The organism is Gimesia maris, from assembly GCF_008298035.1.
GTDB lineage: Bacteria > Planctomycetota > Planctomycetia > Planctomycetales > Planctomycetaceae > Gimesia > Gimesia maris.
In genome coordinates this window covers 7,641,785-7,699,455 of the sequence record NZ_CP042910.1, presented here as the reverse complement: position 1 = coordinate 7,699,455, position 57,671 = coordinate 7,641,785, and the positions used below count along the sequence as shown (strand labels likewise).

General features: G+C 49.3%; 46 protein-coding genes (2 of these 46 running past the window's edge). 24 read left to right on the top strand and 22 right to left on the bottom strand.

From position 1 onward, the window contains the following. The 4 genes from GmarT_RS28795 to GmarT_RS28780 form a co-directional block, all read left to right on the top strand. Positions 1–207, top strand: partial view of a hypothetical protein gene (locus tag GmarT_RS28795; RefSeq protein WP_002645047.1) — the final stretch only. It extends 561 nt beyond the left edge of the window; only the last 207 of its 768 coding nucleotides appear in the window; its start codon lies beyond the left edge, outside the window; the stop codon is at positions 205–207. Positions 208–272: 65 nt separating this feature from the next. Further along, positions 273–563, top strand: a complete 291-nt coding sequence (locus GmarT_RS28790; RefSeq protein ID WP_002645048.1) for a hypothetical protein — start codon at positions 273–275, stop codon at positions 561–563. A 107-nt stretch (positions 564–670) separates the two neighbouring features. Next, positions 671–2,032 carry a H(+)/Cl(-) exchange transporter ClcA gene (gene clcA / locus GmarT_RS28785; RefSeq protein ID WP_002645049.1) on the top strand — a complete coding sequence of 454 codons (1,362 nt, stop codon included), beginning with the start codon at positions 671–673 and terminating at the stop codon, positions 2,030–2,032. A 72-nt stretch (positions 2,033–2,104) separates the two neighbouring features. Beyond that, the gene (locus GmarT_RS28780) at positions 2,105–4,489 is read left to right on the top strand and encodes a PAS domain-containing sensor histidine kinase (protein WP_002645050.1); all 2,385 of its coding nucleotides are present in this window, start codon (positions 2,105–2,107) and stop codon (positions 4,487–4,489) included. A 36-nt stretch (positions 4,490–4,525) separates the two neighbouring features. Here GmarT_RS28780 and GmarT_RS28775 read toward each other — a convergent pair whose 3' ends face one another. Both GmarT_RS28775 and GmarT_RS28770 read right to left on the bottom strand, forming a co-directional pair. Then, entirely contained in the window at positions 4,526–5,932 is a 1,407-nt protein-coding gene (locus GmarT_RS28775; protein WP_157158913.1) for a DUF1501 domain-containing protein, read from the bottom strand. 99 nt (positions 5,933–6,031) lie between these two features. Then, positions 6,032–6,757 (bottom strand): SAM-dependent methyltransferase, encoded by a 726-nt coding sequence (locus GmarT_RS28770; protein ID WP_002645052.1) that lies wholly within the window; start codon positions 6,755–6,757, stop codon positions 6,032–6,034. Between the two features lie 235 nt (positions 6,758–6,992). Between GmarT_RS28770 and GmarT_RS28765 the strand changes: the two genes are divergently transcribed. The 3 genes from GmarT_RS28765 (at position 6,993) to GmarT_RS28755 (ending at position 11,979) form a co-directional block, all read left to right on the top strand. Beyond that, positions 6,993–8,045 (top strand): PA0069 family radical SAM protein, encoded by a 1,053-nt coding sequence (locus GmarT_RS28765; RefSeq protein WP_002645053.1) that lies wholly within the window; start codon positions 6,993–6,995, stop codon positions 8,043–8,045. Between the two features lie 415 nt (positions 8,046–8,460). After that, entirely contained in the window at positions 8,461–10,230 is a 1,770-nt protein-coding gene (locus GmarT_RS28760) for a hypothetical protein (protein WP_002645055.1), read from the top strand. Between the two features lie 126 nt (positions 10,231–10,356). After that, on the top strand, positions 10,357–11,979 hold the full coding sequence (locus GmarT_RS28755; protein ID WP_002645056.1) for a leucine-rich repeat domain-containing protein: 1,623 nt from the start codon (positions 10,357–10,359) through the stop codon (positions 11,977–11,979). Positions 11,980–12,042: 63 nt separating this feature from the next. Here GmarT_RS28755 and GmarT_RS28750 read toward each other — a convergent pair whose 3' ends face one another. Beyond that, positions 12,043–12,738 (bottom strand): alpha/beta fold hydrolase, encoded by a 696-nt coding sequence (locus GmarT_RS28750; RefSeq protein WP_002645057.1) that lies wholly within the window; start codon positions 12,736–12,738, stop codon positions 12,043–12,045. Between the two features lie 164 nt (positions 12,739–12,902). Here GmarT_RS28750 and GmarT_RS29670 point away from each other — a divergent pair, with 164 nt between their 5' ends. The 3 genes from GmarT_RS29670 to GmarT_RS28740 are packed head-to-tail and all read left to right on the top strand — an operon-like array spanning position 12,903 to position 15,337. Further along, complete coding sequence (locus GmarT_RS29670; RefSeq protein ID WP_002645058.1) at positions 12,903–13,073, top strand: hypothetical protein; 171 nt, start codon at positions 12,903–12,905, stop codon at positions 13,071–13,073. A gap of 7 nt (positions 13,074–13,080) precedes the next feature. After that, a complete protein-coding gene (locus GmarT_RS28745; protein WP_002645059.1) occupies positions 13,081–14,244 on the top strand; it encodes an ankyrin repeat domain-containing protein in 1,164 nt (387 codons plus the stop codon). 52 nt (positions 14,245–14,296) lie between these two features. Beyond that, positions 14,297–15,337 carry a leucine-rich repeat domain-containing protein gene (locus tag GmarT_RS28740; RefSeq protein ID WP_002645060.1) on the top strand — a complete coding sequence of 347 codons (1,041 nt, stop codon included), beginning with the start codon at positions 14,297–14,299 and terminating at the stop codon, positions 15,335–15,337. Positions 15,338–15,514: 177 nt separating this feature from the next. On the opposite strand, the gene GmarT_RS28735 is transcribed toward GmarT_RS28740, so the two are convergent. The 5 genes from GmarT_RS28735 to GmarT_RS28715 all read right to left on the bottom strand — a co-directional run bounded on the left by GmarT_RS28735 (position 15,515) and on the right by GmarT_RS28715 (position 24,255). Further along, entirely contained in the window at positions 15,515–16,825 is a 1,311-nt protein-coding gene (locus tag GmarT_RS28735) for a polysaccharide pyruvyl transferase family protein (protein WP_052301228.1), read from the bottom strand. 647 nt (positions 16,826–17,472) lie between these two features. After that, positions 17,473–20,580 (bottom strand): sigma 54-interacting transcriptional regulator, encoded by a 3,108-nt coding sequence (locus GmarT_RS28730; RefSeq protein ID WP_002645063.1) that lies wholly within the window; start codon positions 20,578–20,580, stop codon positions 17,473–17,475. 612 nt (positions 20,581–21,192) lie between these two features. Continuing rightward, entirely contained in the window at positions 21,193–21,954 is a 762-nt protein-coding gene (locus GmarT_RS28725; protein WP_052301230.1) for a class I SAM-dependent methyltransferase, read from the bottom strand. A gap of 90 nt (positions 21,955–22,044) precedes the next feature. Next, entirely contained in the window at positions 22,045–23,253 is a 1,209-nt protein-coding gene (locus GmarT_RS28720; RefSeq protein ID WP_157158914.1) for an alpha/beta hydrolase, read from the bottom strand. A 186-nt stretch (positions 23,254–23,439) separates the two neighbouring features. After that, positions 23,440–24,255 (bottom strand): CPBP family intramembrane glutamic endopeptidase, encoded by an 816-nt coding sequence (locus GmarT_RS28715; RefSeq protein ID WP_002645066.1) that lies wholly within the window; start codon positions 24,253–24,255, stop codon positions 23,440–23,442. 189 nt (positions 24,256–24,444) lie between these two features. Here GmarT_RS28715 and trpC point away from each other — a divergent pair, with 189 nt between their 5' ends. The 9 genes from trpC to GmarT_RS28670 all read left to right on the top strand — a co-directional run bounded on the left by trpC (position 24,445) and on the right by GmarT_RS28670 (position 35,265). After that, complete coding sequence (gene trpC, locus GmarT_RS28710) at positions 24,445–25,245, top strand: indole-3-glycerol phosphate synthase TrpC (RefSeq protein WP_002645068.1); 801 nt, start codon at positions 24,445–24,447, stop codon at positions 25,243–25,245. A gap of 45 nt (positions 25,246–25,290) precedes the next feature. Then, on the top strand, positions 25,291–25,902 hold the full coding sequence (locus GmarT_RS28705; protein ID WP_002645069.1) for a hypothetical protein: 612 nt from the start codon (positions 25,291–25,293) through the stop codon (positions 25,900–25,902). A gap of 180 nt (positions 25,903–26,082) precedes the next feature. Then, complete coding sequence (locus tag GmarT_RS28700; RefSeq protein ID WP_002645070.1) at positions 26,083–26,748, top strand: type III secretion system chaperone; 666 nt, start codon at positions 26,083–26,085, stop codon at positions 26,746–26,748. Between the two features lie 296 nt (positions 26,749–27,044). Continuing rightward, positions 27,045–28,049 (top strand): zinc-dependent alcohol dehydrogenase family protein, encoded by a 1,005-nt coding sequence (locus GmarT_RS28695; RefSeq protein WP_002645071.1) that lies wholly within the window; start codon positions 27,045–27,047, stop codon positions 28,047–28,049. A 66-nt stretch (positions 28,050–28,115) separates the two neighbouring features. Further along, a complete protein-coding gene (locus GmarT_RS28690) occupies positions 28,116–29,264 on the top strand; it encodes a proton-conducting transporter transmembrane domain-containing protein (protein WP_044236839.1) in 1,149 nt (382 codons plus the stop codon). 709 nt (positions 29,265–29,973) lie between these two features. Further along, the gene (locus tag GmarT_RS28685; RefSeq protein ID WP_081459412.1) at positions 29,974–31,065 is read left to right on the top strand and encodes a sugar kinase; all 1,092 of its coding nucleotides are present in this window, start codon (positions 29,974–29,976) and stop codon (positions 31,063–31,065) included. Positions 31,066–31,233: 168 nt separating this feature from the next. After that, entirely contained in the window at positions 31,234–32,610 is a 1,377-nt protein-coding gene (locus GmarT_RS28680; RefSeq protein WP_002645075.1) for a sigma-54-dependent Fis family transcriptional regulator, read from the top strand. Positions 32,611–32,784: 174 nt separating this feature from the next. Beyond that, positions 32,785–33,489, top strand: a complete 705-nt coding sequence (locus GmarT_RS28675) for a lysophospholipid acyltransferase family protein (protein ID WP_002645076.1) — start codon at positions 32,785–32,787, stop codon at positions 33,487–33,489. 147 nt (positions 33,490–33,636) lie between these two features. Next, positions 33,637–35,265, top strand: coding sequence for an NAD(P)/FAD-dependent oxidoreductase (locus GmarT_RS28670; protein ID WP_002645077.1), 1,629 nt, complete (start codon positions 33,637–33,639; stop codon positions 35,263–35,265). On the opposite strand, the gene GmarT_RS28665 is transcribed toward GmarT_RS28670, so the two are convergent. The 3 genes from GmarT_RS28665 to mtaB all read right to left on the bottom strand — a co-directional run bounded on the left by GmarT_RS28665 (position 35,249) and on the right by mtaB (position 37,782). Continuing rightward, positions 35,249–35,548 (bottom strand): hypothetical protein, encoded by a 300-nt coding sequence (locus GmarT_RS28665; RefSeq protein ID WP_044236841.1) that lies wholly within the window; start codon positions 35,546–35,548, stop codon positions 35,249–35,251. The genes GmarT_RS28670 and GmarT_RS28665 overlap by 17 nt on opposite strands. 160 nt (positions 35,549–35,708) lie before the next feature. Continuing rightward, positions 35,709–36,377, bottom strand: coding sequence for a nucleoside/nucleotide kinase family protein (locus tag GmarT_RS28660; RefSeq protein ID WP_002645079.1), 669 nt, complete (start codon positions 36,375–36,377; stop codon positions 35,709–35,711). 94 nt (positions 36,378–36,471) lie between these two features. Beyond that, the gene (gene mtaB / locus GmarT_RS28655; protein ID WP_002645080.1) at positions 36,472–37,782 is read right to left on the bottom strand and encodes a tRNA (N(6)-L-threonylcarbamoyladenosine(37)-C(2))-methylthiotransferase MtaB; all 1,311 of its coding nucleotides are present in this window, start codon (positions 37,780–37,782) and stop codon (positions 36,472–36,474) included. Between the two features lie 311 nt (positions 37,783–38,093). Here mtaB and ggt point away from each other — a divergent pair, with 311 nt between their 5' ends. Continuing rightward, positions 38,094–39,827 carry a gamma-glutamyltransferase gene (gene ggt, locus GmarT_RS28650; protein WP_157158915.1) on the top strand — a complete coding sequence of 578 codons (1,734 nt, stop codon included), beginning with the start codon at positions 38,094–38,096 and terminating at the stop codon, positions 39,825–39,827. Between the two features lie 24 nt (positions 39,828–39,851). Here ggt and GmarT_RS28645 read toward each other — a convergent pair whose 3' ends face one another. The 4 genes from GmarT_RS28645 to GmarT_RS28630 all read right to left on the bottom strand — a co-directional run bounded on the left by GmarT_RS28645 (position 39,852) and on the right by GmarT_RS28630 (position 44,198). Further along, the gene (locus GmarT_RS28645) at positions 39,852–41,261 is read right to left on the bottom strand and encodes a HEAT repeat domain-containing protein (protein ID WP_002645082.1); all 1,410 of its coding nucleotides are present in this window, start codon (positions 41,259–41,261) and stop codon (positions 39,852–39,854) included. Between the two features lie 243 nt (positions 41,262–41,504). Further along, complete coding sequence (locus tag GmarT_RS28640) at positions 41,505–42,386, bottom strand: sugar phosphate isomerase/epimerase family protein (protein ID WP_002645084.1); 882 nt, start codon at positions 42,384–42,386, stop codon at positions 41,505–41,507. A gap of 67 nt (positions 42,387–42,453) precedes the next feature. After that, positions 42,454–43,494 (bottom strand): zinc-binding dehydrogenase, encoded by a 1,041-nt coding sequence (locus GmarT_RS28635; RefSeq protein WP_002645085.1) that lies wholly within the window; start codon positions 43,492–43,494, stop codon positions 42,454–42,456. Next, a complete protein-coding gene (locus GmarT_RS28630) occupies positions 43,491–44,198 on the bottom strand; it encodes an orotidine 5'-phosphate decarboxylase / HUMPS family protein (RefSeq protein WP_002645086.1) in 708 nt (235 codons plus the stop codon). Before GmarT_RS28630 ends, GmarT_RS28635 begins: the two co-directional genes overlap by 4 nt. A gap of 382 nt (positions 44,199–44,580) precedes the next feature. Between GmarT_RS28630 and GmarT_RS28625 the strand changes: the two genes are divergently transcribed. Both GmarT_RS28625 and GmarT_RS28620 read left to right on the top strand, forming a co-directional pair. Next, positions 44,581–45,723: an HlyD family secretion protein gene (locus GmarT_RS28625; protein ID WP_157158916.1), complete on the top strand. Its 1,143-nt coding sequence runs from the start codon at positions 44,581–44,583 to the stop codon at positions 45,721–45,723. Positions 45,724–46,059: 336 nt separating this feature from the next. Further along, a complete protein-coding gene (locus tag GmarT_RS28620; RefSeq protein ID WP_149303545.1) occupies positions 46,060–46,239 on the top strand; it encodes a hypothetical protein in 180 nt (59 codons plus the stop codon). 125 nt (positions 46,240–46,364) lie between these two features. Here GmarT_RS28620 and GmarT_RS28615 read toward each other — a convergent pair whose 3' ends face one another. Next, the gene (locus tag GmarT_RS28615) at positions 46,365–47,555 is read right to left on the bottom strand and encodes a M24 family metallopeptidase (protein ID WP_002645089.1); all 1,191 of its coding nucleotides are present in this window, start codon (positions 47,553–47,555) and stop codon (positions 46,365–46,367) included. A gap of 270 nt (positions 47,556–47,825) precedes the next feature. On the opposite strand from GmarT_RS28615, the gene thrC reads away from it, so the two are divergent. Continuing rightward, complete coding sequence (gene thrC / locus GmarT_RS28610) at positions 47,826–49,229, top strand: threonine synthase (RefSeq protein ID WP_044236843.1); 1,404 nt, start codon at positions 47,826–47,828, stop codon at positions 49,227–49,229. A gap of 101 nt (positions 49,230–49,330) precedes the next feature. After that, positions 49,331–49,825 carry a hypothetical protein gene (locus tag GmarT_RS28605; RefSeq protein ID WP_002645091.1) on the top strand — a complete coding sequence of 165 codons (495 nt, stop codon included), beginning with the start codon at positions 49,331–49,333 and terminating at the stop codon, positions 49,823–49,825. A 19-nt stretch (positions 49,826–49,844) separates the two neighbouring features. On the opposite strand, the gene ribD is transcribed toward GmarT_RS28605, so the two are convergent. The 6 genes from ribD to GmarT_RS28575 all read right to left on the bottom strand — a co-directional run. Further along, positions 49,845–50,978, bottom strand: a complete 1,134-nt coding sequence (gene ribD, locus GmarT_RS28600) for a bifunctional diaminohydroxyphosphoribosylaminopyrimidine deaminase/5-amino-6-(5-phosphoribosylamino)uracil reductase RibD (RefSeq protein WP_002645092.1) — start codon at positions 50,976–50,978, stop codon at positions 49,845–49,847. 87 nt (positions 50,979–51,065) lie between these two features. Further along, the gene (locus GmarT_RS29665) at positions 51,066–53,261 is read right to left on the bottom strand and encodes an SEC-C metal-binding domain-containing protein (RefSeq protein WP_002645093.1); all 2,196 of its coding nucleotides are present in this window, start codon (positions 53,259–53,261) and stop codon (positions 51,066–51,068) included. A gap of 266 nt (positions 53,262–53,527) precedes the next feature. After that, the gene (locus GmarT_RS28590) at positions 53,528–54,673 is read right to left on the bottom strand and encodes a trans-sulfuration enzyme family protein (protein ID WP_002645094.1); all 1,146 of its coding nucleotides are present in this window, start codon (positions 54,671–54,673) and stop codon (positions 53,528–53,530) included. Between the two features lie 255 nt (positions 54,674–54,928). Continuing rightward, entirely contained in the window at positions 54,929–55,858 is a 930-nt protein-coding gene (gene cysK, locus GmarT_RS28585) for a cysteine synthase A (protein WP_002645095.1), read from the bottom strand. A gap of 307 nt (positions 55,859–56,165) precedes the next feature. After that, positions 56,166–57,620 carry a right-handed parallel beta-helix repeat-containing protein gene (locus GmarT_RS28580; RefSeq protein ID WP_044236845.1) on the bottom strand — a complete coding sequence of 485 codons (1,455 nt, stop codon included), beginning with the start codon at positions 57,618–57,620 and terminating at the stop codon, positions 56,166–56,168. 20 nt (positions 57,621–57,640) lie between these two features. Next, positions 57,641–57,671: the end of an Nramp family divalent metal transporter gene (locus tag GmarT_RS28575; RefSeq protein WP_002645096.1), read on the bottom strand. Its footprint extends 1,736 nt past the window's final position; only the last 31 of its 1,767 coding nucleotides appear in the window; the start codon falls outside the window, past its right edge — the gene reads right to left on this strand; it ends in the stop codon at positions 57,641–57,643.

Sequence of the window (57,671 nt, the reverse complement as noted above, 5' to 3'; positions counted from 1 at the left end):
TTCGAAGCGACAGATGGTAACAATCTTGATTTTGAGCTGCGATATTCTCAAGCGCTGGGCTCGGATGAAGATTATGAGCTGGAGGACATGTTTGAGTTTCGAACCGGCAGTGGTAAAGCAGTACTTGTGGTCGAATGCTGGGAAGATCGATTCGAATGGATTGAAGAATATGAAATCATTTCCACACTTACTTGCCGACCTGGTTAAACCAGAAGCGAGTCCATTGCATGAAATGATCTTTCAATATTGAATCCTCACTGGAATAAAATCATATGACTGCGGGACTGATGAAAATCGCGAAGTTGAGTGTGCTGACCCTGGTGATGCTGATCGCTGTAGCCCAGTTTCATCTCTATGTCAGTGTGGTCGAACTCTCTCTGTCGCAGGATCACATCCGCCAGGCGTTTGGAAAAGGGATAGCCGCCTGTATCTTTCTGACGGCCGGCGGTACCGCTTTACGCTATCCCCTGAGTGGACTGCTGTCCGGGATGCTGATCTGCTTTTTCTTTGCTCTGGGATACATCGTTCTCTGGGTAGGAATCCCTCTCGAATGGCTTTTTTGAACGTGCCTTAAAAAGGTACCATTTTTTCCCGATTCCTGTTATCGTGCTTTGTCTGTGAACAGCATTGTTCTGGAACAAATCCCACTGACCAGCTACAGGATGCAGGAATGGAAGAAGACGGCGAGAGTCAGCGTATCGAATTGAAGACGGCAATGTGGATTTATCTGCTGGCGCTGGTGATTGGCGTGGGGGTTGGTACACTGGGATCGGCCTTTCATTACTGCCTTGATAAAGTGATCGATGTTTATGCTGTGATTTCTACGTCGTTTTCCGGTTCTGCCTTTCTGACGATATTGACAGCTGCAATTATCGGAGCGGCGATGGTGGCGACCGCAGCAGTCCTCGTACGGAAATATGCACCGGAGACCGCCGGCAGCGGCATTCAGGAAGTGGAAGGCGTGATGGGCGAACTGATGACGCTCCGCTGGCGGAGTGTTTTGCCGGTGAAATTCATTGGTGGCGTGCTGTCGATGGGGGCGGGTCTGGTGCTCGGACGGGAAGGCCCGACGATTCACCTGGGGGGATGTGTCGGTCAGATCGTCGGTGAAAAAGCGAACTCGGATAAGCATACTTTGAATACCTTTCTGGCCGCAGGCGCGACCGCGGGCTTGAGCGTTGCCTTCAGTGCGCCACTGGGCGCGATCCTGTTTATGATCGAAGAAGTCCGGCCTCGATTTCAATACAGTTTTGTCGCGTTACACGCAGTAATTATTGCCAGTATCACGGCGAATCTGGTCAACGATCAGGTATTCGGCACACTTCCTCAACTACCGGTTCAGTTACAGGCATCTCTGCCCACCTTTCAGCCGCCGGGCAATCTGTTGCTGACTCTGTCATTGAACCTGCTGCTGGGCGCATTGATTGGCGTATTGGGGGCCGGTTTTAACTCGGTGATGTTAAAGTGCCTGCGGATCTCTGATGGATTGAACAGCCGCTTGATGCTGGTCATCGCGGCGTCGGTGGGGGCAGTGGTCGGTGCGCTGATGATCATTGCACCGGAATATGTGGGTGGCGGTGAAGCGCTGGTGAAGGAAATCTTTGCGGAGTCCCCCCTGCTCGGCTTTCTGCTGGCGTTACTTGTCGTGCGTGCCGGGTTGACGTTTTTAAGCTATTCAATGGGTGTGCCCGGCGGTATCTTCGCACCAATGTTGGCGCTGGGCGCATTGATAGGTACGAGCTTTGGGTATGTGGTGCATGAACTCGCACCGCAGGCAGAACTGCAGGCGGCGACATTTGCGGTTGCGGCGATGGGAGCCCTGTTTGCAGCAACAGTACGGGCACCGCTGACGGGGATTGTGCTGGTCGCAGAGATGACTGACAGCTTCGAACTGCTGCCGGCAATGATCGTGACCTGTATGACCGCCAGCATCGTCGCGCAATCTCTGGGCAGTCGCCCGATCTACGATATGCTGCTGGAACGAACCCTGGAACGCAGAGGTTTGAAAGAGGAACTGGAAGAAAATAAGTAAAATCCAGCCACTCAATTTCAGTGGAAAATCAATCACAGAATTCTGTATTTCAAATCGACAAAAACGGAAGCCATGCCCGAACTAACAACCGTTGAACTCCTGGAAGAAGTGAAAACGCTGCGTCGACGTGTTGCGGAACTGGAACAGCAGCAGGCGGAAAGAAATAGTAATAAGGTACAAGATCTGGCCCACCAGTATTTTAATCTGGTTGGTGAGATGATCATTGCCATCGATACAAATCAGACGGTGAATTTAATCAATCGGCAAGGCAGTCTGCTGCTGGAGGCTGAGGAATCTGAAATTATCGGCAAGAACTGGTTCGACCATTTTCTACCAGATGCGAATCGTGAGGAAGTTCGCGCACTGTTTGAGAAGCTGATCCAGGGAGATCTGATGCCGGTGGAGTACTTTGAGAATGAAATCATTACGGCAAGTGGCAGACTGAAGTCGATCGCCTGGCACAATTCGTTACTGAGAGATGCTGCAGACCGTATCATTGGGACCCTGAGTGTGGGCGTGGATATCACCGCGCGAAAAGAGACTGAACAGGCACTGCGCGAGAACGATCAGATGTTTCGGCAGATCTCAGAAAATATTAATGAACTATTCTGGGTCTGTAGTCCTGACTGGCGCGAAGTTTATTATGCGAGCCAGATGTATGAAGTGATCTGGGGCCGTAGCTGCCAGAGCCTGTATGATGATCCCCGGTCCTGTCTGGATGCAATTCACCCGGATGATCGTGAATCCGTTGAAAGTGAGATCAGGGCGACATCAGAAAATGGTCTCTCTAATTCTGAATTTCCGCGGTTCAGAATCATTCACAAGAATGGCAGTGTGAGGTGGATGCAGGTACGGGCCTTTCCTGTTTATGATGATAATCATCGGGTGACACGCATTGTCGGTATCGGTGTAGATATCACCAGCCGCAAACAGGAAGAGGATGCCGTCCATAGGGAGAATGCAGAACTGGAGCGCTGTGTTGAAGAGCGAACGGAAGAACTTGCCAGGCGGACTGCACAGTTAAAAGCCATGTTCATTGCGATACCGGATGTAGTACTGGTGCTCAATCGTAATGGAGAAATTATCAATTTTAACAGCCGCAGCAAGATGGATTATTTTCTCTCGCCCACATTGCATCGTGGCAGCATCATCTGGAAGGTATTACCAGGTAACGTCAGGAGTCAGATGAAGTTGCTCATCAACCGCGTTTATGATTCCCAGCAGATTGAAACACTTGATTATTGTCTGGTCAAGCAGGAGAAAAAAAGCTGGTATCGGGCGCGCGTGCTGCCTTATCTGTCCGATGAATTTCTGATGATGATTGAGCAGATTAATGATCAGAAAATCGCAGAAATGGAGTTGAAAGATCTGCATGAAAAACTTTCTGAAGCCCAGAGACTGGCCCATATCGGCAGTTGGGAGTGGTGTATCAAAGATGATACAATCTGGTGGTCAGATGAAGTCTATCGTATCTTTGGTGTGACGAAGTCAGACATTATTCTCACGAACGAGTTCTTTCTGCAGACCATTCATCCCGAGGATCGCCCGCTGGTAGATCAAATGATTGCTCAATCATTAAAATTTGATTTACCATACAGCATCGAACATCGCATCCTGCGGCCTGACGGGGAAGTCCGTCATGTCCATGAACGCGCTTTGCTGAAAAAGAATGATGAAGGCGAGGTCTTGTTCATGAATGGGACCGTACAGGATATGACGGAAAGATATGAAGCGATCAGAAAGGCACAGGAATATCGGGATATCCTGGCGCATGCTTCCCGGCTGGCTGTGATGGGAGAATTGACGGCCGGTATTTCCCATGAACTCAATCAACCTTTGACCGCCATTGCAAATTATACAGCGGCCATGAGACAGCATTTGAATGAGAATCGCGAAATGACTCACCTGGTGGATAAAGTTCAGGAACTGTCTCTGCGTTCCGGCGAGATTGTACGGAAACTGAAATCGCTGGCTGAAAAACGGACTCTGCAGGCGATCCAGTTCAATATTCAGGAAAGTATTCGAAGTGCCCTGGAATTGATTCAATATGAACTGCGACATCGACAGATCGAAGTGAAGATTGAGAGCCAGACGAAATTTATGGTTGTGTATGCAGATCGTGTACAGATAGAGCAGGTGCTGGCCAATTTATTTATCAATGCCCTGGAGGCAATGGCGGAATCCTCTTATCCCCGCAAGCTGACCATTAACGTTTCGTCTGCTGAAGATTCGATGATTCTGGTTGCGATTACAGATACAGGAAATGGTGTACCAGGAGATTTCGTCGACCATCTGTTTACTCCGTTCACCACGAATAAAAAAGATGGACTGGGTATCGGCCTGTCTTTAAGCCGTTCCCTGGTAGAAGCAGCCGGAGGTCGAATCTATTACCGTTCCACTTCAGAGCGGGGTGCCTGCTTCCACCTGTTGCTTCCCACGCGCCCCTGTAGAAAATAATGGTGTTTAAATACCTGCATCAGGCGGCAGACAGGATTAAAACACGGGAATGAAGTTCCCTTCGGAGAGCTTAAACGGACGGTCGGTGCGGTCCCGGATTTCGATTTCGGGATTGATGCCGAAGCGGGTGAAGATGGTGGCAGCCAGGTCAGCCGGCGTGACCGGATGAGACTGTGGATACACGCCGAGATTATCGCTGGCGCCGTATGCCGTGCCCTGTTGAACTCCACCACCGGCCAGAACAACGCTGTAGCAGTTAGGCCAATGATCGCGCCCACCATGCACATTCACGCGGGGCGTGCGCCCAAATTCTCCCATGGCGATGACGAGAGTCGAATCCAGCAGACCGCGCTGGTCGAGATCATTAATGAACGCTGCAAATCCCTGGTCTAAAGGAGCCAGCAGTTCGCGATGTCTGGGAAACAGGTTGGAATGGCTGTCCCAGTTCACGGTCTGACCGTTGAGGACGCCGTCGTGCACATTGATGAAGCGGACTCCTGATTCCACAAGTCGTCGCGCCAGCAGCAGGCTTTGTCCCAGCTTATGGCGGCCGTACTGTTCACGAACAGATGTCGGCTCGCGCTCGATGCGGAACGCATTCTGTACGGTATCATTCTGCAGTAATTCAAATGCCCGCCGCTGATAGCTTGCCAGGTCGACATTTTCCACATCCAGCTGATCCAGTGATTTCAATAACGCGCGACGATCCTGCAGACGTGGTTCGCTGACGGCGGGCGGACGCTGCAGGTTTTGAACCCGGAACTGCTCTGCGTTCGGATCAGCGTTGATCTGAAACGGATCGTGGCTGCCTCCCAGGAAGCCGGAATTCTGTCCGGGTAGATCGACGACGTTATGCATCACATGCGGCAGCGCGACATTGATCAGCGGGTTCCCGGTTCTGGGGAGCGCACCGCGAGATGTTGCATAACTGACGGCGGCGGCAACATTGGGAAAATCTCCCAGCCGGTTTTCGCCAAGCACCTCGTTATTGCTGGAGGGAATCTTTCCGACCAGCGCCTGATACATGGCGGAATTGTGATTGGTCAGATCGTGGTGCATCGAGCGGATGACTGTCAGCTTATGCATGATCTGGGCGCACGCGGTAAGGTGTTCGCAGTTGATCAGTCCGGGCACACTGGTTTTGATCGGTCGATATTCGCCACGCACTTCGGAAGAGGCTTCGGGCTTCATGTCCCAGGTGTCGATCTGACTGGGACCACCATAAAGCATTAACAACACGCAGGAACGTATCGGCGTATGCGGTGTGTTTTTGCTGGCAGAGAGACGCCGCTGATTCAACGCAGCGGCAATCGCAGCGTAGCCCGCTGTTTGCAGAAAGCAGCGGCGTGAAATAGCACTTTCCAGAATGCCGGGTATTTCGAGCACGATACCGGTTCTCCAGTGGAGTTCAATGATCTGCAACGTAGAATGGGATTGTACCAACCAGGATTTCAGGACTGCAAACATTTTCTGGGAATGGGTAACGTCTCTTTCGAAGTTCTGATACTGCTTATGGTTTCGGAGTTGCAGAAGTAGTTGGTTTTAAGGTTTCTGAAACAGGTAGAGACCGTAGCCCAGGGTAGCACGTCCCCACTGCAGGTAAGCCTGGATCCACTCGCGGCGACGGCGCAGCTTTTCCTGGAGTCCCTGATCTTGTGGCTGTTCCCGGGCTTTTCGCTCGACGATTCGCTGATAGCGCCATTCGAAGTCATCCCATTCCTGTTCGTTACTGGTCCAGGCGGCCATTGGTATCAGGCCCAGCTGTTGTCCCGTGGCGACATTCGCGGTGTGTGTCATATCATCGGGAATGGCTTCACCTAACAACGCGCGATATTCAGGTCCCGCTGGCTGCTTCAGATAACCATCGGCGATGAGCAGCAGACCGCCAGGCTGTACTAGTGGAATCATCCGCTCAATTGCATTGCGGTAAGCAGCGCTGCCAGACGCGAACGCATGCGTCGCACCCAGACACAAGGCGAGAGCATATTCATTCTGCTTAAAGGGAAACGCTCCCCCGTCGGCTTCGATGAACTCGATTTGGGAAACTGGGATTCGGCCCCGCATACGACGGCGGGCTTCGTCAATGTGTTCGCGAGAGAGATCGATTCCCGTACCCGTAATCTGATATCGTTCAGAGAGGCGAATCAGGACTTCACCACAACCACAGCCGATATCCAGTATCCTCAGACCCGTGTTTAATTCCAGCACAGCAAGAATTTCGGTCATGCGGGATTCACTCACCGGGGCATTCCATAGCAGTTCGATCATCTGGAACAATTCCTGTCATTGTGATTTCAAGTGAACGGATTAGGACTTAAGTGTTTTTGACAAGCACAGTTCAGGCGATGGAACTGCTGTTTCTCAGACACCGCATCTCAAGAGAAGTTCACGGGAGCCTGTTTCAATTTTTCCAGTACGATAAAAAGATCCTTTCCTGTCGCCGGGGAATCGCCTATAAACAAAGAATCAGATCTATCGTTTTCTTTCTTGAATCAGGCAAGCCATGCGACACGGTTCGAATCTCGATCCACCCAATCGTTTCGAGTCGACGCATGTCGAACCGGATCTGGAACAGCTGGAGTGGAATGACGAATATCTCTCCCAGCCTCGGCGGATTGAGTACATCGACGACAATTCCAAATCGATCGTCACCGAAAACGATTCACCCGACCTCAATTTCCGCTATAGCGTCAATCCCTATCGGGGCTGCGCGCATGGCTGCAGTTACTGTTATGCGCGGCCCTTTCATGAATATCTGGGATACAATGCCGGTCTCGACTTTGAAACGAAGATCATGGTCAAGCATGACGCTGCAAAACTGTTTCGCGACTTTCTGAGCCGCAGCGACTGGCAGCCGAAACTGATCGCGTTTTCCGGCATCACCGACTGCTATCAACCCGCCGAACGTGAATTTAAGTTGACGCGTCAGTGTCTGGAAGTGGCATCCGAAGCCAATCAGCCGATCGGCATCGTCACGAAAAATGCACTGGTTGTGCGGGATTTGGAGCTGTTGACCTCGATGGCCCGGCGGTCGCTGGTGCACGTGAGCCTGTCGATTACCACACTCGACCCGCAACTGGCGCGTGAAATGGAGCCGCGTACGAGTATCCCGGCAGCGCGGCTGCGGGCGGTTCGCGAACTGTCGGCGGCGGGTGTGCCGACGAAGGTGATGGTCTCGCCCATCATTCCAGGGTTGAACGATCATGAAGTACCGGAGATTCTGAAAGCAGCGAAAGAGGCGGGGGCGATGTCAGCCAGTTACATCTTGCTGCGTCTGCCATTGACGGTGAAACCGGTGTTTGAGGAATGGCTGGAACGAACACAGCCCGCGCGGAAGGAACGGGTGTTGAGCCGCATCCGCCAGACGCGGGACGGCAAGCTGAACAACTCGGAATTCGGCAGCCGCCAGCGGGGCACCGGGGAAATCGCCGAGCAGATCGGCAGCCTGTTCAAGGTCTTCTGTGGTAAACTGGAACTGGATCGACGCTTACCGGCTTTAGATTACGAACAGTTCAAACCGCCTGTTACAGGTAAGGGCCAGCAGTGGTTGTTTTGAAAGTGTATATGCCATGAATCAACCTGAGCCAAATCCGAAACGTGTGAGTCGCTTAAAGTGGGTCTGGCGGGGAATCGGTTTGCTGGTCGTTGGTGGGGCGGTCTGGTTTGTGGTGTCGACAGTACCATTCGTTCCAATGACCTAAAACTGTTTAACCGGGATTAGAACATCGAAGAATCCATCGACATTTCAGGGAAACATCCGGAAAAAGTTAGACAGATGCACGCATTGCTGAAACAATATGTGAAAGAGGGGCAGCGGAAGCTGGTCATCTTGTTTGAAGTACTTAAAATTCAGCGAGCAAAATGTGGGACTTCGATTGGTCCGAAGACGAAACCAGTAAACGTCGCTTACAAGCATCCTGGTAGAGATTGAAGCAGGATGCAAATGCAACTTTCATTGCCAGGGAGTCTTCATGAGCAGGCTCATTGTGATCGTGCTATTTCTGGTAATCACAGAAACTTGTGCTGCCAGGGAAAACGTTGAATCTCTGATCGACAAACTCGTAGAAATATCGAAGCCCGGGTATGGATATTCGTCATCCTTTTCCGGTACCGAATTTTTACCTTACGCGGATACTGGGCAAGAAAGCACATTTCTTCTCGGTGGGTTCAAACCCGTTCGCAGTGAGACACTTCGCCAGATCGTCGAACAGGGGGTCGATGCGGTACCCGCTTTGATCAAACACATGGGCGATGATCGCAAAATCAACATGACAGCTACGCAAGGCATCTCGGTGACGGTGTTCACCGATCAGTACGATTTTAATAGTCGGACACGCAAGGAGATTCCCCAGGGAGTGAGTCGGGATTTGTTTGACGATGACAAAGATCATCCGGACAGGCACAGCCTGACGGTGGGCGATCTTTGTTTCGTTGCTCTGGGACAAATTGTCAACCGGCGGTATGCGGCAGTTAGGTATGTGCCATCTGGAATCGTCGATGTGAGTTCCCCCACGTATTCCAAACGCTTGCGCGAGGCCGTGATCCAGGATTGGAAAGGTCTGACACGCAAACAGCATATCCAGCTTCTCGTCCAGGATTTTGAAAAACCCGATGATGGTCGCCGAATGTATGACGCGTATCTGCGACTCTCGTATTACTATCCTGAGGTGGTCGGCGGGCTTGTCATCAAATACCTGGAACAACCGACATATGATGCCGACAAAGTGTCCAGCTTCGTCGACGAAAAACTCTATAAGGTCAAGGAATATAATCAACGACAGAAACTGTTGGCCGATTTTATTCGAGCCAATGGTAAGCCATATGAGATCGGCATTATGAGGCATCTTTACTCTGATGTCGCGTATCTTCAGGAAATTAATCGAGGTTCTGACTCAGATTTTCCCGAAGCGAAATCACATGAATTGCTCGTCCAGTTGTTTGACCGAATGCCGCCTGTCAGATTTGCTGACAGGCCCCTCATGCCCGCTGTCTCGGTAGGCGAACGGGCCAGTTTTATCAGATCGCTGACGTATGACAAAAATAAACAGGTAAGCGAGGCACTCCACCGGATTTTTCTTGCCGATCCCAAAGAAAAAGCGATTGCACCCGCCTGTCTGTTGGCGCTGGCTAAACGCGGCGACTATACGAACTTTTTAGTCGATCAACTGAACAACATCGATTTTACTAAACTCGAAAACAGTGAATTACAACTGGAATATCTGAAATCGATCAGCGTGTCCCGAGCAAAGGGCGTTCAGGACCGGTTACAGGAAATCGCCCGGACAACTGCAAATCCCGATTATTTCAGAGTGGCAGTCTTTGGCCTGGTACAACCAGTGCCCCCACCAATTTTCAGGAATGCGAAAATAATTCTCGCCAGCTTGCCCGAGAAATCAAATCATGTTGGGAACATCCTGTATGTGATCAACATGAAAATCCCCCATCGTAGTAAAGAGTTCTTTAAGGAGTTTCGTGAGACGACAAAAAGTGCTCAGCGTCTCGGACGTTTGTGCGACATAATGAATTATGGAAGTCCCATAGACATCGATCTGATTTGCTCTTTGCTCGATGATCAGCGACAGATCGAAGGCTATGAATCACCGATGCGAGTCTGTGATCGTGCCGCGGATGTACTCAGTTATAAGATCGATAAAATCTGGTTCGATACTGAGTGGTCTTTCAAACGCAGAGACGAAGCAATCATGGAGCTCAAAAAGTATTGTGCAACACCTGAAAAATAAGAACGTGATGCTTTAACCGTTTTATCCTGCGCACTCCTTCTTGCCGGTACAATACCGGCATGCTAGATTGCAGTCGCGAGCTTTCAAATCTCCACTATCCAGCAACCGATTCCAGAGACATCAGTCATGCCCTCCCCAGAACTAACTCAGAAACCACCCGGTCGCCTGCGCTGGGTATGGCGAACGATTTTATTTCTGTCCATCGTGGGACTGAGTTTGTTAGTCGTAACAACCGTTCAAAACGCACGGATGATTCGACAGTTGGAAGAGAGGTACATCAACGTTTACACCGAAGAAGGTATTTTAATGCGTAATGTGCCTCTCGAATGGCAATATCGGTTGTATGACATTTTCGGTGAAGAGAAATTCTTGGGATTTATGACTGCTGTCGAATTGGATTTCGAGTTTGGTGAGCTTAGCGAAGAAGATTTCATTGCGATCAGTCAACTCAAAAATCTGAAATCTATTCACCTCTTAATCACCACAATCGAAGAAGGGGGACGGAAGCATATTACTGGTCTCCAGAACCTGGAATTGTTGAGTTTGAGAGGCACTACAATCACTGATTCTGATTTGAAATACGTAGGTGCGCTGAAAAATCTACAGAAGCTCAACCTGAATAATACCGCAATCAGCGATGCCGGACTGGCGCATCTGCGAGGGCTGAGTGAATTGCGTGTTCTCGAGCTTGAGGGCACGCAACTTGATGGTACCGGACTGGTATATCTCAAACATCTAAATCATTTAGAAGAGCTTGATCTTGATAACTACAATAATAATTTCGTGGGATGGAATGATGGGGAATCTGAAAACGAGCCACGTCCTCAAATCAGGGACGCCGGCCTGAAACATATTGGAAAATTGAAGCATCTGAAAAAACTCTCCCTGTTTGGAGCCGAAATCAGCGACGTAGGACTGGCTCATTTGCAGGATCTGAAAAAACTGGAGTCTCTGGAATTTGCGCGAGAAAACATCAGTGACAAAGGTGTCGCGCATTTGAAAGGACTTTTGAATCTGACCAGTCTGAGATTGGACGGTTCGCGTGTGAGTGATGCGGGGCTTGTGCATCTGGCAAAACTTCAAAAACTGCAGAGTCTTGATCTTGGTAATACATCGATCAGTGATACAGGGCTCATTCATTTGCAGGAGCTGACCAGCCTGAAATCGCTCGATCTGAGCGATACTGCAGTGAGTGATGACGGCCTGATACACTTGAGTCGGTTACAGAATCTTGAATCACTTTATCTGCGAAGCACAAATTTATCAGGCGTTGGGCTATCATCATTGAAAAATTTATCGATGCTGCAGTATTTGGATATGGGCTATTCAAAAATGAATGATCAAGGGCTGATTGCTGTCGCGGAACTGGGAAGCCTGGATTCACTGGGGTTATTTGCGACCCCGATCACCGATCAAGGACTTGTTCATTTGAGTGGACTGACAAATCTGAAGAAACTGGATCTTCAAGAGACCAGCATTTCGGATGCCGGTCTGGTGCACTTGAGTCATCTGGCAGGGCTCAAGGTGCTGGACCTGGAAGGGACACGAATCACAGATGCCGGACTTATTCATTTGCAGGGACTAAATGAACTGGAACAACTGGAACTCGATAAAACCGCGGTCAGTGATGCCGGGTTGAAACACCTGAAAGGCCTCACAAAACTGCAATTCTTACAGTATGAGGAAACACAGATCACGGAAGCCGGTATCAATGATCTCCGCCAGTCGCTACCGGATTTGTCTGATTAGACTGTGTCCAGTTTGCTGACACAAACTGACAGATGGCACACGGAGACCTGTCTTGAGTCATCTCTATTCTCCTCCGAACCAGAGTCGCATCAGGGCAGTGATGGCCTGAGGGCGTTCCAGGGGGGACATGTGGCCGCACTCTTCGATGATGGTGAATTGGGCGGCGGGGATCTGGTCAGCGATGAATTCCAGTTCTGCACTGGGAAAGGTGTTGTCCTCACGTGCGTGGACGACCAGCGTCGGGCAGGATATCTTTGGCAGCAGATCTTCAGTGGCGTAGTCATCGATCATGGCCTGTACCTGGTGTTCATAGCTGGCGGGAGAAAAGCCTTTCAACATTTTCTGAATGGGCTGCACGAGTTCATCGTCTTCCAGGCGACCCGGAAAAATAATGTTCGGCAGGTTGGCATCCAGTGTTTCGCCGAGCAGCCCCTGGTGCAGGTTCTCTTTAAACAGTTCGAGCAGGCCGATGTGTTCCGGGTTGTGTCTGGCGTACGTATTGAGCAGCATCAGTTTCGAGACCCGCTCGGGAGCTGTCGCGGCGACCGCCTGGGCCAGCCAGCCGCCGAAGGAGTGTCCCGCCAGATGGAATCGCTCGGGTGCCTGGCTGAGCAGGGTTTCGACTAATTCGGCTCTGTGCTTTGCCTGGTCCATCACGAGGATCTGAACGTCCAGCAGATCTCCCAGGTGTTGCCTCTGATGCTGCCAGGTGACTTCAGTACTTCCCAGGCCGGGAATCAGAATCAAGGTTTCTTTCATTGTTTCTCTCAAAGGGTTTATCAAGTGTGTCAGTGGTTGAGTATCAATACGATCGGAAAATAATCGTGTTATTCACAGCGGGGTTAATTATAACTATAGGGGGCTGATTAAATACGTGAAAGCTTGAGCGAGAGCATTTTTACAGCCTGCTGTAGTGCGACAATATGAATCAAACAGAACCGATACAAAAACTTCGCGGGCGCTGGCGCTGGGGGTGGCGGGGGATGATGGGAGTTCTCTTGCTGGGGCTGGTTGTATTCATGGGATCTGTTGTGCAGAACGGTTGGGTGATTCAACCGCTGGACTTTGCAGTAACAACAGCAAGTGAGGCCTGAGAGATTCATGACGGAAATGAAGACATGTAACAAGTGCGGAGAGACGAAAGCGGCGTCACATTTTAACGGGAGTGCTGCGAGTCCAGACGGGCTGGCGGCCCGCTGTCGGGCGTGTGTGAATGCGGAGCGGCGGAGTGCTGCCAAACGTGATCGGGAGAAACCGGATTCATTACGGGCACAGCTCATCGCGGCGACGAAAAAGGGTGACCTGCAGGTTGTGCGAAAATCTCTGCCCGGGTTGTCTCCGCCGCAGTTGAATGCGTTGCTGTCACTCGCCATTGATTCGCATGGACCGCGAAAAGCAGCGCGGCTGCTGACAGTCTGCGATCTTTTGCTCTCTGCGGGTGCGGAGCCAGACGCCTGTTGTGAGTATGGTCCCCTGCTCTGTCTGGCTGCGACTAAGGATACGACTGCTTATGTAGAAAAACTCAAAGAGTATGGAGCGAAGGCGGACATTTTTACCACGGCGGCATCCGGGGATCATACGGGAGTGCGCAGTCGTCTGCATCGAAATTCAGCGCTGGCAGGGAAAGTGGATGCGGTAGGGAAAACAGCCCTGCATTACTGTGCTGGTTCGCGGCTCTGGATAAATGATGAAGCGATGCGGGACAGCCTGATGGCCATCGCGGTTCTGTTACTGGAAGCAGGTGCAGAGATTGATGCCGAGTACCCGTTTCTTCTACACAGTACGCCGTTCGCAGTGGCCGCGACCGGCGGCGGCAATGTGCAGCTGGCGGAATACCTGCTCGACCGAGGTGCCAATGTGGGAGATGCGCGACTGCTGTTTGATGTTCTGCGGTCGATGAAGCGCCAGGACGATGAGTTCTCTCATATCGGTGATCTTCTGCTGGCAAACGGAGTCGATGTGAACGATGAGTATGTAGACGGACTGAATCTGCTGCATGGTCAGGCCCGGCACGAAGATGTGCAGGCCACTATGTGGTTGTTGGATCGTGGTGCAGATGTAGCGTCCCGGATCGCAGATGGTCGGACTGTTTTACATCTGGCAGCTGACCGCAACAACGGTGTGAAAGTGATTGAGTTACTGCTGCAATGGGGCGCAGAATTGAACGCCCGGGATAACCAGGAACAGACACCCGTGTTCTACGCTCGCCAGAGTGAGAAGTGGAAGATTGTGAAATTCCTTGAAGAGCGGGGAGGCTGTGTTTGAGGGGCATTTCTACTAAGTCTCCGTGTGCCATTCATCAAAGGGAGCATGGTTGATGCAACAGCGAGAACGAAAAAAGAAATACATGAAACTGTTTCTCTGGAGCAGGCGGTCGATCGCACTGGCTGTTCTGCTGAGTCTGACGTGGTTTGTCGTGTCAGGAATACAAAATACGCGTGCAATTCAAAAGTTGAAATCGAACAAACATTTTATGCTAAAAGATGATCCGAGCTGGCTAATGAGTAGGCTGCCAGTTTCCTGGCAGACCTGGATTCAATACAGTGCGGGAGATGGAATCCGTGCCTCATTCCACAACGTTACCTGGATCAGCAGTGTTGGATATGGTGACGACTATGAATTCACCGAAGCAGATCTTGCCGCGATCGCTCAATTGAAAAGCCTGAAAATCCTGGATTTCAGTAGTTCCCTGATCACGGATTCTGATATGTCATATTTTCAGGGACTCTACAATCTGGAAGCACTCATACTCGAAAGAACCTCAATCGGCGATGCTGGTCTGTATCATCTAAGGGATCTTCGGAAACTGAAAGTGCTCAGGCTCTGGGAAACCGATGTGACTGATGTCGGGTTGAGTTATTTAAAAGATCTCACAGAACTGACATACCTGAATTTAAGTGAAACAAAAATCAGTGATGCCGGTCTGATTCACTTGAAAGGAATGCTTAATCTGCAGACCCTGTACCTTGATGCAACACAGGTAAGTGATCGGGGATTGATTTATTTAAAGGAGCTCCCCAAACTGGAAACCCTCGATCTCCTTGATGCCGAGGTAACTGATGCGGGGCTGGTGCATTTGTCGGAGTGCCGTAATCTGAAAAAGCTCACACTCGCCGACACTCAAATCAGTGATCAGGGACTTGTTTATCTGGGAAAACTGAAAGAACTGCATGAATTAGACATTCGATATACCAATACCAGCGACGCTGGACTGGTTCATCTGCAGGGGCTTAAAAGCCTGGCTTATCTCAATTGGGAGAGTACAAAAATCACCGATGCAGGGTATACTCGTCTTCATGAGTTTTTACCCAAGCTGTCTAGAACGCAGCAATTTCCTACTATTATTTTTAAAGAATAATAGGAATTTGTCTCGTTCTGATTATAGCTTCCGTTTGTCTGCGACAACCCCGAATTGCATTCGGGGCCATCCCAATCTTAGCGATCACATACGTGATGCTTCGGTGTCTGTTCGTGATTTTCGTGGTAGAAAAGTTGTAGTCTAAACCAGACCGACGTATCTCTCACTCGATCCGAGTTAATCCGCAGATTTCTGCTGGTCGAGGATCTCTTTGATTTCGCCCATCATTTCTTTGGACCTTGTGTTGACGGTGTGCATGGCGCGGTTGACTTTGGATTGGGCCAGTTCGGGTTTGGCGTCGATTTTTAACAGGGCGCGGGTGAACTGGTCAGCCGGGTCGGCGTCGATGTCGAACAGCCATTCTGACAGGCCGATGTCGCGGAACATCCAGCGTTTGAGGCCGTGACGCGGACTGGCCAGGTGCATGGTGGGAGTGCCCATCGCCAGGGAGATAATGCAGGAGTGGGGTTCCATCGAGACGACGGCGATGGCCTGGGCATAAGTCGAAGCGGCTTCGTCGACGTTCCAGAAAGGATCGCGATTCACGACGTAGGGTTTGACGTCTGCAGGCAATTTGTCGAGGATCATCTGCTGCGCGTGCACGATTTCTTTATCGACTTCGGGGGCCAGCAGAACTTTCTTGCCAGTCTTGCGGACCCAGTCGGTGATAACTTCGCGGAGTTTCTTCGTCCAGAGTTCGTTCTGGGCGAGGTCCTCTTTGCTGGGGTTAGCGGGATTCATCGACGTGCTCTTTTTGGCACCGATTTTGGGGGTGTTGCTGCGGAGCGTGACAGTGATGAATTCTTTGGGTTTCAGGTCATGGGCTTTGAGCCAGTCGCTGGCTTTGGCATCATCGCGGACATCAATGCCGAAACAGCCGTCAGGACCGAAGGCGAGGGACGGCGCAGTGACGCCGATCTTGCGCAGGTAGTAGAAGGATTCAACATCGCGAGTGTAGATGGCGGCGGCGCGGGAGAGCAGTTCGCTCATTTTCGCTTCGTCTTCCGGAGCAAAGCCGTCGAAGGATTGGCCGTAAAGGACGAGAGGTTTCTTTGTGACAGTACAGGCTTCGATGATGTAGTTTGGTGGTGGCCAGAACTGGTTGAAGTGCATGCCCGAGTTGTAGAGAAAGAGGTCGGCTTCGTCGAAGGCTTGCTGGAATTCCGGGTTGTTGGCTTTGCCGCGGGCGTTGAGTTTGCCCTGCACGATCTGAACTTTGGGGAACCGCTGTTGAAGCATCGCGGTAATTTCGGGGGTTGTTTTATGCAGCCAGAGGATGATTTTGACATCGGGCAGATATGTTTCCAGATAACGAAGTGTGCCGGGGGTATGGCCGATGTCGCCGATATTGACGGTTTGCCAGCCGGATCGCATCAGGATGGTTTTCTGATTGGATTCCGCGGCCTGTGAAAAGGAGCAGACGAGCAGAGGTGTGACAGCGAGCAGCATCAGCAGCGAACGACGATTGAGCAGACATGTTGGATTCACAGAAGAGGTTCCTTGGGGTGGGTCAGTATTATTCATTTTGAGAGATTGATTTCCGTTTGATTTATCTTAGCTGTCTGTGGGAGCAGAGAAAAATCAAATTGAATTATTTAAGTTTGTTTTTTTGAGGATTCTGCTGCAAAGCCAAGTGACACAGGTGAGAAATGTTTAGCTGCGCGTGCCTGTGACCGGCGCGTATGATGTCTGGAATCGAGTTTGCAGAATTCAATAAACAGGGAGGTTTCGAGATGGTGTTCCATAGGAAAGGCAGACAGTTTCCGGTTATGTCAAGTGATCGTGCAGCAGTGCACCAGGTGGTAATGCGGTGCCTGTATGGCGATCTGTTTCCAAACAGAACCGATACCAGGGTGATCCTGTTGTGGTACGTTGCGATCCTGTGGTGTTGTGTGTTGACCCGCAGCGAAAAAAGTCACATTTTTGTCAGTCGTTTTCAAAGTGTGGCTGAAACGAGCGGGTTTAATAGTGCTGATCTTATCACAGGAGTAAGAAGAGCAGTGAATGTAAAGTGGACACGCGCGCGACGCAGGTACGAAGCATCGCGATCGGCGCAGCGGGGACAAGAGCAATTCTATTCACCAGTCGGTGGCCGATATGCAGTGGAAAATTCGACCGTTGATCGGAAAAGCGAATCAGGTGATGTCGTATTTTTTGAGTTTGCTGTAGTAGGTGCTACGGGGCATACCGAGCAGGCGGGCAGCCTGGGCTTTGTTACCGTCGCATTCCGCGAGTGCCAGCTTGAGCTGTTCGGGTTCAGTGAGTCGCTGATCGACGTGGTTCTGCGAGCCGGGAAAGGTGATGACTTCGACTTCGGAGAGTGGGATGCGACGTGTCGTGTCCGAGCGAACATTTTTGGTTTCGAAGACGCGGGCCGGGAGACGTTTTTTCTGCTCCAGCAGATCGGCGGGCAGGTCTTTCATTGTGATGACTTCAGATTCGGCGAGAACGACGGCGCGTTCGATGACGTTTTCCAACTGGCGGATGTTGCCCGGCCAGGGAGCGCGTTCGAGGGCTTCGATGGCGTCGGGATCAATGTGGGAAATGCGTTTGCCCAGCCGATTGGCAGTCCGTTTAAGGAAGTAGAAGGCGAGTTCGAAAATGTCTTCGCGACGTTCGCGCAGTGGGGGCAAGGTGATGCTGATGACATTGAGGCGGTAGTACAAGTCCTCACGGAACAGGCCTTCGGTGATGCGCTGTTCGAGATTCTGGTGAGTCGCGGTGATGAGTCGCACATCGACGTGCAGGGTTTCCGATCCGCCTACACGTTCGAACGCGCGTTCCTGCAGCACCCGCAGGAGTTTGACCTGGGTGTCGAGCGAGATATCCCCGATTTCATCGAGAAACAGGGTGCCCCCGTTAGCCAGTTCGAATCGACCAACGCGGTCTTCGTGGGCACCGGTGAAGGCGCCTTTGACGTGGCCGAAGAGTTCACTCTCGAGCAGACTGGGAGAAAGAGCGGCGCAATTGACGCGGACCAGTGGTTTTTCGTGACGGGAACTGTTTTCATGGACGGCCTGGGCCAGAAGTTCTTTCCCGGTTCCGCTTTCGCCGCGTACAAGTACTGTGGATTCAGAATTGGCGACTTTGCGAACGGTTTCCATGACGGAGCGGATGGCGGGGCTGTTGCCTTTGATCATACCTCGTTGGACATCGTGAGCGGGGGTGGAGCGTTCGGCGATTTCCTGCGAATTGGTGAGTTCGGACTGCAGGACGGAGACGAGTCGGCGCTGGTCGTCGATTTTTTCGACTTTGATTCGCATCTCTTCGTTGAGGCGACGGAGGTCCTGATGGATTTTTGTACTGTGCAGGGCGATGCTGGTGATTTGCCCCATGGCGTTCAGGAAGGTGAGGTCTTCGGCGGAGTAGGCACTGCCTGTGGTACGTTGTCCAAGGGCAACAAAGCCGGCAAATTCGCCGTCGAGTTCGAGGTTATAAATGAAGTCGAAGCCGAGCAGGCGCAACAGCTGTTGTGCGGGAGAAGCTTCTTTCAGGAGACCTGTTGCGACGCGCTGAAAGGCAAGTTCACCTTCGAGGACTTCCAGGAGTTCCGGGCCACAGGGGACGGCAGAGGGGGCATTTTCAATATGGAAGCCAGTGAGCAGATCAAACTGAGTGCGTTCGGGGTTGAGCAGATAGATGGCGGCGTTCTTGACCTGAAGCACTTCGCGGCAGGAAGTGAGCATGCGGTCGGCGATGGAACGCTGATCACCCAGGCGACCAACGGCCCGGTTCATACGTTTAAGGGCTTTATCAAGCTGGTATTTCTGACGGAAGAAGCGGCGGTCGATGAGTCGCTGGATACGGTCGCGCGACCAGAGCAGCAGCGAGATCGCAAACAGCATCACCAGGAAAACAGAGACTGCCTGGTTAGTACTGGGGGCGCGATTTAGCTGGGTCCCCAGCAGAGAGCCGAGCGAAATGACGGTGGCATAGAGAATTGAGATGCCGGCACTGACGACGTAAAACAGCATGCCGCGGCTGATGATCTGATCGATGAGCATCAGACGGTAGCGGATGATTCCGACGACGAAAGCCGCCATAAAGGAGACACTGGCGAGGAACATGGGAATCCCGGCACCGCCGAGCGCGAACTGGGTACGGTCGAATTCGGCCATATAAATTGAGTAACCAACGGGGATCGTTGAGATGAGCCCGGCCAGCGCGATCCATTTCAGCTGATTGCGTTCGTAGGGATTCTGACTTTTGAAATAGCCATGAAATACGGCGACAAGTGTCGCGAGATAATACAGGCCGGCGACTGTGATATATGCATAGACGGCCCAGCGCAGGATATAGATAGCCTGAAAAACGAGTGGAGAATATTCGAGTCCGGCAAGTTCACGGGGATCTTCACCAATATGCGAGGTCACCCGGAGGTATGTCAGACAGGCCAGAATTAACAGTGTGGTAGCGACGGGAATCGAATAAACGACTCGCAACAGTCCGACAGGATGTTGAACGAGTTGCGGAATCGCCCGCGGGTAAGTGATGAAGAAGTGTAACGTGATAGCCGGGATGAGGACCGCAGCGATCACAAAGGGGGTATTCAGTATGAGAGAGCCGGCAATAATCCACCAGTTGTAACCGCCGATAAAGGCCACCAGAGTGATAATACCCATGATGAAGAAAATGCGAGTTGTACGATCAAAGGGACGCATCCAGTAGGCGAAAGCACCGATGGCGAGGATGATCAGTTCCAGCGAAAACCAGAGAAGTGAGATCGCCACATCTCCGGAAGGGATAGACTGGATCTGGATCCAGGCGGTTTTCATCGTGTATGTAACAGAACTGGAGTCGCTCGTGTCCCTGCTGTAATATTCGATCTTTATGAAGCGACCGCTGTTCTGGATTTCCACCATGGAGGGGACATCATGTTCGGTCGGATCGGCTTTGGGTTGCAGTTGTCCGCCGGGAGGCAGATCCATGTTGCGAAGTTTGCTGAGGACCTGTGAGAAATCGAGAAAGGTACGGATAGGAAATTCGCCGATCCTGGTGAGCACGTCTCCATTTTTGGGAGCCGAGAAAGCGCCCGCGGTTTTGATATCGGGGGTGGCTTTGATTTCGATTCCCGACAAACTGGGGCCATCTGTCTGAGGTAAGGCCTCTACACTATCCAGCATGGCGCGAATGCGGAGATCGGGACTGGTGGTAACAAATCCGAGCACGATCACTGAGTAGACAATGGCAAGGATTCCGCAGGTGAAGAGAATCGCGCGTTCTCTGATCCCTTGTTTCTTCATTATTACAAGATCCCCCGCTGAGCTGGACACGTTTGAAATCAACGGTAGTTGATGCGTCGCACATTCGTTTAGCGCCGAAAATGTGGCGCCGATGAGGTGTCGACTTCAACAATAGAGCAGTTCGGCGCCGAAAATACAAGCGACAGTGTCGAAATCGGTGAGAAGCAACAGGATACGAATGTATAAAATACGTAGTTTGTCGTCGAAAATTCTTTAAAATAGGTAAATAAAATCAGTCACAAGCCAGAAATAGAAAATAATCCTCTGTGAACGAAAAAATTGGTGGAGTTGGCATGAGCAATGCATATATCATCCAGCAGAGAGTTGAAAGGAATCAGGAAACGGAGTTACTGACTCTTAAATGAGTCCCTGGTTTTATTCAACTTTCTGAACCCAGCCTGGCCCTTAAGAAGGAATCTGGTCTGGACGGAACATTATCCAGAAGGTCCCCCTGATTTGCGAGTTCTGACCCAGCACGCTCATCAGTTTCTGTGAAGTGAAATAAACTACGCTTTATCCGTCCACAATTCACCGCCTTCTTAAGGGCTTTCTTTATGCGCTGAGGGCAGTGTATTTTCGTTCTCTGATCGCGCGATCCTCTCAGGCCAGTCCTTATCTGATGTGACCGTAATAGAGGTTGGTGTCGTATTTAAACTCAACCTTACCGTTTACCTGATGCTGGTGAAAAATCTCTTGAACGCGTGCCAGGATTTCTGTGTATCCGGGCTGGTTGACGTTGGGAGCATACGAAGAAGAGAGCAGCCGTCCGGTGAGAGATTCGAGATCGAAGGTCTGCTGGCTGGGGAGTGACGCAGTTTGTACAGGGTATGGATGAAAGAACCGGGTGAAATCGGTGAGGGAGAGATTCGTATGATTCACCTGAGTGTAGTCGGTTGCGAATTCAAGGAGCATCTGTTCGTAATCGCGCAGAAAAGGAGTTGTGTCGATCTGACGTTCGTTCCAGATGAGTACAACCCATCCAGCAGGTTTAATGATTCTTTGAAACTCCTGTCGGGCGCATTCGCGATCAAACCAGTGAAATGCCTGACCGGCGACAATGAAATCAAATGAGTCGGCAGGGAGATGTGTTTTTTCCGCAGTCGCATTGATGCTGTGAAAATGAGCGTATTCTTTCAGGAACTTTTCGGCAGCGTGCCTCATTTCCTGGTTGGGTTCCACGCCATATACGGTATTGTGATGATCGAGAAACAGTCTGCTGGAAATTCCCGTTCCCGAACCAATATCGGCGATCAGAGAATCTGAAGTGAAGCCGCAACGGGTTTTCAGGAGATCGAGGACCTCACTCGGGTATCCGGGACGATATTTAATGTAGTTATCCACGCGATCTGAGAATCGGGAAGTCGAGTTATTCATCGCAGGAGCCCTGATCTGAAAGAACATTCGGGGTTCACAGGAAGTATATGCCTGTTACAGGCAGACATTATATATCGTAAGACGTCTCAATTAGAGACTGGTTGTCCTGACTTTTTTGATTTCTGGCGGTTCTTTATCAAAGGCCCAGTAGTTCTGACCGGCAAAGTCTCTGTGCAGGAGCCAGTTTCTTTCATCTGCAGGACTGTTCTGTTTAATCAGTGCGAACAGATCACTGAGGACGGCCCGGTTGCTGCCATAATAGGAATGACTCATAAAGCTGGTGTCGACGGCTGAGACATCGATGGTTTCGATGCCTTCCAGAATCAAAGGTTCCCGAGAATCTCCCGCGCGGCGTTCCTGGTTTACGGCTTTGGAAGCGACGAGAGCGACATCGCCTGACCCGGAATAAAGTGTGACGCGGTGTGCTTGCGCAATAATGGAAGGTGCCAGGGTTCGGAACTCGGAGACGCCGACATCGGGAGCCGCCAGAATGATATTCTGGAATGGCTTCGTTGTTTCAAAGTGTTGTGGCAGTCGATTAAGGGCCCGCATCACAACGCGATTACCCATGCTGTGTACCATGATGTTGATTTTTGTTCCCGGCGGGACAGAATTGACTAATGTTTCCAGAAAATGGGCCATCGGTTCAACGCTGGAGCTGGCGACCTGACCGTCGAGCAGATATTTCTCAACCCCTCCCTGGGAAGGCCAGCTGTAGCAGACGACCGGCCCGTTGAAGGGAAGATCATTGGCAATCTGTGCTGCCCGTGTGACGGCACTGGGGAAGCTCACATTGAAACCATGGACGAAGACCAACACATCTTTTTGAGGTGCCCGCTCCAGCAGCAGATTCAAATCTGCAAAGAAGGGCTCTTCATCGGCAGGGGTTAACGAGCTGATTTCCACCTGGCCTTCCGGGTCTGGAGAACCCTGCCAGAGTGTCTGGATCACTTTCGATTTGAGATCGCTTTGATTTTTTCGAGAGATATGAACCTGGCTGGAACCGTAAGCCACCTCTGGGCCAAACTCATTCGCATAGCCGATTTCATCAGAAGGGTTTTTTTGCTGCAGTCGATTTGTGGCGTAAAGAATTTTCCAGTCTGTACCTTCTTCGGATTGTTTTGCTGCGATAGGGTCTTTGAGAGAATCAGCGTATGATTCTACCAGCTGCTGCGACAGAGCCCCCGTGACTTTTCCGGTGTAGATCAGATCCATTTTGGATTTCATTGTCTGACAGGAGAGACAGAAACAGGCGCAAAGCAGGAGTAGTACCCAATGGCGAATGGGGGGGGCATTCATTTCGGAGGTCTCCGAAGGGTCGAGTTCAGATTGGAGAAGAAGTGTTGCAGACAGATTCGGCTGAAACACCAGCTGAAAAATACATGAGAGGAAGATTTGAGAGAGGCGGGAAGGATACTGCATTTTCAAAAACGGGTGAATCCCAATTTGAACAAGTGGGCGCATGAATATTGAACTGAAGGTTTCTTAATTCGTATTCTGTTGATTTGCCAGGGCCAGGGCCAGATTGACGGCATTGAACAGAGCATGTGTCACGATGATGGCGATATAACTGCGCCGATAATAGAAGAGGGTTCCCAGCACAACCGCCAGTGGAAACAGGGGGATACAATCGGGAAATCCGTGGACGATACTGAAAACCAGCGAGCTGGTCAGAATCGCAGCGAAAGGATGTAAAAGCCTCTCCAGCCAGCCTTGAAAGAGGACTCGATAAATCAGTTCTTCAAACAGTGGTGCGACGAGGACCGCGGAAATAAAAATCCAACTGATCGTGGAAAAATGTGGCTCGGCTTTTAAGAGCAGAAAAAAAGGATGCAGGCTCTCTTCTGATCGGAAGGGGTAAGTCAGTAACAACAGAGCCATCACAGGCAGAAGCGCGAGCAGAAAGCCAACAGCTCCATCGCGCAATTGCCGACGAATTTCATTCAGGCGAAATCCCAATTTCTGAATCACATCGAAGTGGGCCAGAGCCAGCATGAGGATCAGGATCGTCCCAAAACAGAAAGTAATCAGTGACGATTGCATGATCTGTACTACTGTAACTGGCTTTGAAGGCGCCAATGTCTGATGCCATTCACTCCATTCACGCTCGAGGGAACTTATAAACTGAATGGCAATCCAGAGCATCGCCAGGAGAACGGGGAACGAAAATTCCAACTGGTATCGATCAGGGTTGAGCGGGAATACGGACGAAATCCGTCTGGTTGTCATCAGCTGCAACCAGTAGCGAATGCTCAGTAGAGTCAGGAGCAGCAGTAATAGATGCAGTGCTGAAGGGACCAATCAATGGCCTCCTGATGAAGGGAGTATCGAAAAACAGCATGAATGTGCCATGGTTGTCATCCGAAACCGGAAATACAAGCGAATTGTGGCAGGATTTGCTGACTCTGTGGTACTTCGTGTCGCAGGAAGTTATGCTACGTGGAAGCAGTTTTACGTTTTTATTCCAGATTCAGGTGTATACAGGAAGTCGTGAGTAATATTCTTGAAGATATTGTGGCCAGCAAACTGACAGAAGTCAGCCAAGCGAAGTCGAAGGTACCCGTTGAACAACTGGCAGAGGCTTTGGCGGATGCTGCGCCTGTCAGGGATTTTGTTGCCTCGATGCAGTCACATGGCCCGGTGGCGATGATTGCAGAAGTCAAAAAAGCATCTCCTTCCGCTGGTGTGATCCGGGAAGATTTTCATCCGGTGGAGATTGCCAGGATTTATGAGTCTGCGGGAGCGGCTTGTCTGAGTGTGCTGACGGACGAACAATATTTCCAGGGGCATCTGGATTTTCTGATAGCAGTTCGAAAGAATGTCGCGATTCCGGTTTTGAGAAAAGATTTCATCATTGATCGCTACCAGGTTTTAGAAGCGAGAGTCGCTGGTGCAGACTGCGTCCTGTTGATTGCTGAATGTCTGGACGATGCGCAGCTGGAAGATCTCTATGGTTATGCATTGGAACTGGGGATGTCGGCTCTGGTTGAAATCTATGAGCCTGATAATCTGGAGCGCGTATTAAAGCTGTCACCTCCGCTGCTGGGAATTAATAATCGAAATCTGAAGACGTTTGTCACCAGCCTGGATCATTCCATTCGACTGGGGGCACAAGTGCCTGCGGACTGCCTGTTGATCAGCGAGAGTGGTATCCGCGATCGGAGTGATGTCCTCAAACTGCAGGAATCGGGTGTTCGCGGCATCCTGGTTGGCGAGACTTTAATGCGTTCGTCGGATATTGGAGAAAAAGCACGTGAACTGCTGGGGCACGCATCTCAGCCAACTCAATAATCATTTAATCTATCAACCTGTCAACAGAGCAGAGAAGGATCAGCGATGTCAGATACGGAGCAGCAAGTGGAACATGTCATGGTCGTGCCAACACTTCTTTTTCACGAAGTGGGCTACTTTCAGGGATTTAACGATCAGGTGGCACCTTATCTGAAAACGTTGTTTGATCCGAACTATATCAGTTTCCGACCTCGCGATACGGTCGAGGAAGATCCCAGTTTCAAACAGCTGATTCCGTATTGTATTTTTCGCCATGAGGGGAAGATTTTTTACTATACACGGGGCTCCAAAGGGGGCGAGCAGCGATTACACAGTAAACGTTCGATCGGGATTGGCGGACATATCTCCCTGGAGGATGATGCGAAGGAAGGCTCCACATATCGAGAGGGTATGCAGCGCGAAATCCAGGAAGAAGTTGCGATGGATACGAAGTATACAGAAGCCTGTGTCGGTCTGATTAATGACGACGAAACCGAGGTCGGAAAGGTCCACTTGGGAATAGTTCACATATTTGACCTGGAGTTGCCCAAAGTTCTACCCCGTGAAGAGTCGATTATAGAGACAGGGTTTGACTCACCGGAAAAACTGTTACAAGAGTTAGATCAGTTCGAAACCTGGTCTCAGATCTGTCTGAAAGGGCTATTTGAACTATCTTAACTCAAGTCGGCAGAAACTGCCGGTGGAAACGGTAAGTCAGGCAAATCGACATACAGATTCATGAACAGGCTGGTTGCGGGACTGCATACCAGCCAATCTGCCTGATCAGGGAATGAGGGCAGAGAAAAATCGACATATGTCAATACAAGAGAAACGAAGTGACAAAGGAGTGTCTTCAAAATGAAAATCACGTTTCGCGGATGGATTGTTGTAGGTTGTCTGTTGGCTGTCTTGTCGGCGATGGCTGTATTAGGTGCTGGAGTTCATGCACAACAACCAGTTACCACAAAACCGGCAGTGACGACCAATCCGGAACTGCCAGGCCAACTCTCAGAAGAGCAGTTAGGAAACCTGTTGAAAGCAATGGGTTTAACTGCGACCAAAACTAAAAAGCGGTACGACTTTCAGTTCAAAGCCAATCAAAACAAAGAGGAGTGGGAACTTTCCATGTCCGCCGTTCTGAGTGAGAATGGTGAATGGGTGTGGGTCATGGCGTGGCTGGATCCTTTGCCTCGCAGTGCAGCGGATGTTCCACGGACTGCGATGTTACGCCTGCTGTCTGACAACGACCGTATGGGGAATGGTAAGTTTTTTGCTTACATTTCCAGCAACCGTCGATTTGTATTGCAGCGTGTGATTCCCAACCAGCGAATTACAACGAAAAAGTTTCATGAGATTCTGAGTGATCTGGGCAGCAGTGTAGTGCAGTACTATCCTCACTGGTCGACTGATAACTGGAAGCGTTCTTCAACTCCAGAACCTCAGGGCACCGCGCAGCAGACGCCGGCCCGTCCGACTCAGACAGCTTCAGGGGCATCCAACTTCACTCCTCGAACCCAGAACTGATCTGATATCAGTTTGACTTGAGCCTGGTTTCGTTTCTTGGTTCGAACATCCTTTCAGTTGTTCCGAATTAAGTAGTCCAGACAGGGTACGATGAAATGAAGAGAAGCTGCTGACGGAAAAGCAGAATCCATTTTGAAGATGGAATCAGTCCTTGTTGCCTGATATGGTGACAAGGGCTGATTCACGTTCGGGTTCGCGCTTTTCGCGATGTTGAAGCTGGTATCTGCTTGCTGGAATTGAGTTCAACCTGCTAAAATCTTTTCAGTAGAGCCCCTGAACAGTGAAAGATTCAGTTTATGCGCATGATTCGCTTTGAGCAATTCGGAGAGCCGTCAGAAGTTCTCAAGGTCTGTGAGGCGGAAGAACCAGTTGCCAAATCGGGAGAAGTGCTGGTCCGCATGCTGGCCAGTCCTGTCAATCCGTCCGATCTCCTGAATATTCGAGGCGGGTATTCATCGCGTCCCTCACTGCCTGCTACGCCGGGTTTCGAAGGTGTGGGCGTTGTTGAAGCCAGTGGCGGAGGATTACGAGGCGCTCTGTTCAAAGGTAAGCGAGTTGTAGTCTTGAATCGAAGGACTGGAAACTGGGCAGAAAAGGTGGTCGTTCCCAGTGAGTATGTGATACCTGTATCATCACGTCTCACACAGGAGGAAGCGGCAACATTTTTTGTGAACCCTGCGACCGCCTACATACTGGTCAAATCGCTGCTGGATGTCCCGCGCGGGGAATGGCTTCTGCAGACAGCGGCCGCTTCAGCCGTAGGGAAAATGGTTGTCCGGCTGGGGAATCATTTTGGACTTCAGACGCTGAACATTGTCAGACGCCATGATCAGGTGGAACAGTTGAAAAACGCTGGTGCCAGTCATGTGGTAGTGTTTAATGCAGAGCATGATAATGAACGGGTATTAGTAGATCAGATCAGAAAACATCTGGGCAGTGAAACGGTGAAGTATGCCATTGATGCAGTGGGAGGCAAGACAGCATCAACAATCGTCAGGATTCTGGGAGAACGTGCCAGGATGATAGTGTATGGGTCTTTAGATCGAACACCGCTTGACTTTATGTCGCGCGATCTCATTCGCAACGGTGCCACTCTCGAAGGATTCTGGCTGGCCCGATATATGGAATCTCTGTCACTGCCTGCCAAGTTGAGACTGGTATCAAAGTTAACCGGCTTTATTCGTAATGGGGTATTGGCAACTGATATTGGCAATGTCTTTCCCGTGGACGAGGTCGTAGAGGCAGTGATCGAAGCGGAACGAACTGGAAAAGCCGGAAAGGTTCTGATTCAGCTATCCTGAATCGGCCCATGATTCAGAAATGAATACTGTTGTGCCCGAATCTTGATTCCTGAAACGAAATATCGCATGGCGAACGATCTTTATTTCCTGGTATTCTTTTTTGAGCTGGTACTCTTTTTAAATTTCATATTATTGACCAGGCGATTAGATGGTGAGAAGAGGCAGGCTGCTATGCTGCAGCAGCTCAAAGCTAATCTGCCTTTAACAGCAATTCTGTTGACAGGTGTGTTATTGTTGTCGACTGCCGCTGACTCAATGGATCTGGGCAGTATTCAAAACTATCTGGAAACATCAGAGTTGAGTCAGGCATCGTTATTAAACGACTATTCTGCGATGTTGGGGTTGATATTGATTGTCTCGGGAGCAGTCTTCCGTGTGGGACTGCTGCCAGTTCATTTTCAGAACCGACTGTTGCTGAAGGATGCTACCTGTTTACAGGCTATCATGGCGATCCTGCTGCCAGTCGCCGTTGGCTTGTTTTTTCTGATTCAGGTTGTCAGCCAGGTTCTGGTCGTCAATCTGTCATCCGTAGAGCAGCTATTGTTTTTCCTGTCTCTGGTTATTCTTGTAAGTTCTGCGGGACTCCTGCTGATCGAGAAAGAATGGAAAGGGATCCTGCAGCTGATCGTCATTCAAAGTGCTGGTGTTTTTCTGGCACTGTTTTCTGCAGTCTGCTGGAAGTGGAGGCACGAATCGTCTGCCACTGAAACAGTATCGATTCAACAGTCAATGCAGTCTTATATACCGGATCTGTGCATCATCTGGCTGGCGATTATGGGGTTCGCCTGTTTTCTGGATGCAGTCGGGCGGCGTCGGTCTGCGCTTGTCTTCCCGGAACAGCTACAGGGATTTCTCCTTGATCAGCGATTGTTGGGGATCGCTGCAGTTGTATTACTCGCATTACTGATGGGCTTTCCCGGATCAGCTGTCTTTCAAATGAACCTGCAGGCAATCCGGTGTCTATTCGAAATTCATCAGGAGGCATTAAAAGGGACAATGGCGATTGTGCACGCAGGTTACCTGGGGCTCGGGATTGTTCTGATCGTCTCTTCCGCGATGGTTTCTTTCACCTGCGCCAGGCTGATTTTACAGATCAGTTTTGCAAAACCTTTGACCCGCTATCGACAAAAGCCTCACCGGGGACTGGTGCTGTTCTGCTATGGATGTGTGATTGGCGTATTGCTGTTCAGCCTGCGGAGCGTGGTGAATTTTTGAAGCTTGTTGAACCTGAGCGAGAAATTTATGAGAATTTTTTATCATCCGGATAGATTTTGTGGATGAAGAGATTGCCGCAATGTGGGCATTCAATAGAGCATCCCAGTCGGCGGGATTGAATTTCGAGTGAGGTTTTTTGACCTGATTTATGAATTCCGAATTGAGGTGTAATTTTATTTTTACAGGATGGGCAGAACACTTCAATTTCATTTTGCTGCATAGTGGCGGTTTCCTTCTTAAGGGAACAATGGCAATGCCACACAATATCTGGGATTTTGATGTTAGACGTGCGGTACACATCAAGTGACCAGATAATAATGTTCTCTGAAAACAGCGGGGCGGCAGTTCCATGCAGGCAACCCCGTCCATATCCATCTCTGTCCCTGAACGGGCTAGACGAAACTGCCGCCACCTGTATATCAATTAAACATTCTTCTACAGTCCAGGCAACTGAAAGATCAGATCTTAGTATAGGGGTATGACAACAGTCTGGCATACCCTGACGGATTAGTTGAAAATAATTTAAGAATCTGGAATGGTAGCACGCCGATCTGCAGTACCATAGCTTCAATTCCCGTTCCGGTTCTGGTCCTCTGGCCTCCTGACAACTTTGAAAAGCCCGGTAGCTGGAATCATTCATCAGCCCAGTGTAAGCTGAGTCACTGTTAATAAACACTCTATTTCTCATTCATTATCTGACAGGTGTCTTGTGAGAGTAGTTACATTTGGTGAAGTTATGTTACGTCTGGCTCCGCAGAACCATTTGAGAATCAGCCAGTCAGTACCCGGAATTCTTGAGTCCACATTTGGTGGCGGTGAACTTAATGTTGCCGTTTCCATTGCTTTGCAGGGAGGAGCTTCTGCTTTTGTAACAGCTTCACCCGATAATGCCATTACGGATTCTCTCGTACAGGAAGTAAAAAAAACAGGCGTTGATTCCAGTCTGATTCAACGCAGTTCGAGAGGAAGATTTGGAATTTATTTTGTAGAGACGGGGGCTAATCAGCGCGGAGGGACGGTGACTTATGATCGTGAGTTCAGTTCGATTGCGTTGGCGACTCCAGATGAATTTGACTGGAATCAGGTTTTTGAAGAGGCAACCTGGTTTCATATTACCGGAATCACGCCAGCAATCAGTGAATCGGGGGCAGCGCTTGCTCTGAAAGCTATGCAGGAGGCACAGGCGAGGAAAGTGCCGGTTTCCTGTGATTTGAATTTTCGTAAAAAACTGTGGAACTGGAAAAGCGGAACGAAACCGGTTGAGCTGGCGAAAGAAACAATGCGATCTCTGGTTCCGTATGTGGATGTCGTGATTGCCAATGAAGAAGACGCGGATCTGTCATTGGGGATTCGAGCGCCTGAATCGGATGTAGATGCGGGTGAATTAAACGTCCAAGGCTACATTGCGGTAGCAGAGCAGATTACACAGCAGTTCCCCAATGTAAAACAGGTGGCCGTTACCTTACGAGAAAGTATTTCTGCAAGTCACAACAACTGGGGAGCCATGTTGTATACTCAGAATCAGCAGAAGGCAGTGTTTGCGCCGTGTGATAATGAAGGCAACTATTCAAGTTACCAGATTCACAATATTGTTGACCGGGTTGGCGCAGGAGATTCTTTTGCCGGCGCATTGATTTTTGCCTTAAATACACCGGAACTGGCTGCTCCCGAGACGGCAATCCGTTACGCTGTCGCTGCCAGTTGCCTGAAACACAGTATCCAGGGGGATTTCAATTATTCTACCCGAAAAGAGATAGAAGCATTAATGAACGGTGCGGGATCAGGACGTGTACAGCGTTAGTTAATTTTCGCTTACAGATCAGTTGGTGAAAATGAAATTAGTGTATAATGATGGAATGGACGCTCTCGACAACCGGGTTGTGTCGAGGTGGTCAGCTTTATAATCAATTACGAGGTACAACCTTTTTTTGTGTTGAGTGACTGAGATCCGCGAAAGGGTTGAAGAGACATGCAACGAGGATCAGGACGCCGTACACGGCTGGAGACCCGTTTAAATGCTCTCAGTACGCCTGTTTTTGCTCTCGATGCTTCAAGGACGATATTGTTTTTTAATAGAGGGTGTGAACAACTGCTGGAATGGTCGGCAGAAGAAATTCTGGGTCAGACTTGTGACTATGCGATCGATACCGATACTGATGAATGTGAATCGGTCTGTAATTTAATCTGCCCTCCGGCAGAAGTCTTTCAGGGAACTCGTCTGGAAGTACCCCGCTTCCTGCTCGCACGAAGTGGGAAAACGATTCCCTGTCTCATTCGATACAGCCCTCTGACTGATGAGCAGCGACGAACGAAACTGGTTCTGGGCTTCATAGAACGGATTCGAGACCCTCAGGCACTTCCATCGGCTTCTGCATCGCAGCAGTTGCATGCAGAGCTGGCTGCTTTGCGGTTGTCCCTACGTAATCGGTTTCGCTTTTCGACACTCGTGGCACGCAGTCCCGGCATGCAGCGCGTGCTGCGACAGTTGGAGCTGGCAGTTCAAACAACACAGCCGGTTCACTTCCAGGGTGAGACAGGAACGGGAAAAGAGCATCTGGCACGTGCCATTCATTTTGAAAGCGAGCAGAGAAGAAAAATATTCATTCCTCTCAATTGTGAAAAACTTCCTCCCCGGGAACTCAAACAGACGGTGAAAAAGATCTTCGAGCGGGATTACGACGAATCGATGCCGCTAGAGCCGGGAGTATTATTTCTGGCTGAGATACAAAATCTGCCCCGTGATATTCAGGAAATGATTCTTGAAAATCTGCAAGCAAAAGCAAAGAACGTGCATGTCAGATTAATGACTGCCAGCTCCATACCGCTGCAGGAACTACTGGACCAGGAAACGATTCTTTCTGAATTTTTCTTTTTCATTACGACGATGGAAATTCAAGTGCCAGCTTTACGGGAAAGAAGGGAAGATCTGGAGCTGTTATCGCAGCATTTTCTGGAAAATGAAAACCGCTATCAGCAAAAACAGGTAAGCGGTTTTGCGCCCGGGTTATTGTCATTATTCCAGGACTACTACTGGCCTGCCAACCTGGATGAGCTGATCCGGGTCATACAGGCGGCATTTGAAGCGACTACCGAACCAGTTATCACGCGTGAATCTCTTCCCTTGCGATTTAAAACCGGAGTTGATGCCCGTTCGCTGGGGCCTTCTGTATCAGCTCCACTACGACCACTGGATGAATCACTCAGTCTGGTTGAAAAAGAACAGATTCTACTGGCGTTAGAACTCTCCAGAAATAACCGGACCGACGCTGCGCGCATGCTGGGGCTGACCCGTGCCAAGTTATACCGTCGGATGGAAGCTCTCAATATCAGCATTGATGAGCTCTGAAGGCTTCTCGATTATGTGAAACTGGGTGCTTTGCGGGCTCTGGCGTCAGGTTTTTCTTTGAGATTTGCTCCGAATCGGGAATTTAAGAATTGGGATTTGCGCAGATGCCAACATGAGTACAATTCTGCATTCTTACTTGAGTGATCTGATAGTGTTTCCTGCAGGAGTAGTCGGTTGAAAATTAAGAGTCGAGCATTACTGGGTGTTCTGAATTCCCTGGTTGTTTTTGTCATCCGTATGATTTTCAAGACAACACGCCTGGAGTTCGTGGGTGACAGTCTTGATCGGTGTCCCTTTGCAGATACGGGGTCAGAACGATATCTGTATAGTGTATGGCATGATTCTGTAATACCCCCGCTCTTCTGTAATGTGGAACATAACAGTGTGGCATTGATCAGCCAGCATCGGGATGCAGATACCATCGAGGCTATGCTGAAGGCAGCCCGCATGGGAGCGATTCGTGGTTCCACTACGCGTGGCGGTGCCAGTGCCATGAAAAAATTAATGACTTCCGCAGAAGGCAAGCATGTGGTGATCACCCCAGACGGACCAAGGGGACCGCATCATCAAATGAAACCAGGCATTGTATTTCTGGCATCTCATTCGGGGCGAAGTATTATCCCGAATGCGTTCGCCGCTTCTCGTAGCTGGAAATTTCAGGGAAGCTGGACCAGTATCTGGATCCCCAAGCCCTTCGCGACCGTTTATTATCTCGTCGGGAATCCCATTCATGTCCCGGAAGATATTTCACGCGAAGAGATGAGAGAATACACTGATCTGGTTCAGGAAAAAATGGAAGAACTGGAACAGGAACTGGAGCAGATCCTCACTGGTCCTGTACAGGAACGGTCAACGGTGCCCTTTCGAAAAGCTGCCTGAACATCAGCAGCAAAGTTTTTTTTGCTTTTCTGATTGTTTCGAAGTGACAAAATTGCATTCGCTTACACGGGCGGTATAACATGACGCATTGCCAGGCATGATCAGGTATCCTGCCACTGCGCTCGATAGTTTTCGGTTGAAGCCTCTATGTCACTTAAAGTCACAAACATCCGCCTGCCAGTTGAATTTCCCGAACAAGAACTAGCGGAAAAAATTGCAGAACAACTGGGCATCAATGCGAATGAGATTCAAAACTATCGTATTCTCCGGAAGAGTCTGGACGCACGCTCCAGGCATGATTTGCGATTCGTCTATTCTGCAGAAGTGATTCTCCCTGATGAAGCAGGCGTTTTGAAAAAGCTGCGGGATGATTCCTCAGTTCAGGGGTATACTGAAGCGCCTTTTCATGATCCTGGTTGTGGTGCACAGCCGCTGGAAGAACGGCCTGTCGTTGTCGGCTCGGGACCTGCCGGTCTGCTGGCGGGATATTTTCTGGCCCTCAAAGGGTACCGTCCTCTCATTCTCGAGCGTGGTTTCCCTGTCAAAGAACGGGTCCCTGAAATCAGACGTTTTGACAGGGGAGAAGATTTCCATAGAGAGAATAACTACCTGTTCGGCGAAGGAGGAGCAGGCTGTTTCAGTGATGGGAAACTGACCTGTCGTTTGAGTGGTCCGGATGTGCAATGGGTTCTCGACCGTTTTGTGGACTGTGGTGCACGTTCCAGTATCGTTTACGAGCATCGTCCCCATCTGGGTAGTAATAAACTTCCCATGATCTGCCGCAATTTTCGCCGCAAGATCGATTCGCTGGGCGGTGAATTTCGTTTCGAATGTCGTCTGGAAGGATTGGATGTTGTAGACGGTCAGGTACAGGGAGTCATGACATCATCAGGTTATATAAAGACGTCACATGTGATTCTGGGTATCGGACACAGTGCGCGTGATACTTATCAGATGTTGTATGAACTGGGCGTTCCCATGTTTCGTAAAGCGTTTCAACTGGGTCTTAGAATTGAACAACCTCAGGAACAGGTCAATCAGCATAAATATGGTCGCGAAGAGTACCTGTCGCTTCTGGGTGCCGCCGACTATACCATGATCACTAAGGGAAAACGTGACCTCTATACGTTTTGCATGTGTGCAGGAGGGATCGTGATGCCCAGCGTTTCAGAACCGGAGATGTTCTGTACGAATGGTATGAGTAATTCGCGACACGATACCGGTTACGCCAACAGTGGTGTCATGACGACGATTTATCCCGAAGAATTTGGCAGCGAACATCCTCTGGCGGGAGTCGAACTGCAGAGGAAATATGAGGCAGTGGCATATGCATTGGGAAATAAAAATTATCTTTGTCCGATACAGCGCGCGGGAGATTTCCTGAACCAGAAGAAGACCGATTCGAATTTTTCTTACAGCGGCACTTATCAGCGGGGGGTGGTTGCCACGGAGCTACATCAAGTTCTGCCGCCAGTGGTTCTTTCACAGATAGAAAACGGATTGCCTGTCATGGATCAGAAATGGCGTGGCGCATTCCTGGCGAACGCAGTACTGGTTGGTCCGGAAATGCGGGGTAGTTCTCCCGTTCGCATCGATCGGGAACGAGATACTTACCAGGCTCCCGGTTTTCGCGGGTTATATCCCGTTGGAGAAGGTGCCGGCTACGCAGGCGGAATTGTTTCTGCAGCCGTTGATGGACTTCTGAGTGCCAAGAAACTGGTGGAGGAATTTGCCCCGCCAGGAACTACAGCGGAAAAACTTATTCACCATCAATGATTTGATTAATCGACTTGTCAATGGCGGCGAGATACTGATCCAGCTTCTCGAACAGTTCCTGTGTAAACTGGTCGCTCTTCAATAGTTCCGCAGCCTTATTTCTTATGCTGATATCCTCGACACGTCGTTTTTCGACGCCGTCAGGCAGCTCGCGAACCAGCCGAACCATCTGCTCATTCATGGGAATAAAACCCAGTTCCAGATGTTCTACCAGCTCGGAAGTGAGCCGCTCGGAATCCGAGAACATTTCCCGTAATGTCAGTTGGCTGAGCGCACGCTTCACAATTCCTGTCCCCCTTCCAAAGATCAACAGATATTGATATTAGACAGGTGATCGTCGTGAAGGGTCAAGGGTATTTTCAGTTCAACTTTGATTAAGATTGGGTCAATCTCTGTTTCTGTTCAAATGGGATCTGAACAAAGGGCTGAAGACAGGTCAAACTTCAGATTAACTTGCTAACATACGACCAGATTTCGTCGCTAATCTCCTCGATAGACCTGAGCGTCTCTTTCTGCAGGCATTGAATTTTCTGCCAGTGCTGATTTTCTTCAGCCAGTTGAAGATAGACTTCTCTTACATTTGCGAGGTAAGTCTGATCTGCTTCCTGCAGGTCAGCAACTTTCTCGGTATATGAGCGTGCCTGTTTTTCAGCGATCAGTTTTTGTGCATAGTCTGCAGGCAGATCGAGAAGAATCGCGAGGTTCAAACGAGGCATTTTATAAATGGCATATTCAATCTGCTCAATCCATTCGATGAACTCACTCCGTTCAGCACCGGAAAGTTTTGCTCCCTGGTGAGCCACATTTGAAGGGATGTAGCGGTCAAAAATCACGACATCGCTGGTCTCGATGGTGTTCAGAATATGGGACCGGGATTCAAAACGATCGCCGGCATATAGCAATGAAGCGAGAAACGGGTTGACTTCATCCAACTCACCAAACCGTCCGTTCAGGAAGTCCCCAATCGATTTACCGAATAATGTCTGGTCGTAACGGGGAAAGCCGATCAGGCTGGTTTTGATTCCTTCCGCCTGACAGCGGGCGTGTAACCTGGCTGCCTGAGTTCCTTTTCCAGAACCATCAATTCCTTCGATTGCAATAATGACTGCCACTCAATTTCTTTCTCTTTATAATGCGGTGTTCTATTGTCAAATTGAAATGTCTACAGATGGCAGCGCAGTTCAATATCTGCTTACGCAACAGTGATCAGGGAGAGATTCGATCTGCTTCGAGAAATTCGAGGTAGTCTCTACTGCCTCGTGCATAAACGAATTTTCCCAGGTCTGCTTTTGTTCCCTGACAGACCACGGGAGCGTACCAGCGATCGGTACCACGAACCCAGCCGGGTCGCCCGTCACATTCGCGTTCAATCATTACTTCGAGATCGCGATCAATTAAAGTGTGATAGAACTTTTGTGCCAGCGAGCGTTCCAGGTCCGCAAGTTGTGCACAGCGTTCCTGTCGAATCTCAGGTGATACCTGATCCTCATATGTTGCAGCCGGTGTCCCTTTACGGGCACTGAAAGGGAAGATGTGAATTTTCATGAAGGCTGCCTCTTCACAGGCCTGCATGGTCTCTGCAAATTCTGCGTCTGTTTCACCAGGAAATCCGACAATTACATCTGTTGTGAAGGAGGGGTGATTCAGTCGTTCACGCATCTTTTGCAGTTTTTCCAGAAAACGGCTGACATGGTAGCGACGTTTCATACGGCGCAGGACGGTATCAGAACCACTCTGGAGTGAAGGGTGGAATTGTGGACACAGATGTTCGCAATCAGCGGCAGCTGAGATAAAATCATCATTAATCTCTGCTGTTTCCACACTGGAGAGACGCATTCTCCAGTCACCGGGGATCTGATCCAGTTTACGAAACAGATGCCAGAGCCGAAATGGAGGCTTACCTGATTTTCCACGTGTTGTGTCGACCCCAAAATGACCGACGTGGATTCCTGTGAGCACGATTTCTTTGAAACCGTTATCGACCAGCCGACGAACTTCAGCCTCAATGTCCTCAGGAGATCGACTTTGCAGACCTGGTCGAACAGACGGGATAATACAGTAGGTGCAACGCAGGATACAACCATCCTGCACTTTCACATACGCTCGTTTTCGTCCTTCAAATTCGGAAATCCCTGTGGGCATATCGACGATACCATGCCGTTCCAGTATGTCGGGCAGTTCTCGTTTATCAGTTACGACTTCGAATACTCCAGGTAGCTCAGAAACCGTTTTGGGATCTCGAGTGGCGTAACAGCCCATCACCAGAATTTTCGTTCCCGGATTATTCTTCGCAAGATTCCGAATCAGTTTTCGTCCCTTGGAATCACCGGTGGCAGTGACTGTGCAGGTATTGACGACACAGAGATCAGCGGTTTCCGCTTCCCCTGCTTCGCGATAGCCGTTTTTCTCAAGCGCTTCTTTGACCAGTTGTGTTTCGTACTGATTCACCTTGCAGCCCAGTGTTACCAACTGGCAGGTTTTATCTTTTCCGGGAGTTTGAAGTTGGGTGAGTGTCATGTTTATGCAGCTGTGTTTAAACAGATGTTTTGCGCTGTGAGCAACTCTGCTTCACGGTGGCGATACTTAGTAATGTAATCGAGCCAATCAGGAAAATCGCTCGGAAACCGGGACTTACCAGAATTTACCACATTCCATCTGGAAATTCATCAAGTCAGGTCGCATAGTATAATCAGAGTCAAACCAGACTTCGAGCGGCAGAAACCAATTGTCTGATCCGTTTACAGGAATAAGCGTATCACTGTATCTCTTCGACTGAAAGCAAGGCTATGTCGTTTCGATTACTCCATCATAAATCATTTATGAATCAAATGTTATGCATAATCCTGGTGATTGCGATATCAGGGACGACACGCTCAGGAACTGCTGCAGAGCAAACCGCGGGCGTTGACTCAAAAGTGTATCCCAACGCAGTGGTCGCCGCGGATCATCCCCTGGCGAGTGCTGCGGGAATTGCCATTTTGAAGGCCGGCGGTAATGTCGTTGATGCGGCAGTAGCGACTTCTTTTGCGCTCTCCGTTCTCAGGCCCGCCAGTTGTGGCCTGGGAGGCGGTGGCTTCATGGTGATCTGGGATGCCGAGCAACAAAAATCAATGGTTATTGATTATCGAGAACGCGCACCGGCTGCTGCCACACCCGATATGTATTCGCGTCTGCCTGGTACCGATGCACAACGTCAACTGGCCAGTCGTCAGGGGCCACTGGCAGTGGCGGTTCCTTGTAACGTCGCTGGACTGTGCTATGCGGTGAAAGAGTATGGCAAGCTGGATTTGAAGACGGTGATGCAGCCTGCGATTCTGATGGCCCGTCGTGGCGTTCCGATTAATGACCACATGCGATCCGTACAGAAATCCATGTTGGCCCGCATGAAACAAGGTAAACTGGACCAGAAAGAGTTTCAGCCACTCATCGATGAATATCTGAATCATGGCAAACCGTGGGAAGAGAAAGCGCGTTTTTTCAGTCCCCAGTTGAAGGTGCTGGAACTGATTGCGGAAAATGGTCGTGCCGGTTTTTATGAAGGACCTGTGGCGGATGCGATTGTTGCGACCTGCGGGAAGCAGGGGGGCGGGATTCTGACCCTGCAGGATTTAAAGGATACCGAGCCCATCATTCGCAAGCCTCTTACTACCAGTTTCGATGGATATCAGATTCTGACAATGCCTCCCCCTTCCAGTGGAGGAATCGCGATTATTGAGTCCTTCAATATGATTGATGCTCTGGAAAAGCAGGTCCTGAAACACCCTTTTGCCGATCTTAAATTTCATTCTCCTCAGGAACTTCACTATCTGACGGAGGTGATGAAACACGCGTTTGCCGATCGAGCCGAATATCTGGGTGATGCAGACTTTGTACCTGTTCCGTTGGAGCGGTTAACAGACCCGAAATACGCTTCCCGCCTGGCGGCCCGCATTGACGCAAAGCAGACTAAAAAACTGAAAGACTATGGACGGTATATTCCTCCTAAAGATAGTGGAACGAGCCACTTATCAGTTATGGATGCAGCCGGCAATGCGGTGGCGTGTACCGAGACCATAAACCTCACATTTGGAAGTTACGTTGTGATCCCGAAATACGGGATTGTGATGAATAACGAAATGGATGATTTTGCTGCCATCCCCGGGAAACCCAATGCCTTCGGCCTGCTTCAGAGTAAAGCCAACGAAATCGAACCAGGGAAGAAACCACTTTCCAGTATGTCGCCTACGATTGCAGTCAAAGATGGTAAAGCGGTTTTTTCTGCAGGTGCCTCTGGAGGCCCGCGCATCATTTCCAGCACACTGCAGGTGATGTTGAACATGATTATTTTCGGAATGGAGCCGGAGCAGGCCGTTGAGTCTCCCCGTATTCACCATCAATGGGTACCGGAAGACCTGCTTTTGGAACAGGTGCTTTATAAGCAGGCAGGAGAGCAACTGAAGCAGTTCGGTCACACAATCAAGAAGAGTTCCAGTCTGGCTGCCACCCAGGCGGTCTCACGTCAATCAGACGGATTGCGAGGACACAGTGATACACGCAAACATGGTGCTGCTGCCGGCTATTGATGGCTGACAGAGACTTCTGCAGGATCATTCTATTTTCTGAGCTGCAGCCAGTTTCTTTTCAATCTCTTCCTGTGTTTTCTCCAGCTCGCGTTTGACGACTGTTGACTCTTCTGCTTCGGCACGTTTTTTCAATGCATCAATCGATTCCCGGGTTCCGATCGCCTGTAATATATTGCAGGCCTGTATTCGCATTGAACTGTCAGGATCGTCCAGTAATCTCAGAACCGGTTTTTCTGCGATGGTTCCCATGATTTTGAGAGCTGTACGTGCATCTTTCATATCTGCGCGGTTGGAGAGGCGGCCGACCAGAATTTCTGCCATTGTTTCTGAGTGAATGGTTGGCATCAACTGGATGATGTCTTCACGAACTAAAGCCGAATTTTCTTCTTCAAGCAACTTTGCAAAAGCAAGTGTCGCTTCGTCGGTATACCAGACCGACATGACGTTGATATGTTCTTTCATGCGGAAACCTTCTTTTGCCTGGGGCAGAGTCTCTGCCAGAACTGTAGAGACTCTGGCAAGATTATCGGAATCCGGTTTCATAGTGACCAGTTTTTTACAGGCTGTATCATGTGCAAAAGAGCTGGTACCAGATATCACACGCAGTGCCCAGTCGATCGTATCTTCGCCTGGTTGTGGCTTTAAATCTCGATCATTTTTATTCGAATCGACAGGGGTTTCAGCCTTCATTTCCGGTTTGGGAGTAGCGGAATCGGACATGTTTTTAAGAGAGTTGGAATTCGCAGAAACTTTTACTGAAGGGTCAGACTGCGGAGAATTCGAGTTCTGTTGCAGTGCAAGTGCATTTATCTCCTCAGGTTGGACTTCGATTGTGATGATCCGGTTTTGGACATCAATCTCTTTCATTTTTCCACAATTGAGTTTCTGGGCAAAAGCAAACAGGTCTTTTGGAACCCGGTTCAATACCAGAACCAGTTGCTGATCTCTGCTGAAAAAATCGACCTTTCCGTTTTCTGTCGGAACAGTGGTAGTTTTCTCTTTCTGCTCCGTCGAATCCAGATAAGCAGACTGTATATTTTTCTGAAGCAGTGGAACAGGAACGGTGTTGATGTCGGTGATTCCACGTAAAATCACGGCAACGCCAGGCTGTTCTGCATCCAGGGTCCGTTTGCGAATATCACTCAACAGGTCCGTTTCGGGAACCACAGTGACAGGTGTCTCTGGTTTTGATTGCATGGCGGGAGTTGCCGACTCTTTTATTTCCGCCGTGGTTTCAGGTGCCGTCCCTAGTCGAGATTGAGATAATCGGGGGCTAACAGATGATGGACGAGGCGCAACATGATTGTTTGCGGGCGCGAATGGGTTGGAATTGGTACGTTGCTGACTGGTGTCAGATCCGCCACAACCAGGCGCGAGCAGTACACAGGAAATCAGAAGCAGAGACGGAATGGTGTTTCGAATGTTGGCCAGCATGGGGATACGATTCTGTTGGAATGATAAAGGCAAACAGGCACAGCAACTGCTTGGTATAGATTTTACGCTATATATGGAGATCAGGATCAAAAAAAATTGAACTATGATCAAATAGACATTAAAAATCCGGAATGGTTCAGGTAGCGAGCATTTGTATATATGCTATCTGCACGTCCCACTCCCTGCAAGACCAGTCACTTTATCTATATTTCCAGATCTTCATTTTATGCTGATGAAGCTGTTTTAAGGCCAATATTGAGTTATTTTTGCCCTGAGAAAAGCCACACTTTCCTCTAAATCTTCCATTCCGTTGACTCCATCTTCGATGCTGACCCAGCTGTCGAAACCAACCTGTTTCAGTTGTGAGAAGATGGTGTCATAATCATTGAGTCCTTTTCCAATCACTCCATGACTGAGTCGACTGGCGTAACCCAGGCTGTTTTCTTCCTTGCGCAGGTCTTCAATCGTTCCCTCGGTCAGATATCGGTCGCTGGCATGCATTGTGACCACCCGGTGTTTTATCCGTTCCAGCAGTTCCAGTGGATCTTCTCCCGCCAGGATTGTGTTACTGGGGTCATAGTTGACGCCGAAAAATGGCGAATCGATTCGGGATACCAGATCACAGAAGACATCTGCCATCTGTGCAAATTCCGGATAATCCCAGTAGTTGTCTTTGTAGTGGTTTTCAATAATCAGAGTCAGTCCCAGTTCTTCTGCCAGTGGAAGACAGGCTTCGATCGATGAGACGGCATATTGTATCCCCTCTTCCCGGGAAACTTCAGGCCTGCGTTGACCAGAAAGCACTCGACAATATTTTCCACCGAGTGCTGCCGTCATTTCCATCCAGAACTTTTCACGCTCGATCTGTTCGTTCCGAAACGCCTCATCAGGGTGTGTAAAGTCGGGTGAACAACACATCATGGGAATTTCCAGTCCCTGATCGCTGGCCATCTTTTTGGCTTCCGGCCAGAAATTCCTGTCTTTCATTTCCAGAAAGCCGGCGTAGAACTCCAGCCCGTCAATATCAAGAGTGGCTGCCAGATCAATCCACTGGTGTAGTGTGATCTCTCCTGAAAGGCATAGTTCGTCCATAAAGGCTTTGGGAAATGCAGCGAGTTTTGGCATCTAAGATTCCACCAGGTTATAGTGCTTTTTTAATCAAAATGATCTTCAACAGTTGCAGCGATCAACTTTACGGTGTCAGGACGGCTTTCACAATCTCACCTGAGTGCATGGTTTCAAAAGCCGTATGCCATTCACTGAGAGACCAGGTTCCACCGATAATTGGTTCGATATTCAACTGACCTGTGGTCAACAGGCGAATCACTCGCTCCCAGATCGGCCAGTTATGGCTGAAGCTGCCTTGCAGTCGAATATTTTTCTGTACGAGCGGATCAAGAGAGAACCCTAAAGGTTGTGGTCCCCAGCCCACCTTGCTGATCCAGCCACCTGGACGGACAATTTCCAGCGACTTTTTCAACGTGACTGATACACCGGCGGCATCGACAACGCCATTGACTCCCAGTCCGTCTACTTCGTAAGCCCAGTCGTCAAGTCCTTCGATGACTGGCTGACATCCATAAGATCGCTCAGCAATTTCGAGGCGTTCCTTATCACGCTCAAGTCCGACTACGGCGACTTCAGCTCCCTGCAGCCGCGCCATGGCAGCACAGAGTAAGCCTATAGGTCCTGGACCGAAAACCACGATGCGATCGCCGGGTTGAATTTCACCGTTCATCACAACTGCATTGAAGGCGACACAACAGGGTTCGGTAAGGGCCGCTTTTTCCAGTGGTAAACTATCGGGAACGCGATGCAGGCAACGTGCGGGTACTCGTACAAAACTGGTCATGGCGCCGTTTACTCCATAACCGAATCCTTTACGGGTGGGATCCAGATTATAGCGGCCTTCACGAGACAGCGGGTTGTCAGGATCGATAATTGCTGCCGTCTCACTCACAACACGATCTCCCTCGGACCAGTTTTGAATAAGACCACCTGTTTTGAAAATCTTGCCGGCAAATTCATGTCCGAGTACCACCGGATAATTCACAGGCCAGCTGTGATCTGCCGTCCACTGATGCAGGTCGCTGCCGCAGACACCAACCGCGGCGACTTCCAGCAGTACTTCGTCCGGGCCGATTTCCGGTACGGGGATCTCCTGCAGTTCAACGGAATTGGCTTCCGGGGCATAGTTGACGACAGCTGTTTGCGTTAATTCAGTCTGATTCATTTTTGACCTCCGATGGCGATGTCACCGTATGCGTGTACTTTTTCACAAATCAGTCTTAACGAGTCTTCCAGGTTACCACTCGCTGTTTTGAATGAATCTGCGTCAATGGTCAGTGGGGCTCCCAGCACAACGAGTGGTGCACCATACTCGGGCGTCTGGATCGCCTGTTCCAGGGAAAGACCACCAACGGCCTGTACTGGAACGCTGACAGCTGCGACAACTTCTTTCAGTTGATCGAGAGGGCTAGGCATCCGTTCGCCCCGAGCAGCAATCCCGCGACGTTCATCGTAGCCGACATGGTGAATCACAAAGTCACAGCCCAGATCTTCCAATCTTCTGGCAGCGTGAACCATATCATCTGCCAGATTGTCGCCCATCACTTTTACGCCATGATCTTTTCCTGCCTGCACGACACAGTGAATGGTTTCTTCGTGTGCGCGCGACATGACGACTACATGAGTTGCTCCGGCTTGGGCCATCATTTCCGCTTCCAGATAGCCGCCGTCCATTGTTTTGAGATCCGCAACGATGGGTGTTTCCGGAAAATTTCTGCGCAGTTCTCTCACACAATTCAGACCCTCTGCAAGGATCAAGGGGGTGCCTGCTTCCAACCAGTCAACTCCGGCTCTCATTGCCATCGCCGCCGTCTCCAAAGCCTCTTCAATGTTAGTCAGATCCAGCGAGATTTGTACAATCGGCTTCATGAAATTGGTTTCACTTTCTTTCACTGTTGAAATCGGTGGGCAGTAATTTGTTCACGCATCAGATGCGGCCCGATTGAGTGGAATTTCCGGACAGCTAAGCTCGACTTGAGAACCATCCTATCGGAAGAATTTCATAAATGCGAACGCTTGAAGCAACTCTGGTAAGAATTTCAAAAAGTGTACATAGGAATATTTCCTGGGAAAGTGCAGAGAGAGTCAGACTTCGTAAGCGTTAAAGTTTAACAGCTAACTGCGGGGGTGTGTGGATTTTGCTGGTTTTGAGGTAAATTCTGGTCGTTCGGCATCCGATTCGATTAAAGGCGTGTTATGTCACGCATGCGGGATGATTGAATGAATCTGGATGATTGTAGGACAGCCAGAAATGCCTTCTGAATTATTAGATGACTATCAGGTACAGGACCATTTGCACGAGCACCAATCGACATTTGGAGTTCGGGCGATTTTCATATTATTCATAGCTCTAGCGGGTGGAATTCTTTGTGCCCAGTGGGTGCGTGGCGCTCGAGTGGAAACCTATGTGGGTTCATTGCAGGCCCCTAAGACCATCATCACAGCGAATAACGACGCTATCATTCAGGAAATTTATGTCCAGGAAGGCCAAACGGTTTCCAGCGGAGAAACTATTTTGACGCTGTATGACAGAAACCTTGAGAAGAGCTGGAAGTCGAAACAGCAGGAACTGGTGATGCTGGAGTCTGAGCTGGAACAGTCGAAGGCGAAAAGCGAAGTCGAACTGGCTTTACGTAATAAAGAAATCGAGTCAGATGTCTTTAATGCGAAGTTGAAATCCTCTCAGTATCTCAAAGAAAAATATATTCATCAGATAACCAATCTGGCCTGGCAGGATTTCCTGCAAGATTACGATTCCATTTCGAGTAACGGGTCAAATGAGGATGTCTTTCGCTCACTGGTGTATGAAAGCCGGTTGCCTGATGAAAATAGAATCACAGCGATGCTGCGGCAGGAGTCTGCCCGGAATTCAGCTGAAGTTTTTGCGGCACGCGTCAAGCTTTGTGAAGATCAGATGGAAGAGTTGAAAGCAATTCAGCGGAAACTCCCAGCTCAAATTCGTGTTGCCATGGGAGTGGAAGTCATTAAAAACCGTCTGGATCGCGTAAAACAGGAATTGAAACAACTGGAATCACAGCGAGATGCTTTACAGCTGAAAGCCGGCAGATATGGAACTGTTGGAATCTTTGCCTGTGAAAAAGGGGATCCTGTTAAGAAAGGGACCCCGATTGTGGAACTCTTTGATAAAGAGCATCCCCACCTGGTCGTCGAAGTACCTTCCCGGAAAATCAGCCTGTTTGACGAGGGGAAAGAAGTCAAAATCATGTTTTCAGGTAATTTGAAAGGGAAAGGTACCATCCAGAGGATTTCAGAGCAGGCAATTCTACAGCCTGGTTCCACTGAAAGTATCATTCTGGTTTATGTTGCACCCGCCGGACCTCTCTGGCCCGAATTTCCAATGGGGACTACTGTCGATGTCATGTTAGAGAAATAACGCGGACATTGGCAAAAAACCGGTTCCGGCCTGCAGATTGAGTGAAACTCTAACTCTAGTCAGGCCCTGCTCTTCGGTCATTTATCGTTTTACTGGTCTATTTTCGACTTGAATTTACACCGTATAAGTTACAATATTTGTCAATTCTCGTGATTAATATCAGGAGTGATATTTTCACCAGAGACCTGAATCAGCTCTCTCACTCGCTTGAAAATCCTTGCCAGGAATCATCCAGAGAGAGTTCAGGGTTGTTCTTTAACAAATTGGGTCGCGCGGCTGCAGGAAGCTGGTTCGCCGAGTTTCATTCTCAAAACTTTTAGCGTGAGGAGAAGACCGTTGGGTATTTCAGCTACAATTCCTTTTTCGGCAGAAGAAGCAGACAGACTATCAGTCGATGCTATAGAGGAGATGAGGCTGCGCACCTGGGCAAGAAAGAACTACATTGAAGTATCGCAGCGCGACGATCTCTGGCACCCCGTCATTCTGGATGAGATGTTACGCATCGATCAGGAGTAATCCCAGTTGCTCGGGACTCCAGCCAAAAACTCATTCAAGGGAACAATTGCGTCTCCAACTCTGTCATATCTCATCCAGATAGACTTGGAGACGTTACAACTGTCAGTATCTTTTAAAACCTGACTTTAATACTCTGCCAAAATCGGCAGGATCTCTGTCTGACGTTCTCCTGCAGTCACATGCACCTGATGTTGTTCGTCAATGAATACATTGATTTCGCTGCGCACTCCAAACTCCGGGAGATAGATTCCCGGTTCAATTGAGAAACAGGTTTGTGGTAAAACCAGGCGCTCTTCATGAGTTTCCAGGTTATCCATATTGGCTCCGTTCCCATGTGTTTCCTGCCCGATGCTGTGACCGGTTCGATGCACAAAGTATTCACCGTAGCCGGCATCTTCAATCACCTCACGACACGCCTGATCCACTTCCCAGCCTTGCAGGGGGGCCTTTGATTGAAACGACTTTTCTATCAGCGAAATCCCCGCATCGCGTGCTGCTGCCACAATCTTGAAAACTTGCGTGTATTGTTCGGGGACTGTTTTGCCGGTAAATCCTACACGGGTCATATCACTGTAAACACCACGCGGGACATCCAGTTTAGCCCACAGATCGATCAGAACGAACTGTCCTTCTCTAATCAAGGTTTCCTTGCCGGTTCCGGTTTCATAATGCGGGTCTCCGCTATGTGCTTCGCGCGCGACGATGGGCGGGTGATATGTTGTTAATCCTGTCTCATGAAAATGCTGCATGATTACATCACATACTGCTTGCTCTTCTACACTCCCCTGCTCTCTAATTTTTGTTGCGATAAATTGCCAGGCAACTTCGAATGCTTTATCGGTATGGACCCCCGCCCGTTGATGCAACTCCCATTGTTCCTGATCCCAGACTGCTTCAAAAAGTTGTACCAGATCACCCGAGGGAACGACGGACTCAACTGATTCACCGACCAGTTCAACCGTACCTGCATCGACACGGGATATATACGGATTCGCATTCCGCGGAGAGTACTCCATTGCAACCCGTTTGGTCTCACGTAAGATTGTCTCGATGCCCGCTTCCAGCTCCTGCCATTTGAGGTAGATGATTTTCTTACCCGGTAAATGATCGAGGGTCTCTGATTCGATACGATGAACCAGTTTGACTGGCTCTCCGGATTTGGGAATAAAGTAGAAAAAGCGGCGTGACCCCATGGCTTCATTGGGGATATCAAGAATTCTACGGGCCAGAATATTGCTGCCTCGAAAATCGTACAACAGCCAGCCATCCAGAGAAAACTGTTCCAACGCTGCTTGTACCTTAGAAAGTTCGAACATGAATGCACTGCCTGCTGATTGAGGTTTTGATGAACGGATCATTAGAAAAGGTTGTTAATCAAAGCAATGTAAGACGTTACAAGTATTATTTCAAGATGGGAGATACGGGACATTCTTTATAATCAGTCGGACTTCCCGGAAAAACAGTTTGATTCGAGACGCTTTCTGTTGCCAATCGTAGTTGCGGTCAGGACAATATCGCCAGCAGACCAAAGTCTGTAAATTATTACCAATCTATAGAACCTGTCTTAAAACTGAGGAGAGAAGACAATTTCCACTGTATCGACTGAGCTTGCTTATCAGAAATGCATTTCACCTGCCTGTGAGGCGACTTATTCCCTGGACGAAGTATTAACCAGCTGTCCTAAATGTGGTGAATTGCTGGATGTGACTTATCACTGGGACCAGGTTCCAGTGCCTCAGTCGCTGCGCGAGTTCGAGAAGCGCTGGAGCAAGCGAAACAATCCCATCGATTTCAGTGGCGTCTGGAGATTCCGGGAACTACTGCCTTTCGCACAGGACGATCAGATTATTACGATCGGCGAAGGTCAAACCATGCTGAAGGCATCGGCTTCAGTCGCACGGTACGCGGGACTGAATGAAGACAGCTTATATCTGCAGTACGAAGGTCTGAATCCCTCAGGCAGCTTCAAAGATAACGGGATGACTGCCGCTTCTACACACGCTGTTATGGTAGGAGCAAAGGTTGCCGCATGTGCTTCGACAGGTAATACCAGTGCTTCACTGGCGATCTATTCCAGCGTCGCTCAGAAATTCAAAGTCGTCGTATTCGTCGGCAGTGGTAAAATTGCATTTGGAAAATTATCGCAGGCACTCGACTTCGGTGCTAAGACAGTTCAGATTCAGGGAGACTTTGATGACGCGCTGGCCCGGGTGCGTGAAGTTTGTACTCAGGAAGGGATTTACCTCTGTAACAGCGTGAATCCATTTCGACTGGAAGGCCAGAAGTCGATTATGTTTCGTGTACTCGAAAGTCTGAACTGGGAAGTACCAGACTGGATCGTAGTACCGGGCGGAAATCTTGGTAACTCAAGTGCCTTCGGTAAAGCATTTATGGAACTGAAACAGCTGGGGTTAATCGATCGCATTCCCCGGCTGGCGATCATCAATGCTCAGGGAGCCAACACCCTTTATCAACTGTATGAACAACACGGCCTGCGCTGGAATGGTGGTAATTATGAACGCGATCAATCAACAGATTATTTCACACAAATGGATAAAGAAAATCGCCGTGCCTCAACATTAGCCAGTGCGATTGAAATTAACCGGCCAGTGAATTTCTCCAAAGCTTTACGCGCCCTGGATATCTGTGATGGAGTTGTTCGTGAAGTGGATGATCAGCAGATTCTGGATGCGAAAGCGCAGGTGGGGGCAGGTGGATTGGGATGTGAACCGGCAAGTGCCGCCAGCGTCGCCGGAGCAAAACTGCTGAAAAGCGAAGGATTGATTGCTGCCAGTGATCGCGTCGTCTGTATTTTAACAGGACATCAGCTGAAAGATCCAAATGCTACTGTCGCCTATCATTCAGCAACCGATGAACATATGGATGAAAAACTGTCGAGTCATGGGGTGAATACAGCTCCTTTTTCCAACGGACCTATTGTCGTTGAGAATGATTTAGATAAAATAATAGAAGTCATTCGATCGTTTTGAACAGATTCTTTCTTCTGGCACAGCGGACTGTGTTTCAGGTTAAGATGTATATATTAATTTGTAACTCCACTACCAGTGGAAATGAGTTTAAGGGGCACGGAATGAGTTCACCCTTTGAGGAACTGGAATATATTGCTGATTTTCTTCCAGAGGAGGGAGAATCTGTGATTGTTTCGCGCAATCATGGCGAATTGATCTGCGAGAATTTTCAAAAAGAGCGTCCTCTTGATGAAATGGCGAGTCCCGAATTTTATGGTCATCTCGTCCATGCAAATGAGCGCCTGAATGCGTTGGTTGCCCGCCCTGTCTGGCTCTCCATTCTCGCCTGGTTCTGGATCTGTGTTGTGATCCATGAGGCATTTAATCTTGGCTGGGGTGGCTGGTATATTGATCTGGGGCTGGGTCTGGTGGCAATGGCTGCCAGCTATGCTGCCATTCGGTTACGCCAGGATCGCTATTTTAAAAATGAAGTTCGACCGACTCTGAATCGGCAGATGTATGGCAGCAATCTAAGCAAGTACGCATTGGTGGGAGTCATCAGACAACGACCTGAGTTACGAACACTGCTGGATACACTCTCACGTTCGCTGCATTAAATCGACTGGCTGGCACCATTCATGTGTGGTGTTCCACCCGTCCATTCACATAAATGTCTGAATCCAATTGCTGGATCTGATAATCTTGCAGGTTATGTAATTCGGGAATCATTTCCAGCCCTTTACCTGCGATGGGTGTTACTGCTTCTGCTCCGCCAATAATCTTCGGTGCGATGAATACATGCACTTCATCAATGAGCCTTTGATCAAAGCAGGAGCCCAGCAAACTGCCTCCTCCTTCCACCAGAATATTTGTCATATCCCTTCGAGCCAGTTCCTGCATGCAGAGTCGCAGGTTGGGTTGACTCTCATTTTCACTGGTGCAGTTGGAAAACTGCAAAACTTCCACTCCTGCCTGTTCGAGTTGGAGAATCTTTTTTTGAGAAGCGGAAGGATGTGCTACCACAATTACAGGCGCCTCAGCGACGGTCTGAACCAGTTGGGATTGAACTGAAAGCCGCGCCTGTGAATCAATAACAATACGGGCAGGTATTCTTTTTCCGGGCGGGCGCGCCGTCAGCAGCGGATCATCAGCTGTTGCGGTTCTTTGACCGACCATAATTGCATCCATGCGGCCTCGCAATTCATGTACCCGTTCCCTTGAACGCGGATTCGAGATCCACTGCGAATGGCCAGTCCGCGTGGCAATTTTCCCATCCAGTGTCATGGCCCACTTGGCGTGGATCCAGGGCAAACCCTGTGTCACTCGTTTTACGAATGGGCGGACCAGAGCCTGCGCTTCAGATTCAAGCAGACCAACTTCGACTTCGATTCCAGCCTGTTTCAGTTCTTCAATGCCACCACCGTCAACGTGAGGGGCGGGATCACGCATTGCAATTACAACTTTCTTGATTCCGGCCCGGATCAGTGCTTGAGAACAGGGGCCGGTTTTACCCTGATGACAACAGGGTTCAAGCGTGACATAAATGGTTTTACCCTGAGACTGCTCACCAGCCATATTCAGCGCATGGATTTCTGCATGGGGGCCTCCACATTGCTGATGGTAACCTTCACCAATGAGCTTGAGACTGTGATCGACAATAATCGATCCGACTGCAGGATTTGGCTCGACAGAACCTGTGCCACGTCGAGCCAACTCCAGGGCGCGATGCATGACTTCTTCTGGACTGGAAAACACTCTGATAGGATCCACAGTCTGACACACTTTCCTGCAGGGGGCCGATTCGATTGTTAAAGTATTCGAATTGATCAACTCATATCGGATTTGGTTCGATACTGTTCAGGATTGTCCGGGAATCCAGAGTTTCTGTCCAGCATCAGAGTCAGGAGCGGCATCACCGGGTGACCAGATCCCTTCGCCCGAAGCATTTCCACCGAAATCACCTGCATCCAGAAGCGAAGCGCCCGACATCCAGGGAAGATCCAGCTCAAACGCTTGAGCAAAGGCCATGAGGTACTCTTTAATCTGAGGTGTCTTTTTGCCATATTTATCCCAGATTTCTTTCATGAAATCAGAAAGCTCGGGATCAGAAGTGTCTTCCAGACGAAAGGAAAGTTCGCGCATTTTCCACTGCATCTCATTTTCAAATGCTTTATTGGGTTGTGACTGCGAATGCTCCTGTCCTTTTTTGATCCAGGTCAGCATTTCCTCTCGTTGATTTTTTTTATGACAGATCTCTGTCAGTGTTGTGTAGACTCGATCCAGATCCACTTCTTTTTTACATTCGTCACGATTGAGTACTTCGATCAAAACATCATACAGAAATCGGGGATGTCGAATGAGCAGGGCACGATTGAAAATATACATCAGCTGCGAATTGCTGAGCGATTTCACCGGAATCCGGTTTTGTGTCATTGAGGAACAGGTGTTAAAATGAGACGACTCATTTACTTCAAGATGAGGAAGCTCAGACAGGCCCAGTTCTGGATCGAGTTCTGAGAAGTCCAGGAAATGACCCAGCGACAGGGTTTGCGCATCAAGAACATAAGCAGCGGCTGTCAAAGCAATGTTTAAATTTTCATCGGATGCAGCTTCTTTGGGAGTTTTCCCGTTCAGACCAGCCAGTTTTGTATTTGGCCAGGTTTCCGAGAGGAGTATTTTCCACTGCAGTGCTTCCAGTTCCCGCCGTTTGAGAATCGGCATTTTTTGAGGAAAGCTCCAGCGGAAAAAGAGGGGCCATTGTTCTGTGGGGATGGGAGAAAGCGGGTTCCCGGTTTCTTCGCTGTCGCGTTCTACCACTTTTAAACCACAGTCCGTTTTGCCTTGATCACCCAATGCTTCGTCAAAAATATTCTCTGCGAGGGTTCGTTGATCGCCTTCATACGCATAAAGATGAATCAGCGCGGGCTGCCCGATTTGTCGATCAGCATCGAAGACATCAATATCGCCAATGACGGTTGGGACATTTTCGAGCGTAATATTTTCCCCCTTCGATTCGGCATCGACGGGAATATTGGTGATCTGGAAGTAGGCAATCGGGCTGTTTTCGTCCGGATTCTGTTCCTGCGGAGGAGGTACGTTCCCGCGTAATATCTGAGGATGCTGCTCCAGCAGAGTCAGAAAGCGGGAAATAGATTCCACTTCAAATATTTTTTCAATGGAATTGACCACATCCGCTGTGTTGTTGAGGTCGAGTAATTGCGCCAGCGTTTCCAGTTCAACGGCTTCGGCAAAATCTGTTTCAAGACTGCCTGCCTGATGAAACAATTCAGCGGCTTTGACTTCATCTGTTGCCCAGGCATAGCAGAAGGCTGCATTTTTCCAGAGCGTGACCTCTCCAGTAGCTTCCGCCAGTTGTTTAAAAAGTCCGGCTGCAGAGCGATAGCAGCCAAGATTTGCCAGACGTTGGGCTTTTTCAAATGTGGCTTTTTGCTCTGAATCTTCAAGACCACATCGCTCCAGAATATGAACGCCCCGGAACTGGTAGGGAATTTGATCATCGCCATCAAATTCCAGAAGATTCATGAACAGGTTCTGCTGGTATTCCTGCGAGGCAACCCGCATTGCCAGGGCAAAATGCTCGCGTGCTGCCAGATAGTATCCGCGCATTTGCAGTGCGATGGCAATACTGATAGCCAGTGGAGTTGCGAGGCTGACATCTACGGCTGCACATTTCTGAAACGCCGTGTAAATTGTTTTTTGGGAATGCTTATAGCCGTAAGCCAGGAAGGAAGATGTTGCCAGTAGAGAATGGGCGGCTGGATGATTCGGGTCGTGTTCAAGGCATTGAATTAAAGGGGCAATTGCGTCTTCAAACCGTCGTTCTGCCATCAGAATCTGGGCTTCAGTGATGAAGCTTAAAGGCTGATCTGGATGATTTTTTTTGAGTCGATCCAGCAGTTGCAATGCCGTTGCTGTCTGGTGAGTTTCATGCAGATGTGAAATCTTACTGATTTCATCACCTACGGAATGACAACAGAATTTATATTTTTTGCCACTGTTACACGGACAGGGGTCGTAGGAATCTATACTCATAACCTCGGCCTTCTTGGTTACCTGAAGGTTGAACTGTGGAAAAAATATCTTGATCGGAAAACTGTCTGATCATACAGGATCGAAGTAGAGTTCATTGGAATCAAATTTTTTAATCCAATAGAACATCATATCACAATGGAAACGCATATTGCACGCGCTCAGTGCTGACTTCTATGAGAATTCACTGACTCCCTGCAACAGCGGGACGAATTCTGAGATCATACCACTGGTTTTCTGCAGTCAGGAAGTAACAAATGACTCTCAGATCAACTGTCTAAAGCCTGCTTCAGATCTGCGACGAGATCTTCAGGGCTTTCTATCCCGACAGAAACCCGTACTGTTTTTTCTGTGATGCCGGCAGCACGACGTGCTTCCAGCGTCATCGAAGCATGACTCATGCTTTCGGGGTATTCAATTAATGATTCCACACCACCCAGTGATTCTGCCAGCAGAAACAACTTGGAATTGAGCATGACTTTTTCAGCAACGGGACGGCCATCCCGTACGTCGAAACTCAGCATTCCACCGAACCCATCCTGTTGTCGTTTTGCCAGTTCATGATGCGGATGAGATTCCAGTCCCGGATAATAAACACGCTCTACTTTCGGATGAGACTCCAGCATCCGTGCTAACGCCATTGCACCACGCTGATGTGCTTCCATGCGTGGTGCCAGGGTTTTAATTCCCCGCAGTACCAGCCAGGCATCAAAGGGAGCACAACCCAGACCCAGGGCATTGGAAACATAAGCAACGCGTTCTGCCAGGTCCTCAGTGCTGGAAACTACACAGCCTCCAACAACATCGGAATGCCCGTTTAAATATTTGGTTGTCGAATGCAAAACGAGATCGACACCGAATTCGATGGGGCGCTGCAGATAAGGAGAACAGAAAGTGTTGTCAGCGATAGTCAGAATATCTGGTTCTGAATTGGCAGCAACCTGAGTGACAGCTTTGATATCAACCAGGTTTAATAGAGGGTTACTGGGGGTCTCAATCCAGATGGCTTTGGTTTCAGGTGTGATGGCTGCCCGAACATTTTCCGCGTCACTCATTTTTACAAACGAAAATGTGATACCCCATTTCGTGAAGACATCCGCAAACAATCGATAGGTGCCGCCATAAATATCATCGCCGGCAATAATATGGTCTCCGGGCTTAAACAGATGCATCACCAGGGTAATAGCAGCCATCCCGGTCGCTGTGGCACGGCAGGAGACCCCCCCTTCCAAAGCAGCAATATTTTCTTCCATGGCACTGCGGGTCGGATTGCCACTACGGGTGTAATCAAACCCCTTGTGACTTTCCAGGCTGTCCCAGTAGAAGGTCGATGAGGTGTAAATGGGCGTAGTACAGCTGTTAAATGTGCTGTCCTTATCGACTCCGGTATGTACGCACTTGGTTTCAAAACGCATAGTTAACTATCCAAATCTGTGTGAATATCTGAAAGGATCCCGTTACAATTGCCGACTGACGTATTGTCCCGAAGGACACTGATCCCGACTGTGGGTTCCATGTAATTTCTGTTTTAAAGAAGGATACAGCCGCTGACCGCTGGTGGCTACCGTTCCGGCAGCAGAACTGGATGTAATGATCTTTGTACAGCATGTCTGTACTGACATCCTGCCCGGAAGGGGTTCCCATTTAATGATTTGCAGCAGCAAAAATGTTCAGCGTGCATCATCAAACAGTGATGTGGACAGATAGCGTTCACCAGAGTCTGGTAAAATGACAACAATAGTTTTACCTTCCGCTTCCGGACGCCTGGCGATCTCAAGAGCTGCGTGCATTGCGGCACCACAACTGATACCACATGTGATTCCTTCACGTCGGGCAATTTTACTCGCCATTTCGAACGCTTCGTCATCTGTGACCTGAATGACTTCATCAATCAGTGATGTATCACAGTTACCGGGAATAAAACCAGCTCCGATACCCTGGATTTTGTGTTTTCCCGGCTCACCACCTGAGAGGACAGGGCTGCTGGTAGGTTCCACAGCTACAGATGTCACTTTCAACCCCTGGTCCTGCTTTAGAAAGCGGGAGACGCCTGTAATCGTTCCTCCAGTGCCAACTCCTGCAACGAAGTAATCAATCTTACCTTCGGTATCTGTCAGAATTTCGGGACCGGTTGTCTTGAAGTGAATTGCCGGATTGGCTGGATTTTCAAATTGCTGAGGCATAAAAAACTCAGGGCTCGCTGCCAGTTCTTCTGCTTTCTGAATGGCTCCTTTCATTCCATCTGCTCCAGGAGTGAGGACCAGATTCGCACCAAAGCCTTTCAGCATCAGACGACGCTCCACAGACATGGAGTCTGGCATGGTGAGCGTTAACTGATATCCTCTTGCTGCACAAACAAAGGCAAGTGCAATTCCTGTGTTGCCACTGGTTGGCTCAACGACCTGCATACCTGGTTTCAACTGTCCACTTTTTTCCGCCTCCCAGATCATGTTGGCGCCAATGCGGCATTTCACACTGTAGGCCGGATTTCGTCCTTCAACCTTTGCCAGTACCGTCGCCTTAAGTCCCTCAGTCAGGTGATTGATTTTAACCAGCGGGGTGCGGCCGATTGTTTCTGAATTATCATTGAATATGGACATGTCTATTTCTTTCGATCAGAGGAACTTGCAGACGACTTACAAAAACGGATCTGGGTCCGTTGCAGATTTTTTTCGCGTAAACAGTGACGGGACTGGTAGTTGACAGTCCTCGCCAGACCGCCTGTATTATGTAAAATCACCGAAATTGAGGCAATCCCTTTTCGATAGGATCAGTATTGTAAGCTCAACTCATTACAAAATAGCAGATGCCGGCTCATTTTGGCGAAGTTAAGTACTGGCGCAGCAGAATGTTCGAAATGATCAGCTTCTGGAAAGGACTCAAAACAAAAATGGAGAGTGAAGCTTTTTATGGATTGACGACTGTAAAAGTCGATGTGATGGGATCCGATGGACCGACTTTCAGTTTCGCTTTCGTGCCTTCGGAACCTGGTGGCAACTCAACGATACCATCTGGCCTCACTTTCAAAGGCCCCGTGTGAGAATTCGAATCATCCTTTGAAGCCGTTACGTAATCTGCAAACTGTCCGGTATGAAAGAGAGTGTTCTGCCAGTTGATCTGACCTGGTGTATAATAATTGAAATCAAAAAAGGAGTTCGGCGAGTTCGACTTCAGGATTGTATCGCAGTCAATAATTGCCGTCTGCGACATGTGACAGAAGCTGTTACTATCAACCATCAAGCCAGTCTGCGAGTCGGAAATGACCGAACGTTCTATGATAGCGGTTGCGCCGTTACGAATACTCAGCCCGGTCTGATTTCCATAGCCAAAGAGAGATACATTTTGAGCAAACAGGATTGTCTTACAAAGCGGATTATATTCCGCACCAATTAAGTGTCCCGGGTTTGCTCCGGCGATATCAACTTCTTTCTGGATGCTGTCTTTGATCTGACAATCAACCAGCGAATGATAGCCTCCCACCAGACTGACTCCAATCTGATTTCGCTCTGCTAAAACACCGTTATATACCGATCGGGAAGCATTCACATCCTGAATGCCGAAAAAATTATCATGGACGTGTGCATTTTGAACGATCAATCCCCCAGACTCGTGAATCGAAATACCGTCATCGCCGTTATGCCGGGCGATAACGTTTTCAAGACGAACACCGCGGCAATCACCGTGGATATTGAATCCATCATTGGAGAAAAATTCAGCTGACAGATTGCGACAAACAATATAACTGGAACTGGTAAGTGTGAGGCCGCTGATGCGTAAGGTCGCTTCCAGTTGGTATTCAGCGGGTCTCTTTCCGATATCACAGAGAAAATAGATTTTATTTCCACTGCGGTCCCAGTAGTGCTCACCCGTCTGAAGCAGATCCAGACTTTTCGCTTGGGGAATACGTTTACCACGAGAAACCAGAAATGGATTTCCATAGGGGGTTTTATCAAGCGGGAACACAAACAGACCCTCTTTAACTGTTTCCCATTTGGAAACATCAATGGTTTTCAAACCTGATAAAACGGCTCCATTTCCTTCGACTACAAAAGGGCGATCAGGACTTCCTCCCAGATTACGAAACAGCATGGTTTCCCGGTAGGGGATTCCTGTGTTTGCGAGTTCGAGGGTATCACTTCTCCCTGCTAATGTGATTGCTCTGGAAATTGTAGCAACCGCGGTATTTTCTGAAATCCCATTATTTTTGTCGCTGCCCGTCTTGTTGTTTACGTACCAGGTTGCAGCATCGGTTGACGAAATTATCTGTGGATTGATTAAAAGCCAGATAAGTAACAGACAGCAATAAATAAGTCGTGAAGCTGTCTGCTGTTTACAATAATAAAGCAGAGAAAATGGTTGCATGCGATGAGCCTGGAGCAAATTTAATAAGAAAAGAGTAGTTTAAAGTACGGT

What these genes read in the sequence shown, in the direction of transcription:
- GmarT_RS28590 (WP_002645094.1), bottom strand. Translation starts at nt 54,673, where the DNA reads ATGCGTTTTGAAACCAAGTGCGTACATACCGGAGTCGATAAGGACAGC.
- cysK (WP_002645095.1), bottom strand. Translation starts at nt 55,858, where the DNA reads ATGTCCATATTCAATGATAATTCAGAAACAATCGGCCGCACCCCGCTG.
- GmarT_RS28700 (WP_002645070.1), top strand. Translation starts at nt 26,083, where the DNA reads ATGAAAATCACGTTTCGCGGATGGATTGTTGTAGGTTGTCTGTTGGCT.
- GmarT_RS28720 (WP_157158914.1), bottom strand. Translation starts at nt 23,253, where the DNA reads ATGAATGCCCCCCCCATTCGCCATTGGGTACTACTCCTGCTTTGCGCC.
- GmarT_RS28770 (WP_002645052.1), bottom strand. Translation starts at nt 6,757, where the DNA reads ATGATCGAACTGCTATGGAATGCCCCGGTGAGTGAATCCCGCATGACC.
- mtaB (WP_002645080.1), bottom strand. Translation starts at nt 37,782, where the DNA reads ATGACACTCACCCAACTTCAAACTCCCGGAAAAGATAAAACCTGCCAG.
- GmarT_RS28790 (WP_002645048.1), top strand. Translation starts at nt 273, where the DNA reads ATGACTGCGGGACTGATGAAAATCGCGAAGTTGAGTGTGCTGACCCTG.
- GmarT_RS28625 (WP_157158916.1), top strand. Translation starts at nt 44,581, where the DNA reads ATGCCTTCTGAATTATTAGATGACTATCAGGTACAGGACCATTTGCAC.
- GmarT_RS28750 (WP_002645057.1), bottom strand. Translation starts at nt 12,738, where the DNA reads ATGAAAGAAACCTTGATTCTGATTCCCGGCCTGGGAAGTACTGAAGTC.
- clcA (WP_002645049.1), top strand. Translation starts at nt 671, where the DNA reads ATGGAAGAAGACGGCGAGAGTCAGCGTATCGAATTGAAGACGGCAATG.
- ggt (WP_157158915.1), top strand. Translation starts at nt 38,094, where the DNA reads ATGTTATGCATAATCCTGGTGATTGCGATATCAGGGACGACACGCTCA.
- GmarT_RS28605 (WP_002645091.1), top strand. Translation starts at nt 49,331, where the DNA reads ATGAGTTCACCCTTTGAGGAACTGGAATATATTGCTGATTTTCTTCCA.
- GmarT_RS28695 (WP_002645071.1), top strand. Translation starts at nt 27,045, where the DNA reads ATGCGCATGATTCGCTTTGAGCAATTCGGAGAGCCGTCAGAAGTTCTC.
- GmarT_RS28635 (WP_002645085.1), bottom strand. Translation starts at nt 43,494, where the DNA reads ATGAATCAGACTGAATTAACGCAAACAGCTGTCGTCAACTATGCCCCG.
- GmarT_RS28680 (WP_002645075.1), top strand. Translation starts at nt 31,234, where the DNA reads ATGCAACGAGGATCAGGACGCCGTACACGGCTGGAGACCCGTTTAAAT.
- GmarT_RS28765 (WP_002645053.1), top strand. Translation starts at nt 6,993, where the DNA reads ATGCGACACGGTTCGAATCTCGATCCACCCAATCGTTTCGAGTCGACG.
- GmarT_RS28670 (WP_002645077.1), top strand. Translation starts at nt 33,637, where the DNA reads ATGTCACTTAAAGTCACAAACATCCGCCTGCCAGTTGAATTTCCCGAA.
- GmarT_RS28760 (WP_002645055.1), top strand. Translation starts at nt 8,461, where the DNA reads ATGAGCAGGCTCATTGTGATCGTGCTATTTCTGGTAATCACAGAAACT.
- GmarT_RS28740 (WP_002645060.1), top strand. Translation starts at nt 14,297, where the DNA reads ATGCAACAGCGAGAACGAAAAAAGAAATACATGAAACTGTTTCTCTGG.
- GmarT_RS28690 (WP_044236839.1), top strand. Translation starts at nt 28,116, where the DNA reads ATGGCGAACGATCTTTATTTCCTGGTATTCTTTTTTGAGCTGGTACTC.
- GmarT_RS28615 (WP_002645089.1), bottom strand. Translation starts at nt 47,555, where the DNA reads ATGTTCGAACTTTCTAAGGTACAAGCAGCGTTGGAACAGTTTTCTCTG.
- GmarT_RS28580 (WP_044236845.1), bottom strand. Translation starts at nt 57,620, where the DNA reads ATGCAACCATTTTCTCTGCTTTATTATTGTAAACAGCAGACAGCTTCA.
- GmarT_RS28755 (WP_002645056.1), top strand. Translation starts at nt 10,357, where the DNA reads ATGCCCTCCCCAGAACTAACTCAGAAACCACCCGGTCGCCTGCGCTGG.
- GmarT_RS28640 (WP_002645084.1), bottom strand. Translation starts at nt 42,386, where the DNA reads ATGCCAAAACTCGCTGCATTTCCCAAAGCCTTTATGGACGAACTATGC.
- GmarT_RS28630 (WP_002645086.1), bottom strand. Translation starts at nt 44,198, where the DNA reads ATGAAGCCGATTGTACAAATCTCGCTGGATCTGACTAACATTGAAGAG.
- GmarT_RS28780 (WP_002645050.1), top strand. Translation starts at nt 2,105, where the DNA reads ATGCCCGAACTAACAACCGTTGAACTCCTGGAAGAAGTGAAAACGCTG.
- GmarT_RS28745 (WP_002645059.1), top strand. Translation starts at nt 13,081, where the DNA reads ATGACGGAAATGAAGACATGTAACAAGTGCGGAGAGACGAAAGCGGCG.
- GmarT_RS28725 (WP_052301230.1), bottom strand. Translation starts at nt 21,954, where the DNA reads ATGAATAACTCGACTTCCCGATTCTCAGATCGCGTGGATAACTACATT.
- GmarT_RS29665 (WP_002645093.1), bottom strand. Translation starts at nt 53,261, where the DNA reads ATGAGTATAGATTCCTACGACCCCTGTCCGTGTAACAGTGGCAAAAAA.
- GmarT_RS28730 (WP_002645063.1), bottom strand. Translation starts at nt 20,580, where the DNA reads ATGAAGAAACAAGGGATCAGAGAACGCGCGATTCTCTTCACCTGCGGA.
- GmarT_RS28645 (WP_002645082.1), bottom strand. Translation starts at nt 41,261, where the DNA reads ATGCTGGCCAACATTCGAAACACCATTCCGTCTCTGCTTCTGATTTCC.
- GmarT_RS29670 (WP_002645058.1), top strand. Translation starts at nt 12,903, where the DNA reads ATGAATCAAACAGAACCGATACAAAAACTTCGCGGGCGCTGGCGCTGG.
- GmarT_RS28705 (WP_002645069.1), top strand. Translation starts at nt 25,291, where the DNA reads ATGTCAGATACGGAGCAGCAAGTGGAACATGTCATGGTCGTGCCAACA.